This window comes from Methylobacterium fujisawaense, from assembly GCF_014138435.1.
Lineage (GTDB): Bacteria > Pseudomonadota > Alphaproteobacteria > Rhizobiales > Beijerinckiaceae > Methylobacterium > Methylobacterium fujisawaense.
On sequence record NZ_JACJIM010000007.1, the window covers coordinates 57,043 to 111,671 of the forward strand.

The following is a 54,629-nucleotide window of genomic DNA, read 5'->3' on the forward strand; positions in this document are numbered from 1 at the left end:
ATCTTGGTTGAAGTTCAGCGAGGCGGTGCCGAAGGCGATGTCGAGATCGGCGATCACCGTCTGGACGCCTTGGTTCCGGGCAACCGACCACGCGAAATTGTGCGCCACCGTGGAGGCGCCGATGCCGCCTTTCACGCCGTAGACCGCCACGGTCCGTCCCACCGGCTTGACGCCCGGAGCGGTGAACAGGTCGGAGATCGCCGCGATCAGCGTCAGGGGCTCGACCGGCACCATGAGGTAGTCGGACACCCCGCGCTGGATCAGCTGCCGGTAGAGCATCACGTCGTTGAGGTGGCCGATCACCACGACGCGGGTGCCCTCGTCGCAGACCTCGGCCAGGGCATCGAGGCACTCGATCGGCTTCGAGCGCGCGCCTTGGATCTCGATGATGATGACGTTGGGCGTCGGCGCGTGCCGATAGGCCTCGATCGCGGCGGCGCCGCCGCCCATCCGGACCTTGACCTGCGCCTTCTGCATGCGCCGGTCGAGGGCTGCGCCCTCGATCATCGCGGCGGTCTCGCCGGTCTCGCAGAATGCCTGGATGGTGATCCGGGGCACCGGGGCGATCGTGCGCTCGCTCGTCTCGGACAGGTCTGCCATGACGGCGCTTTCGGGTTCGCGTTCGGGGCGCGGCGTCGGGGAGCGGCGGGGCTGCCCGTCCCAACGCCGGCTGTCTCAGTTGGTGACTTGGGACTTCACGGCGGTCTGCCCATCTTGCCGCCATGTGGTTGACGGATCCTTGCCGTCCCGCAATTGCCCGATGTCCCGGACGCGCTTGACCGTATCGATCCGACCCTCGGGGCGGCCGCGCACGAGGTCGACCGGATCTGCGACCTGGGCGGCGACGTTGGACTGCGTGGCGCAGCCCAGGTTCCAGCTCGGCTGGTTGCTGTAATCGTAGGCGAAGCTTCGGGTCCCGAGATCCTGAGGCCAGAGGCCGCAGGCGTCGGACACCTTGGCCTGCATGCGCTGGAAGCTCAGCCGGATCGGCGCGGCGAGGGTCGGGGCGGTGACCACGTAGCCGGTGACGGTGATCTCGCGGACGCCGATGCCGTTCTGCGTCCCGAACCGGCCGAGCACCGAGGCGGTCCGCTGGACGGCGGCCACTTGGTTGGGCGGGACGCCCTGCGGAACCTCCATCAGCAGGGCGCCGCGGCCGTACCGGCGGTATTCGAGCATGAAGGCATCGACATCGGCCGCCTGGCGCGGATCCAGATGCCCCACGCCGGTGGGGAACACGTCGAGGTTGCGGGCCCCGTCCGTCAGGACGATCGGGTGGCGTGCGCGGTAATCCGTCACGTCGATCCCGCCGGTGGTGGCGGGATCGCTCTTGCAGGCCGCCGCGAGGGTGCCCAGCGCGCAGGCGGCGAGCAGGCTCGCGGCGCGGCGCGGCAGGGTGGGCGGGGGACGTCCGGTCATGGTTCCGATCCTGGGGCGCGGCGGTGACGCGGGGCGCTACTCGACGATGAAGCCGACGCGGCCGCGATAGGTGCGTCCGAGCGGCGGCGCGGCGGCCGCCCCGGGGGAGGCGACCTTGCCGTAGAGCCGGTTGATCTGGCCGAGCAGCACCGCCTGGCCGTCGGTGGAATCGACGAAGTTGTCGTCCGGCCGGCTCACCTGCTTCGGTTCCATCGTCCGGGCGATGTAGGGGGTGCACATGATCATCAGCTCCGTCTCCTGGCGCTGGTAGTCGCGGGAGCGGAACAGCGCGCCGAGGATCGGAAGATTGATCAGGCCGGGCAGGCCGGAGATCGCCTGCTTGTTCACCTGCTGGATCAGGCCGGCGGTCATCATCACGCCGCCCGAGGGCAGCTCGACGGTGGTCTCGGAGCGCCGCACCCGGGTGCCCGGCACCGCGACCGAGTTGTTCCCGACGACGTAGGTGAAGTTCTGCTGTGGATCGATCTCGGTCACGTCCGTTGCGACGCGGATCGAGATGCGGTTGTCGGCGAGCACCACCGGCGTGAACGACAGGGCGACGCCGTAGGGCTTGTAGGTGATGCCGGGGGTGCACACGCCGCCCACCGTGCAGGCGGCCGAGGATGGCACCGGGAACTCGCCGCCGGCCAGGAACTTCGCGGCCTCCCCGGAGATGGCGGTGAGCGTCGGCTCGGCCAGGATCCGCGAGACGCCCGCCTGCTCGAAGGCCTTCAGGGTTGCCTGGAGCGAGAAGCCGCCCGACTGGATCGAGGCCTGGATCTGGTTGCCGCTCGGAGCCGATGGGTTGATCGGGAACGGCAGGTTGTTGATCAGCGCCGGTGACGTCGCGGAACCGAGCGGGTTCAGCGCCGACCAGTTGCCGGTCATGTTGATCCCGAACTGCTTCAGGACGTTGCGCGACACCTCCACCACGGTGACGCGGAGCATCACCTGGTCCTTGTTGCGGATCGTGAGGTTGTTGATCACGGCGCCGCGCGCGCCCGCGGTGACACCGCCGCTCGGTGCCCCCGCGGCCCCCGCCGCGCCCCCGCCGCCCAGCCCCACGAACGCATTGGCGATGTCGATCGCCTGCTGCGCGTCCGCGGAGGAATTCACCGACCCCGAGAGCAGCACCGAGGCCCCCGAGGAGCGCACGTCGAAGCGCCCGCCCGGGATGCTCTGGCCGAGCAACTCGCGCAGGGTCCCGAGGTTGAGATCCCGCGCCACCGACACGTCGAGGGCGGCGATCTGGCGGCCCTCGGCATCCATGATGAAGATCGAGGTCGCGCCGTCGGCCATGCCGATCACGAAGACCTTGCGGGTCGAGCGAACCACGGCGTTGGCCACGGCGGGGTTGGCCACGAACACCTCCTTGGCGTCCCGCGGCAGGTCGACGATCACGGAGCGGCCGGCGGTCAGCTCGACCCGCCGGGTCGAGGCGGATTCCGCGGCGCCGACCGTCAGGATCGGCGCGGGACCGAAGGTCTGGCGGTCCTGCGCGGGGGCCGGTCCGGACAGGACGGCCAGCAGGGCGAGGGCGCCGGCCGCGCGGCCGGCGGGGCGGCCCATCGGGCGCGGGTGGGGGGACGGAGCGGTCATGGCGATCACGGCGTCTGCTGCCGCGCGACGCCGAAGCGCACCACGGTCAAGGCGGGTTCGGGCATCTGCGCCACGGACGCATCGGCCAGCGGCGTGGCTTCGGGCGGCCGCCCGGCATCGGCGAGGCTGCGCAGCGAAAGGGTGAGGGCGCCGACCTTCTGGGCCAGCGCCAGGGTCTCGGCCTGCGCGGGCGTGACGGCCAGCGTCGCGGTCTCGCCGGTCACCACGTTGGTGCCGTTCTTCTCCTGGACCAGCTGCCCGATCGCGAGGACGCGGATGTCGGTCAGGATCGTCTGGGAGAGCTGCACGTCGCTGTTGTTGGCCCGCGAATTGGACTCGTCGCGGAACGTGCGGATCACGTCGACGCGGTCGTTCGGGAGGATGAAGCCGCCGGCCGAGTTGGTGCCGCGGCTGTCGGTGACGATGGCGACGGCGCGCATGCCGGCCGGCAGGATCGCCGCCATGAATCCGCTCTCCGGGCGCACGAGCTTCTGCGCGCGGATCGGCTCGCCCGCCAGGAAGCCTGCGCGCACCGAGGCGCCCACGGTCTCCTCGAGGGCCTTGGGGTTGATCTTGCGGGTCACGTAGCCTGCCGTCACGGCGCTGTCCGGCCAGGGTTGCCAGCGCAGATCCGCGGCCCGGAGCACCTGACCCATGGGCATGTCGATGGCGGCCACGAGCACGTCGGTCATCGGTTGCGGCGGCGCCTCGGCCTTCGGCGGCGGAGGCGGCGGTGGCGGATCGCCGCCGCTCATCAGGAAGGCCGCCCCGGTTCCCGCCGCGAGGGCGATACCGAGGACGGCGAAACGGGCTGGGTTCATCGCATCGCCACGCGCCGGAGACGGCCGAATTGCCGTCCATGACCCGAACCTGCGCGGGGATTCGTGTAATTATGGTTAAGGTATTATAACCTCTGGCGTTGTCGCCGGTCCGGAAACGGGGCGCCCGAGAAGCGCGTCACAATCCGCAGGATCCTTCAGCATCCGCCCGAACTCGGCCGTGGTGCATCACCGCTTCGTGACCTATCGTGCCACCGGAACCGCCTCAGAAGCGGGCGCTCGGGCGAACCGGGGGGAAACATGATCAGGACATTCGGCAGCGCGGTTTTGGTGGCTGCCCTCGCGGGGACCGCACTCGGCTCCGTTCCGGCGGCCGCGCAGGGGACCTTCTCGGACAATGCGGTCCGGATCGGCATCCTCAACGACCAATCCGGCCTCTACGCCGAGTATGGCGGTCAGGGCTCGGTCGAGGCCGCCCGCATGGCGGTGGAGGACATGGGCGGCAAGATCGGCAGCGTGCCGATCGAGATCCTCTCGTCCGACCACCAGAACAAGCCCGACATCGCCTCGGCGATCGCCCGGCAATGGTACGACCGCGACAATGTCGACGCGATCATGGAGCTGACCACGTCCTCGGTGGCGCTGGCGGTCCAGGGCCTGTCCAGGGAAAAGAAGAAGATCACCATCACCACCGGAGCGGCCACCAGCGACCTCACCGGCAAGGCCTGCACGCCCTACGGCTATCACTGGGCCTTCGACACGCGGGCTCTGGCGGTGGGCACCGGCGGCGCGCTGACCCGGGCGGGCGGCGACACGTGGTTCTTCCTCACCGCCGACTACGCCTTCGGCTCGGCGCTGGAGGCCGACACCAGCAAGGTGGTGCTCGCCAACGGCGGCAAGGTGCTGGGCAGCGTCCGGCACCCGCTCTCGAACCAGGACTTCTCGTCCTTCCTGCTCCAGGCGCAGGGCTCGAAGGCCAAGGTGATCGGGCTCGCCAATGCGGGGCTCGACACCTCGAACGCGATCAAGCAGGCCGCGGAATACGGCATCGTCGAAGGCGGCCAGAAGCTCGCGGCCCTGCTGTTCACCCTCTCGGAGGTGCACGGGCTCGGCCTGAAGGTCGCGCAGGGCCTGACGCTCACCGAGGGCTGGTACTGGGATGCCAACGACGAGACCCGGGCCTTCGGCCAGCGCTACATGAAGCGCACCGGCCGGATGCCCAACATGATCCAGGCCGGCACCTACTCGGCGGTCCTGTCCTACCTGAAGGCCGTCAAGGCGGCCGGCACCGACGAGACGGATGCGGTCAACGCCAAGCTCAAGGCGCTGCCGGTGGACGACGTCTTCGCCCATGGCGGGATCGTCCAGCCGAACGGCCGCATGGTGCACGACATGTACCTGTTCGAGGTCAAGAAGCCGGCCGAGTCGAAGGGCCCGTGGGATCTCTACCGGCAGCTCGCCACGATCCCCGGCAAGGAGGCCTTCGCGTCCCCGGCCGAGAGCGGCTGCCCGCTGACGGCGGCGAAGTAGGGTTTAGGACTCGTCGAACACCGCGCTGTGCGAGCCGATCCGAGCGCCAAGGCGGCGCTCGGATCACCGGCCTCGCGCCGTCTTGGCGCTCGCAACGAACCCTCTCACCCCGCCCAGACGCGCCGGTACAGCGCCACGATCTCGTCGGCGCTGGGCTCCAGCGGGTTGTTGGCCGGGGAGCCGGAGGCCAGCGCCTGGGCCGCCATGGTGGGAAGCAGCGCCTCCCAGCGGGCCGGGTCGATCCCGTATTCCTGCGGCCCCGGCACGTCGAGGTCGTCGTTGAGCGCCTCGAGTTCCGACACCAGGGCCGAGACCGCGGACCGGTCGTCGGTGTCCGGCCCGGCGATCTTCATGGCGCGGGCGCAGGCCGCGTAGCGGTCGATGGCGGCCGGGGCCGAGAAGGCCGTGACCGCCGGCAGCAGCATCGCGTTCGAGAGCCCGTGGGCCACATGGAAATGCGCCCCGATCGGCCGGCTCATGCCGTGGACCAGCGCCACCGAGGCGTTCGAGAAGGCGATGCCCGCCTGGGTGGCCCCGAGCATCATCGCCTCCCGGGCCGCCCGATCGCCCGGATCGGTCCAGACCCGCCGCAGGTTCGGGGCGATCAGGCCCATCGCCTGAAGTGCCAGCCCGTCCGAGAACATGTTCGCCTTGCGCGAGACGTAGGCCTCGATGGCATGGGTCAGCGCGTCGATGCCGGTATCCGCCGTGAGCCGCTTGGGCTTGGTGAGCGTCAGCTCGTAATCCACCAGCGCCGCCACCGGCAGGTAGGCGAGCCCGATGCAGAGCATCTTCTCGTCGGAGGCCTCGTCGGTCACGATGGTGAAGCGGGTGGCTTCCGAGCCGGTGCCCGCGGTGGTGGGGATCGCCACGATCGGCAGGCCGGGCTCGTCCTGCTGACGGGGCGCCTTGTAGTCGCGCATGTGGCCGCCGTGGCGGGCGAGCACCGCCACCGCCTTGGCGGTGTCCATCGGGCTGCCGCCGCCGAAGCCGACCACGCAGTCGAAGTCGCCCGCCTGCAGGGCGGCGAGCGCCGCCTCCACGGAGGCGACGGTCGGGTCCGGCACGGTCTCGGAGAAGATCGTCGCCTTGGCGCCCGCCCTGGTCAGCCGTTCCAGCAGCGTGTCGGTGCGGCCGCTGCCGGCGAGGTAGGGGTCGGTGACCACGAAGGGCCGCGACAGGCCGAGTTGGCCGAGCACCTCCGGCAGGAGCCGCGAGGCGCCGGCGCCGACGCGCATCAGCCGGGGCAGGGCGATCGAGGCGACCATCTCTTGATCCTTCCACCCGGCGCGTGACCTGACCTGCCGGAGCCGGCCGATCTTACGGCGCCGGCGGATTCCGCGAAACCGTCCCGGCTTACACCGCCGGCCCGGCGAACAGCGCCCCCGCGGCCTTCACCTCTCCGGCGATGAACCCCGCCACGGCGCGGATATGGGCCGCCTTCCGGTGGTCCTCGTGGATGTGCATGTGGAACGAGCGCGTCAGCGAGACCGCCTCCGGCAGCACCGGCACGAGGCCGGGATGCGCCGCCGCGATGAAGGCCGGCAGGATGCACAGGCCGGCTCCGCCGAGCGTCGCGTGGACCTGGGCCAGGAGGTTGGTCGAGCGCAGCCGCGCCGAGACCGCGGGGCCGAGTGCCCCGAGGTAGTTCAACTCGCGGGTGAACAGCATGTCTTCGATGTAGCCGACGAACGGATGGGCCGGCAGGTCCGCGAGTTCGGCGATCGGCGGCGCGGCCGCGCGGTAGGATTCGGCCGCGTAGACGAACAGCCGGTAATCGGTGAGCCGGCGTGCCACCACCCGGGCCTGCTGCGGGCCGGAGAGGCTGATCACGATGTCGGCCTCGCGCTTGGACAGGCTGAAGATCCGGGCGGTGGCCATGATCTCCACCTCCAGCCCCGGATGGCGGGCGGTGAGCCGGTGCATCCGGGGGGCGAGGAACACGCTGCCGAAGCCGTCCGGCGCGCCGATCCGCACCGTGCCGGAGACCGTCTGGGCCGCCCCCGTGGCGGCGCTCGCCGACAGGAACGCGCTCTCCATGGCCTCGGCGACGCCCAGCAGGTTCGCCCCGTCCTCGGTGAGCGCGTAGCCGAGATTGCTGCGATGGAACAGGCGGGCGCCGAGACCCTCCTCCAGGGCGCGGATCCGCCGGCCGACCGTGGTGTGCTCGGTGCCGGTGCGTGCTCCGGCGGCGCTCAGGGTCCCGGTCCGCGCCACCGCGAGGAAGAAGCGCAGGTCGTCCCAGTTGGGCCCCGTCCTGGCCATGGCCGCACTCCCGCTGTGCATCGATGCACGACGGCTGTAAGCGCATCCGGCTTTATCGCTCAAGGGATCCTGTTAGGGTGCATCAAAATCAACGCATCATCACAGGGAGGCGCGCATGCGCACGATCGGGCACTTCATCGGCGGCCGGGCTGTCGGCGGCGAGAGCGGGCGGTTCGCCGACGTGTTCCATCCCTCGACCGGCGAGGTCCAGGCCAAGGTGGCGCTGGCCAGCAAGGCCGAGATGCGCGCCGCCGTCGAGAACGCGGCAGCGGCCCAGCCGGCCTGGGCGGCCACCAACCCGCAGAAGCGCGCCCGGGTGATGATGCGCTTCCTGGAGCTGATCCGCGCCGAGAACGATTCCCTGGCTGAGCTTCTCGCCTCCGAGCACGGCAAGACCGTGCCGGACGCCAAGGGCGACATCCAGCGCGGCGTCGAGGTGGTGGAGTTCGCCTGCGGGATCCCGCACCTGCTCAAGGGCGAGTACACGGAGGGCGCCGGGCCCGGCATCGACGTCTACTCCCTGCGCCAGCCGCTGGGCGTGGTCGCCGGCATCACGCCGTTCAACTTCCCGGCCATGATCCCGCTATGGAAATGCGCTCCGGCGATCGCCTGCGGCAACGCCTTCATCCTGAAGCCGTCCGAGCGCGACCCGAGCGTGCCGATCCGCATCGCCGAGATCTTCCTGGAGGCGGGCCTGCCGCCCGGCATCCTCAACGTCGTCAACGGCGACAAGGAAGCGGTCGACGCGATCCTGGATGATGAGGACATCAAGGCGGTGGGCTTCGTCGGCTCGTCGCACATCGCCGAATACATCTACGTGCGCGCCGCCGAGACCGGGAAGCGTGCGCAGTGCTTCGGCGGCGCCAAGAACCACATGATCATCATGCCGGACGCCGATATGGGCCAGGCGGTCGACGCGCTGATCGGCGCCGGCTACGGCTCGGCCGGCGAGCGCTGCATGGCGATCTCGGTGGCGGTGCCGGTGGGCGAGAAGACCGCCGACCGGCTGATGGAGAAGCTGATCCCGCGGGTCGAGTCGCTCAAGATCGGTCCGTCGCATGACGGCTCGGCCGATTACGGCCCCCTGGTCACCGCCGAGGCGGTCCGGAAGGTCGCGGGCTACATCGACCAGGGCGTCTCCGAGGGCGCCGAGCTCGTGGTCGACGGCCGCGGCTTCAAGCTCCAGGGCTACGAGAACGGCTTCTACATGGGCGGCTCGCTGTTCGACCGCGTGACCCCCGACATGACCATCTACAAGGAAGAGATCTTCGGCCCGGTGCTCTCGGTCGTGCGGGCGAAGGATTACGAGGAGGCGCTGGCCCTGCCCTCGACCCACCAGTACGGCAACGGCGTCGCGATCTTCACCCAGGACGGCGACGCGGCCCGGGACTTCACCGCCCGGGTCAATGTCGGCATGGTCGGCGTCAACGTGCCGATCCCGGTCCCGATCGCCTACCACACCTTCGGCGGCTGGAAGCGCTCGGGCTTCGGCGACCTGAACCAGCACGGGCCGGACTCGATCCGCTTCTATACGAAGACCAAGACCGTGACGCAGCGCTGGCCGAGCGGCATCAAGAGCGGGGCGGAATTCTCGATCCCGACGATGCGGTAGGCCGCGACGGTCCAAGGATGGGGCGCGGGTCCCTCTCCCGTGCGGGAGAGGGACAGGGTGAGCGGCGGGGACTCTCCGGAAAGACCTGATCCCTCACTCCAACCCTCTCCCGCACGGGAGAGGGGGCACGTCGCGCATCGTGGCGGTGGATGTGCGAGCCCCGTGCAGTTGGGTGGCGAACGAGAGGAAGTGCCCAATGAGTTTCGGGCTCGACGAGGACCGGATCGCGATCCGCGAGATGGCACAGGGCTTCGCGGCCGAGCACATCGCCCCCCACGCCCTCGACTGGGACCGCGACAAGACCTTCCCGGTCGAGACCCTGCGGGCGGCCGCCGCCCTCGGCATGGCGGGAATCTACGTCCGCGAGGATGTCGGCGGCTCCGGCCTCTCCCGCCTCGACGCGACCCTGATCTTCGAGGCGCTCAGCACCGGCTGCCCGACCGTGGCGGCGTTCCTGTCGATCCACAACATGTGCGCCTGGATGATCGACGCCTACGGCGACGACGACCAGCGCCGGCGCTGGATCCCATCCCTGATGGGGATGGAGCGGATCGCCAGCTACTGCCTGACCGAGCCGGGCTCGGGCTCCGACGCGGCGGCGCTCCGCACCCGCGCCGAGCGCGACGGCGACCATTACGTCCTCACCGGCGAGAAGCAGTTCATCTCGGGGGCCGGTGCCAGCGACCTCTACGTCTGCATGGTCCGCACCGGCGAGGCCGGCCCTTCGGGCATCTCGGCCATCGTGGTGGAGAAGGGGACGCCCGGCCTCTCCTTCGGCGCCGACGAGCGCAAGATGGGCTGGAACGCCCAGCCGACCCGCGCCGTACGCTTCGACGGCTGCAGCGTGCCGGTGGCCAACCGCCTGGGCGCCGAGGGCCAGGGGTTCCGCATCGCCATGAGCGGCCTCGACGGCGGGCGGCTCAACATCGCCGCCTGCTCCCTCGGGGGCGCCCAGGCGGCCCTCGACAAGGCGCTCGCCTATATGGGCGACCGGCGCGCCTTCGGGGCGAAGCTCACCGATTTCCAGGCCCTGCAGTTCCGGCTTGCCGACATGGCGACCAGCCTGGAGGTCTCGCGCACCTTCCTGCGCCATGCGGCCTCCGCCCTCGACGCCAAGGATCCCGCCGCCACCCAGCTCTGCGCCATGGCCAAGCGCCACGTCACCGACGCGGCCTTCGCGGTGGCGAACGACGCGCTCCAGCTCCAAGGCGGCTACGGCTACCTCGCCGAGTACGGGGTGGAGAAGATCGTCCGGGATCTGCGCGTGCACCAGATCCTCGAAGGCACCAACGAGATCATGCGGGTGATCATCGCCCGCGCGCTGACCGGAGACCGCCGATGACCGACGTGATCGTCGAGCGGGTCGGCGCCCTGGGGCGCCTGCGCCTCGACCGCCCGAAGGCCCTGAACGCCCTGACCCACGGCATGGTCGGCACGATCGATCGGGCCCTCGATGAGTTCTCCGCCGATCCCGGCATCGCGGCGGTGCTGCTCACCGGGGAGGGGGAGCGGGGGCTGTGCGCCGGCGGCGACCTGCGCGGCCTCTACGAGAGCGACGGCACGCCCTTCGCCGAATCCTTCTGGCGGGACGAGTACCGCCTCGACGCCCGCATCGCCCAGTACGAGAAGCCCTTCGTGGCGGTGATGGACGGCATCACCATGGGCGGCGGGGTCGGCCTGTCGGGTCATGCCGCCCACCGGATCGTCACCGAGCGCTCGCGCATCGCCATGCCGGAGACCGGGATCGGCTATCTGCCGGATGTCGGCGGCACGTGGCTCCTGCCCCGCGCGCCCGGCGAGCTCGGCACCTATCTCGGCCTGACCGGCGAGCCGGTCGGTGCCGCCGACGCGATCCTGTGCGGGTTGGCCGACGCGATGGTGCCGTCCCGGGCCCTTCCCGATCTCCTCGACGCGCTCTCGGCCCTGGCGCCGGATGCCGGCGACGCGGGCGTGCGGGACCTGATCGGGCGTCTCGCCCGGGAACCGGATCCGGCGCCCCTGGCCGCACACCGGAGCATGATCGACCGCTGCTTCGCCTTCGACATGGTCGACGAGATCCTGGCGGCGCTGGCGGCCGACGGCTCGGATTTCGCGGCGGCGACCCGCGACATCCTGCTGACGAAGTCGCCGTCGAGCCTCGTCCTGACGCTCTGCCTGCTGCGCCTCGGGCGCGGCGCGCCGAGCCTGGAGGCCTGCCTGGAACGCGAGTTCCACGCGTCCCTGGCGGTGCTGGACGAGGGCGATTTCCGCGAGGGCATCCGCGCCGCTGTGATCGACAAGGACAAGACCCCGCGCTGGAACCCGCCGAGCCTCGACGCGGTCGATCCGGCCCGGATCGCCCGCTGGCTGGAGAAGCGGGCGGCGCCGGTCTTTCCAGAATCGCGCACTGGGGCGGTGTGATGAAGCTTCGTCTTCTCCCACTCATCCCCTCATCCTGAGGCGCCGGAGCGCAGCGGAGGCCTCGAAGGAGGGCTCCAGGGATTGCGGCGTGTTCTGGAGCCCTCCTTCGAAGCCCGCTGACGCGGGCACCTCAGGATGAGGGCGAGGGTGGGACAGGCGATAAACAACTCAGAGAGGACGGGATGGCACAGACCATCGGGTTCATCGGTCTCGGCAACATGGGCGGACCCATGGCGGCCAACCTCGTGAAGGCGGGCCATACGGTGCGCGGCTTCGACCTTGTCCCGGCCTCGCTCGAGGCCGCCCGCGCCGAGGGGATTACCGTTGCGGGCTCGGCCCTGGCGGCGGCCGAGGGCGCGGACGTGGTCATCACCATGCTGCCCGCCGGACGGCACGTGGTCGAGGTCTGGACGCAGCTCGCCGCGGCGCTGCCGGCCGGCACTCTGCTGATCGATTCCTCTACCGTCGACGTCGAGAGCGCCCGCAAGGCCCACGCCCTCGCGGAGGCGCAGGGCTGCCTGTCGGTGGACGCGCCGGTCTCCGGCGGGACCGGCGGCGCCAAGGCCGGGACGCTGACTTTCATGGCCGGTGGCGCCGAGGCCGCCTTCGCGAAGGCCGAGCCTCTGCTCAAGGCCATGGGCAAGAACGTGTTCCATTGCGGCGATGCCGGCGCCGGGCAGGCGGCCAAGATCTGCAACAACATGATCCTCGGCATCTCGATGATCGGCGTCAGCGAGGCTTTCGCGCTCGGCGAGAAGCTCGGCCTGTCGCACCAGGCGCTCTACGACGTGGCCTCGGTCTCCTCGGGCCAGTGCTGGTCGCTGACCACCTACTGCCCGGTTCCGGGCCCGGTGCCGACCTCGCCGGCCAACAACGGCTACAAACCGGGCTTCGCGGCGGCGCTGATGCTCAAGGATCTCCGGCTCGCCCAGGCCGCCGCCCTGGCCTCGGGCGCCGCGACACCCCTCGGCGCAGAGGCCGCGCAGGTCTACGGATTGTTCGAGGGCGCCGGTCACGGGGGAGAGGACTTTTCCGCGATCATCAATATGCTCCGCGGGCAGGGAGGCGAGTCGTGAGCGACGCGTACGAGACGATCCTGACGGAGACGCGCGGGCGCGTCCTTCTGATCACCCTCAACCGGCCGAAGGCGCTGAACGCCATCAACGCACAGCTCACCGGCGAGGTGATCCGGGCGGCCACCGAGGCCGATGCGGATCCGAATATCGGCTGCATCGTCATCACCGGTTCGGCCAAGGCCTTCGCGGCCGGGGCCGACATCAAGGAGATGCAGCACGCCACCTACGCGGAGATGTATGCGGGCGACCGGTTCGCCGACTGGGACCGCTTCATCGCCGTGCGCACGCCGATCATCGCCGCGGTGGCGGGGTACGCGCTGGGCGGTGGCTGCGAGCTCGCCATGATGTGCGACATCATCCTGGCCGCCGACACCGCACAGTTCGGTCAGCCCGAGATCAAGCTCGGGGTGATGCCGGGAATCGGCGGCAGCCAGCGGCTCACCCGCTTCGTCGGCAAGGCCAAGGCCATGGAGATGTGCCTGACCGGCCGGATGATGGATGCCGCCGAGGCGGAGCGTTCGGGCCTCGTCTCGCGGGTGATCGCCGCCGACCGGCTCCTCGACGAGGCCATGACGGCGGCCGCGACCATCGCGGCGATGTCGCTGCCGATCGCCATGATGACCAAGGAGGCGGTCAACCGCGCCTACGAGACCACGCTGACCGAGGGCATCCGCTTCGAGCGGCGGGTCTTCCATGCCATGTTCGCCACCAAGGACCAGAAGGAGGGCATGGCCGCCTTCGTGGAGAAGCGGCCGCCTCGGTTCGAGAATACCTGAGCGCAGCCCGCCCCGGCCGATGGGGTCGGGGCGCCAAGACCACAAGACGGGGAGGGGAACGACCATGCCGAGCTTCCGGGAGGCCCGCGACCTTCTGCTGGCCCATCGCACCGATTATGGCGCTGCCGTCTCGGCTTTCGCGTGGCCGGATCCGGTGCCGTTCAACTGGGCGCTCGACTGGTTCGACGCCGTCCTCGCCGGTCCCGAGAGCCGCGACCGGGCCGCCCTGCGGATCGTCGAGGCCGGCAGCGGGGCCGAGCAGAGCCTCACCTTCGGGGAGATCGCCCGCCGCTCCAACCAGGTGGCCAACCACCTGCGGCAGCTCGGCCTGAAGCGCGGCGACCACCTGCTCCTGCTGCTGGGCAACGTGCCGGCCCTGTGGGAGACCATGCTGGCGGCGATGAAGCTCGGCGCCGTTGTCATCCCGGCGACCACGCTGCTCACCGCCGACGAACTGGCCGACCGCCTCGCCCGCGGGCGCCCGCGGGCGATCGTGGCCGGGCCGGAGCAGATCGCGCGGTTCGCCGGCCTCGACACGGGCGGCGCCATCCGCCTCGTCACCGGGGCTGCGACGGAAGGCTGGGCGGCCTACGACGACGCGTTCGGAGCCCCGGAGACCTTCGCGCCGGACGGGCCGACCGGGGCCGACGACCCGATGCTCCTCTACTTCACCTCCGGCACGACGGCGAAGCCGAAGCTGGTGCGTCACAGCCACCGTTCCTACCCGGTGGGAGCGCTCTCGACGATGTACTGGCTCGGGCTCCAGCCCGGCGACGTGCATTGCAACGTCTCCTCGCCGGGCTGGGCGAAGCACGCCTGGTCCTCGTTCTTCGCGCCCTGGAATGCCGGCGCGACGATCCTGGTGATCAATCAAGCGCCGTTCAACGCCGCCGCCCTGCTGGCGCAGCTGGAACGCACCGGTGCCACCACGCTGTGCGCGCCGCCGACCGTGTGGCGGATGATCATCCAGGAGGATCTGACCGGGAAGCGGCTCGCCCTGCGCGAGGTCTGCGCGGCGGGCGAGCCCCTGAATCCCGAAGTGATCGAGCGGGTGAAGAGCGCCTGGGGCCTCACGATCCGCGACGGCTACGGCCAGACCGAGACCACGGCGCTCATGGCCAACACCCCGGGACAGCCGGTGGTGCCGGGCGCCCTGGGTCGGCCCCTGCCGGGCTACCGGGTGCGCGTCCTCGACCTCGACGGACATCCGGCCTCAGAGGGCGAGGTCTGCCTGGAACTCGGCGCGTACCGGCCCGCGGGCCTGATGCAGGGTTACGACGACGGCCAGGGCCATCTGTCGGGAGCCGACGGCGATCTCTACCATACCGGCGATGTCGCCTTCGTGGACGATCAGGGCTGTTACACCTTCGTGGGACGTGCCGACGACGTGTTCAAGTCGTCGGGCTACCGGATCAGCCCCTTCGAACTCGAGAGCGTGCTGATCGAGCATCCGGCCGTGGCCGAGGCGGCGGTGGTGCCGGTGCCCGATCCGATGCGCCACACCATCCCGAAGGCCTACGTGTCCCTGGTGGCGGGGTCCACGCCTGGGCCGGAGACGGCGCTCGACATCTTCCGCTTCACCAATGCCCGGCTCGCGACGTTCAAGCGCCTGCGCGGCCTCGAATTCGTCACCGACCTGCCCAAGACGATCTCGGGCAAGATCCGGCGGGTGCAACTGCGCCGCCTGGAGCACGAGGGCATCACCGAGGATCCGCACCGGGGCCGGGCCTACACGCAGGCGGACTTCCCGGAACTGAAGGGTGAGGCGGAGCGCAAGCTCGACCAGACCGCGGGCTGACCGCGTCCACGCCGTCGTCGCACGCCAGCGAAGCGATCCGGGGCAGCGCGACGCCGACCGATGGGGCGCCAGGGGATTGGCGGGCTCCGCTCGCAACGACGATGGCGCCCCGCCAAGACTTCATGTAGGCGGGTGACAAACCCTCAAGGTTTCCGTTTCCCCAAACCGAAGCCCGCGATTTACAAGGCTTCTCAAGTCTCCCGTCGACGCTGCCGCATGTCATCCGGCCCGCGCCGGCCGATCGATAAAATTGCGCGCATCCGCTTCAGCGGCGCGGAGGCTCTGCGGCGCAATCCTGTTCTCAACAACGGGGACGGGTTCGATGGGCGCGGGGCTTCTCAAGACGGTTCGGGGGATGCTGGTCGGAGCAGCGACGCTGCTCGGCCTCGCCGCCACGGCCCAGGCGCAGACGCTTGCGAGCCTGCCGACGGAAGACAATGCCCGGGTGCTGGGCGACGCCAAGCCGATCGCGGCCTGGGTGACCTTTTGCCAGAACTACGCGGCCGAATGCGCGCTCGACCGGGGCGAACCGGCCCGGATCAGCCTGACGCCCGCGACCTGGGCGACGATCGTGTCGGTGAACCGGCGGGTCAACAAGGCGGTCGAGCCGATGACCGATCAGGACCACCTGCACGTGGCCGACCGGTGGGATCTGGCCGAGGACGGCATCGGCGACTGCGAGGACTTCCAGCTGCTCAAGCGCCATCTGCTGGCCCAGGCCGGCCTGCCGCGGCGGGCGATGCGCATGACCGTGGTGATCGACGAGAAGGGCGAGGGCCACGCGGTGCTCACCCTGATCACCGACCGGGGCGACCTGGTGCTCGACAACAAGACCAACGCGATCCTGCCCTGGCACAAGACCGGCTACGTGTTCATCAAGCGCGAGAGCCAGGACGCCGTCGCCTGGGTCTCGCTCGGCGGCGTCACCTCCCCGGTCACCACCGCCAACCGCTGATCCGTCTCAGGCCGCCCGGCTCAGCGACGGCTGGGCAAGGCTCGCCACATAGGCCTCGACCCGGCCGATGAAGGCAGCGAGATGGGGGGCGACGCCGCGAAGGCTGGCGAGATCCCGCACCAGGATGTCCCGCGACAGCGCCCTGTCGCCCTCGCTCGGCGCATCGGCGAGATAGGAATCCACCGCGTGCTCCGCGATATTGATCGCGCCGGCCCGACCATCCTCGGCGAGCGCTCTGATCACCTGCTGGATGGCGGGCTGCATTGCGGGTCCTTTCCTCAGGCGCAGTCCCGTCCGCGACGGGCTGGCTGGCTTCTTGCAATTCGATAGGGCCCGCCGCGAATCCTGCGCGTGAGCATCCCTGAGAAGCCGGCAAAACTGACCTGAATCAAGACCCTCGGAGGGGGCGCAGAGCGGCTATTCGCTCCGTGCATGTGTTTCGGGTCAGCTCTGCGGATGCAAACGTCTCTTAAATCGGAACCGATAGGGCTCGACGCGCGTTGTCAGTCTCGCCCTGACCCATTGTGCGTCGCACGTGGTCGTGTCACCCTTCCGTCATCATCGGGCGGCGGGGGCTTGGGCCATGCGGCACGCGGATGGCGGAATCTCGTGTCAGGTGTTCGGCGCCCTGCAATGGCGGGGCTGGGCTCATGCGGTGCGCCGGGCGCGCCAAGCCGCGAGCTTCGCGCTGGTGGGCGCGATCCTCACGATGGGCGGCGCGACGACCCATGCCCATGCCCGGCTCGTTCTTCCGGATCAGGTGACCGCCGTCGAACAGGCTGGGTCGGTGCGCGCCATCGCGGGCTGGACGGATTTCTGCGCGCGGACGCCCCAGGAATGCGTGGTCGACATTGCCGAGCCCAACGCGATCCCGCTCACCATGGCGGTGTGGCGGACCCTGCAGAGCGTCAACCGTCGAGTGAACGCCCGCATCAAGCCCATCACCGATCAGGCCCATTGGGGCGTCGTGGATCGCTGGGATTTTCCCGATGACGGCTTCGGTGACTGCGAGGATTACCAGTTGCTGAAACGGCGGATGCTGGTGGAGCGCGGCCTGCCGCGGCGTGCCCTGCTGATGACCGTGGTCATCGATGAGACCAACGAAGGCCACGCGGTGCTCACGGTTCGCACCGATCGCGGCGACTTCATTCTCGACAACAAGACCGACGCGATCCGCTCCTGGCGGCGTACCGGCTACAGCTTCATCAAGCAGGCCGGTCAGGACGGGCCGGCCTGGGTCTCCCTCGAGGGCAAGGACGGCACCGCACAGGTCGCCACCGCCGAGCCCTGAATCTGGTCAGACGCCGACCAGCATCGCGGCGAGGTCAAGGGCGACCCGGCCCGAGAGCAGGCTCCAGCCGCACGCGACGATGGTCGCCAGCATCACGAACGGCATCGGCCGGCCCTCGATCCGCCGGCCGCGCACCGTGTTGCGCAGGATGATGAACGGCGCCGAAAAGGCCAGCATCGGCAGGGCGGCCACTGCCGGGAGGCCGCCCCGCTCCAGCAGGCTGAAGCTCGCCCGCCGCGCTGCGAACAGCTCGAAGGCGCTGGCGATCAAGCCGGACAGTGCCAGTCCGATGCACAGGGTCCGGATCGACTCGATGGCGGCGGGCGTGAGGACCATTATTCGCGCTCCTGATACAGGTTGCGCGCACTGTACTCATGCCGTTTACCGCTTGTTAAGCACGAGTCTTGGGTAGCGTTAATCCGTGCACAGGCGTGGGCCGGCGCAGCCCCACCGGGGATGCGGGGTCAGCCGCGTCGTCGGCTAGGCCTCTTCCTCGAGATCGATGTCGAGAATTGCCATCCGGAAGACGAAGGAATCGTCGCCATCCTCCTTGTCGTCGGCGATCACGCCGATCGATTCCTCGCCGATGAATACCTCGGCGGAGTCGCCGGTCTTCATCGCCGTGAGGCGGATGTTGTTGTTCGCGAACTTGCGGCGCAGATAGTCCTGAAGCTTCGCGGTCTCGGCTTTGGTCACGCTGATCGATCTCCCCTGGCGGCGCTGGCGCCGCGGATGGGCCGAGGGCTTGCCACGCCTCGGGCGGAGCGGCAAGCGCGACGGCGTTGCGGTTCAGATCCCGTCGCCCAAGTGGATGAACTGGTCTAAGGCGACGAACTGGTCCATCGCCCGGGCGGGATCGTCGCAGCCTGCGGTGCCGACCACCCGCGCCGGCACGCCGACCACCGTGGTGTTGGGCGGTACCGGTCTCAGCACGACCGAGCCGGCCGCCACCCGGGCGCAGGCGCCGACCTCGATATTGCCCAGGATCTTGGCGCCGGCGCCGATCATCACGCCGCGGCGGATCTTGGGGTGGCGGTCGCCGCGCTGCTTGCCGGTGCCGCCCAGCGTCACGGCGTGGAGGATCGACACGTCGTCCTCGATCACCGCGGTCGAGCCGACCACAAGCCCCGTGGCGTGGTCGAGGAAGACGCCCCGCCCGATCCGCGCCGCCGGATGGATGTCGCACTGGAACACCTCCGAGACCCGGCTCTGGAGGTAGAGAGCGAGGTCGCGCCGGCCGCGGTTCCAGACATGATGGGCGAGGCGGTAAGCCTGGAGCGCGTGGAACCCCTTGAAGTAGAGGACCGGTTCCAGCGCCCGGAGTGTCGCCGGATCCCGGTCGATCACCGCGCCGATATCGGCGCGGAAGGCCTGCCCGATGTCCGGGTCCACCGTGATCGCCTCATGGAAGGCGTGGGCGACGAGTTCTGCCGGCAGCGACGGATGCCCCAGCCGGGCGGCGACCCGGTGGGAGACCGCGCCCTCCAGCGTGGTGTGGTTCAGGATCGTCGCCACGATGAAGGAGGCGAGCTGCGGCTCGGTGCGCAGGACATCCTCCGCCTCGGCGCGCAGCCGCGACCAGACCGGGTCGAGGTGCGTGAGGTCGTGCGACTGGTGCGTGAAGGCAGGACTGGCGCTCATAGGCGGATGCTCATGTCCGGAACTTCGGATTCGCTGTCGGTCATGCCTGCGGCGGCGGACCCGTCGCCCGATTGAGCGGAAGGGGACGCTGTCCGGGGCGGAAACGGGCCGGGCCATCGCTGGGCCGCGTGTTCGGACCTAGCGTGGTGCGCTGCACCGCCGCGATCAAGGGCCGGCGCGACCCGAAAGCCGCATTGGCCGCATGGCTGTCAGCGAACGAGCGACGGTCAGTCCGCCAACGGCGCAGCTTGGCCGAACCGCGCCTCGATGGCTGCCGTCAGGCGGTCCAGCATCGTCTGGACCGGGATGTTGGAGGTGTCCACCGTGGCGGGTGCCCGCGCGTAGAGCGGCTCGCGGCTCGCCAGGACGGCTCGCAGTTCCTGCATCGCAGAGGCATGGTCGCCCGTCGTGGCGAGGTGCCCCTGTTCGCGGACCCGGCTCATGTGCTCCTCCGGCCGCGCGCGCAGCCAGATCGTGTAGAAGGCTTGCAGCAGAAGGTCGTAGGTCAACGGCTCCGCAACGATCCCGCCGCTCGTGGCCAGAATCAGCGGCCCGGGATGCTCGGTGAGGCGACGCAGGGCCGCCTGCTCCAGCCGGCGGTAGCCCTCCTGGCCGTAGATCGCGAAGATCTCCTGGACCGAGAGGGCGTTCTCCCGTTCGATCTCGGCATTGAGTTCCACGAAGGTCCAGCCCAGGCGCTCGGCCGCGAGCTTGCCAAGGGTCGATTTGCCGGCGCCGCGCAGGCCGATCAGCGCTACCCGCGGGCGGTTGCTCGATTCCGGTCGGCTACCGCCGGATAGGGCGTCCTTGGCGGCGGCGATCTGGGCCGGGCTGGCCTGGGCGAGCAGGTCGCGCACCACCGGCCAATCGGGCAGCCCGTCATTGCCGGTGATCAGGTCGTCCAGTCGCACGCCCATGGCGTTGGCCACCCGCCGGAGCAGGATGATGGAGACGTTGCCCTGGCCGCCTTCCAGCTGCGCGATGTAGCGCTCGGACAGGCCGGAGGTCTGTGACAGAACCTTGCGCGACAGACCGCGCACGGTGCGCGCGTGCCTGACGCGGCGCCCGAGGTCTGTGAGAAAAAGTGATTCCTGTTCAACCACGCCGCTCATGGCGCCGTTCGCTTTCCTGCCAGCTTGAGAGCAGGGTCGGTGCCCTGCATGCCTGCCGCTTCGAGATCGATCGCGCCCTACCGTACCGTCGGGCGATAGAATGCCCGACCTCGCGCGCCTGAACCGGCGTTCCTGCCCTGAGATCCGTCGCGCGCCATGCGCGCACGGCCGCTGTTTTGCGGCTTCGGTCCGTGCCGATCCAACCACGTTGCTGGCGTGGCGCCTATGTGTTGCGGAACGGTGCGATGGTCAAGCCTTGGGCATGATCCTTGTGTGGGCAGAGGGCCGATCCGCACCGGGTTCCCCGACGCGCGGCCGCTCCGGAATGGCGGAGCTACTCGACCGGGAGAGCGGTGGCCTCGCGCACGGGGGCCGCGGCCGGGGCGCGGCGCGGCGTGGCGGCGGCGAGCATCTGCAGGGACGGGCGACGCGGCGGCAGCGGCACCTCGATCGCCTCGACCGCCGCCTCGTTGGCCGGTGCCGAAGCGGCGGCCGGGGACATCGGAGCGGATGCTGCCGTGGCCTGTGGCGAGAGCCGGAGTTCCGCGATCTGCGCCGGCGCGGCCTCCGTCGCCGCCAGGGCGCTCCCGAGACCCGCGGGTCGACGCGGCGGCAGCGGCACCTCCACGGACGGAACCGCCGCCGCCTGCGCGGCGGCCGGAGTCGCCGCAGAATTCGCGGCTGAAGCCGCGGCGGGATCTAGGGACAGGCTGGCGAGCTCGATCGTGGTGCCGGCCAGGGCGGCCGGTCGACGCGGCGGCAGCGGCACCTCGACGGCCTCGGTCGGGACCTCCGCCACTGCGGCCGCGGTGGGCGCGTAGGCCAGGGCTGAGGCCGCCGCGGTGTTCCGGGTCTCGGCGGCACCGCCGCTGAACAGGCTCGCCAGGGCGCTGGCCGAGGCCGCGACGGGCGCCACCACCGCGGCGACTTCCGTGGAAATGCCCTGGCGCTTGGCTGCGTAGTAGTAGCCGCGGTTATAGTATTGATACGCTTGGCCGAGATTGCCCTTGGCGGTCCGATAGGCGCCGGCAAGATAGGCCACGCCGTAGCGAAGGTTGGTTTCGGGATCGTACAGGCCGGCCGCATCGCCGGTGTAGCCGAGGCTGCGGGCAGTCGCGTGCTTGATCTGCATCAGGCCGAGGGCGCTGCCGCCCTTGGCCCGCGGGTTGTAGTTGCTCTCGCGCTTGACGACGGCGTGAACGAAGCTTGCCGGCACGCCGTTCGCCTTGGCCTGCTGCTCGATCAACGCGTCGATATTGTCGTGCGCGCTCTGCCCGAAGGCGGCTGCGGGCACGACCGCGAGGACGGCGGCCAGGATGAGGCGATGCATTCCGAGACCCGGTGCTGCTTGTTCTGTGGTCAAGCTAGGTCACGGGGAAATGAGGCCGGAAAGCGGCCCCGGTTCGGCAGCCTGTGGGCGGCCGGGGCGTCGGGAGCGTTTGTGATCCGCGGGCCACAGCGACGCAACACGCGGCGGCGCGGCGATCCAAAGGGATGCCCGGGGCGGCGGCCGGGCGGTCAGGGAAGGAGGAAGCGCTCGACCGCATGGGCGAAGCCGTCCGCGTCGTTGCTGTCGGTGACCGCGCGCGCAGCCGCCTTCACCGCCGCTTCGGCATTGCCCATCGCCACGGAGAATCCGCTGTGCGCGAACATCGGACGGTCGTTGCCGGCATCGCCGAAGGTGGCGATCCGCTCCGGCGGGATGGCGAGATGCGCGCTCATCCAGGTGACGAATCGCCCCTTGTCGAGATGGGGTGGCGTCACGTCGAGGTAGTATTTCTGCGAACGGTGGATGGTGGCTTGACCGGCCAGGGCCGCCCCGATCCGGGCTTCGCAGGCTGCCAGATGGGCGTGGTCGCGGCTGACGCCGACGATCTTGGCTGCGCTCCCCATGAGTGGGCCGAGATCGGCGACGACGCGGGGCTCCGCGCCGATCGTGCGGCGTTCGAGGTCGGCATAGGGGCCCTCCGGATCGCGCAGCCACCACGCCCCCTCGGCGAAGACCCAGACGTCAAGTCCCTCGGCCAACAGCCGGTCGAGGGCCGACCGGGCCGCCGCCTCGGGGATGGTCCGTTCCTCGATGGTCGAGAGGTCCGGCCGCACGACGCTCGCGCCGTTGAACGCCCCCATCGGCAGGTCGAGCTCGAGTTCGGCGACCAGATTCCGCAGCCCGATCGGCGGCCGGGCCGAGGCGATGCTGAAGCCGATGCCGGCCGCTCTCAGCCGCCGGACGGCCGTGACCGTCGCCTCGGTCAGGCGCTTGTCGCCGGTCACCAGGGTTCCATCGACGTCCGAGATCACCAGGTCGATGCCCGAAGCCTTGCCTGATCCTGCAATCATCCGCTCACTTCCCAACCGTATCCCGGCGCATTTCGGCCGCGAGTTCCGCGACCACCCGGTCGGCAATGGCCTCGGGCGATTCGCGGATGCCGACCGTGATCGGGTGTTCATCGGCCCCCGGAATCTCCAGGGCCGCAAACTGGCTGTCCAAGAGAAGCGGCGGCATGAAATGGCCCTGCCGCTCGGCGAGGCGCTGAGCGATCAGGGTCCGGTCGCCGTCCAGATAGACGAGGCGAACCCGCTGGCTCCCGCGGGTGAGAACGTCCCGGTACGCGCGGCGGAGGGCCGAACAGGCCACCACGCTCGACTCGCCAGCGTCGAGGCGCTGCTGGATCCAAGTCGCAATCCGGGCCAGCCAGGGCGCGCGATCCGCATCGTCGAGGGCGAGGCCCGCATGCATCTTCGCCACGTGCTCCGGCGTGTGAAAGCTGTCGCCGTCCACGAAGATCCAGCCAAGCGTCTCGGCGATCAGCGCCGCCACGGTGCTCTTCCCGGAACCCGAGACGCCCATGACAACGAGCACCTGACCGGCGGCGGCCGTTCCGGCATCCGGCGCCGGCTCCGATTGGGACGTCATCCGGACCACCCTGGCTCCGAGGCGCGTCGGGGCGCTGCCCCTCACATGAATAGGAGCGGGTTTCCAGAAGGGAAGATCGCCGGGGATGCAAACGGGCCGCGGCGCCCGCAGGAACCGCGGCGCGGCCGGGCGCGTTCACCCCGCAGACGCCGAACATTTAGGGAACATGAGTCGCATGGCTAGCACAACCGCGAAGGCAACACCGAAGGCCGGCCGGGGTACCGGATCGAATCAGGACGCTACGGAGAACCCCAAGACCGACCCGAAGGACGTGTCGAACCAGATCAAGGATCCGGATCAGTGGACGACTGGCGGCGAGCCGATGACCGGCGCGCAGGCTTCCTATCTGAAGACGCTCTCGGAAGAGGCCAAGGAGCCGGCGGCGTTCGATCCTGACCTCGACAAGGCCGAAGCCTCGAAGCGGATCGAAGACCTTCGCCATAAGGCCGGCCACGCCTGAGCCAAGCCGGGCGCGTTTCCCCCAGGCGCGCCCGTCGCCGTGTACGTCCGGGCGGCGTATCCCGGCCGGAATGGACAAGGTGGCCTGTTTCGAACACCTCGTTAAGCCGGCGGCAATGGCGAGAGGTTATCCCCCATGCAGCGCGTGAGGCCGCGCGGGCAGCGGGACTGAAAAGGCACGTTCGACCATGGATGAGCCGGGCGGCGGCGAAGCAGGACGGCGTGCGGTACGGGTCCGGACGGCGTTCGGCTTGACGGATCGGATTCGTGCCGAGGCCGTACGGTTCGCCCGCGACGTCCACGGATCCACGGCAATGGAATACGCCCTGCTCGGCGGCATGATCTTCCTCGTCGCCGTCGGCAGCATCCGGTACTACGTGTCCCGCGTCAGCGTCGTCTACGGCGACATCACCGCGGCAGTCACGCAGGGAAATTGAGCCGATCGGTCGCGGGATTTTGGCCATTGGGCTGGAGCGGCCAATGTGCGGCCGCTGATGACGTCCCGATTTGTATCTCGATATTTCGACCGCGGGCGAACGCCCGGCATTCGTCGTCTCTATGCCCCGAAAAAGCTGTGCTTAACGAGGATGACTTCGCAGTCTTGGCCGTGCCGGCCGGAGTGTGGCTCACCCGCTACGGACACCTGGGCCGCCATGGGCTAGGCACGGGCTCGGCAATACCGATGGGCAACATCTGGATGCGCAAACTTCCCCTTGTCCTGCTCGCCGTCACGGCGATGTCGGGCTGCACGTACCTGCCTGCGGCGGGTCCGACGGCGAGCGCGATCCAGGCGGGGGCGGAGGTGGCCACCGCCGACGGCGGCCTGCTCGCCCGCTACGAGATCATCGACGTCACGCCCTCGGTGGTCGAGGCCCTGCGCGGCCGGCCGCTGGACAGCCTGCTCGCCTCCTTCGGCGACCACCGTCCCTCCTCGGAGCCGGTGATCGGCGTCGGCGACATGGTCTCGGTCTCGATCTGGGAAGCCGGGTCGGGCGGCCTGTTCTCCGGGCCGCTGGTGGCCGACCGCTTCTCGGCGGGCTCCAAGTCCGCCCTCATCCCCGAGCAGCCCGTCGGGCGCGACGGCGCCATCTCGGTGCCCTACGCCGGCCGCATCAAGGTCGCCGGCCGCCGCACCCAGGACGTCCAGGCGCTCATCGAGAACGAACTCGCCGGCAAGGCCATCCAGCCGCAGGTGCTGGTCTCGGTCACCCGGCCGATCAGCCAGGCGGTGACCGTCACCGGCGAGGGCGCCGCCGGCGCCCGCCTGCCGCTCTCGGGCCACGGCGACCGCATCCTCGACGTCATCGCCGCCGCCGGCGGCAACCGCGCGCCGGTCAACGAGACCTTCGTGCGGCTCTCGCGCGGCCCGGTGACCGCGACCGTGCCGCTGACCACGGTGGTGTCGAACCCCAAGGAGAACATCTACCTGCGGCCCAACGACGTGCTCACTCTGGTGCGCGACCCGCAGACCTTCATCGCGGTGGGCGCGCTGGGCAACAGCACCGAGCTACCGTTCCAGGCCGACGGCATCACCCTGGCCCAGGCGCTGGCCAAGGCGCGCGGCCTGTCGGACTTCGCCGCCGACCCGGCTGGGACGTTCATCTTCCGGTTCGAGCCGGCCAGCGTCGTGCGGCGCCTCAGCCCCAGCTCGCGGCTGCTTGGCACGCCGCTGGTGCCGGTGGTCTACCGGATCGACATGCGCGATCCCAACAGCCTGTTCGTCTCCCAGGCGTTCCGCATGCGCAACCGCGATCTGGTCTACGTGTCGAACGCGCCGTTCACCGAGGTCCAGAAGGTGCTCACCGTCTTCAGCGGCATCACCGGACCGGTCTCCTCCGCCGCCTTGGCCTACTCCTACGCCAAGTAGGAGGCGGTCCGCATACGGGACAGCGGCGGAAAAAAATCGCGTTTCTCCGCGTCCTCGCGTATGGGCACAGGGTGCGGGGCGGGATCGGGGCTACGGAGCCGCATCCGCCGTCGCGCTGACCCGCCGCGCAAGGATGCCCAGAAGAGCCCGATGAAGATCGGACGTTTCGTCCCCGCCCACGGGCCGCTCCGGCCCGCACTGATCGCCCTGAGCCTGTGTCTCGCGTTCCTGCCGGCCACTCCTGCGGCGGCCGACGTGGTGATCGGCGTGGCCGTCCCGCGGTCGGGGCCCTACGTGGCGGTCGGCGAGCAGGTGCTGCGGGGGGTCGAGGCTGCGGCCCGGGACGCCAACGCCATGGGGGGACTCGACGGCCAGCCCGTCACCCTCGACGTGCAGGACGATGCCTGCGATTCCAACACCGCCACGGCGGTGGCCAACCATTTCGTGCGCGGCAACGTCCGGCTCGTGGTCGGCCATGTCTGCTCGAACGCCTCGATCGCCGCCTCCGACATCTACGCCCAGAACGGCGTGGTGATGATCTCCGCGGCCTCGGTGGCGGCGCGGCTCACCGACAGGGGGCTGCCGACGATCTTCCGGGTGTGCGGGCGCGACGACGATCAGGCCCGCCTGTCCGCCGCCGTTCTGGCCGAGCGGTTCCGCGACCGGAAGATCGCTCTCATCCAGGACCAGACGCCCGCCGCCCGCAGCCTCGCCGCCGCCACGAAGGACAATCTCAACCGCATCGGCGTGAACGAGTCGCTGTTCCTGTCGTTCTCGCCCAGCGACGCCGACGATTCCGCCCTGGCCGACCGCCTCAAGAGCGCGGGGATCGAGGTCGTCTATTATGGCGGCGACGCCGCCGAGATGGGCCGCTTGGTGAAGATCGCCGCGGACCGGGGCTACCGGCCGCAATGGTTCGGCACCTCGGCCATCGCCACGCCGGATTTCGCCAAGACCGCCGGATCGGCGAGCAACGGCGTGCTGATGACCTTCTACCTCGACCCGAGCCGGCAGCCCGCCGCCGCGGCCGTCGTGAAGGCCTTCAAGGCTGAGGGCGTCGATCCCACCGGCTCGACGATCTACGGGTATGCGGCGATGCAGGCCCTGGTTGCGGCCGGCAACTTCGCCCATTCAACCGAGGCGCGCCCCATCGCGCAGGCGTTGCATACGGAGCGGTTCGATCTCGTGCTCGGCACGGTCGGCTTCGACGCCAAGGGCGACGTCACCGCGCAGGGCTATGTGCTCTATGTCTGGAAGGACGGGAGCTTCACGCCGGCCGGGAAGTGAGCGCCCCGCCGCTCACAGCGCCTGCGCGGCCTCGACCTCGGCGCCGCGGCCGAGACCGCGCAGCAGCTCGGCGAGATGCGGGCGGACCTGCAGTTGCAGAGCGTGCAGCCGCCGCACCGCCGCGCTGAGCTGTCCCTCCCGATTCAGCATCGTGTCGGCGAAGCCGATCATGCGCGCATTCGGCCAAGCAGGCTCGCGCAGGGCGTGGAGACGCTCGACCAGAGCGGCGGCGGGGGTGGCGGGCTCGGCCTGCGCGAACAACATCAGCAGCGCCGCGGTGGAGCGCGACAGGCCGTAATGGCAATGGACCAGGAGATGGCCGGCGCCGTCGAGGTGCCGCCCGAAATCGAGGATCGCCCCGACATGCTCGGGCTCCGGCGGGGTGAGGCCTTCGCCCGGGGCGAGGCAATCGTGGAACCGGAGGGTCGTGCGGGCATGGGCGCCGTAGGCGGTGAAGGCCTCGGGCTCCGGCGTTCCGGGATCGAGCAGCGACAGGACGTGGCTGACGCCGCGGGCGCCGTGGCCGGCCAGCTCCTCCAGGCCGCAGACGGTGTGCAGGGTGACGGCGGGCTCGGTTCGCATCCCCGGCGCCTAGCACGGGCGGAGGCCGGTTTCGAGGCGCGACGGAACCGCCCCGGCGCCCGCGGCTTTCGAGTACCGGCACGGACGTGCTACCTGCGACCTCCGATCCGGCCCCGGTCGGACCGGACCTGCTCGGACGAGATGCCGTTGGACGAACCTCACCTCGCGCGATCCCCCTCGGCCGGGACCCGGCGCCGGAGCGTGCTGACCGCCGGCCTCGGCGCGGCCGCGGCGCTCACCGGGCCGCTCGCCGCCCCGGCCCGGGCCCAGAGTGCCCCGGAATTGCGCTGGCGCCTGTCCTCCGCCTACGCCAAGACGCTCGACATCCTGTACGGCGCTCCCGAGGCGCTCAGCCGGATCGTCGCCGAGGCCACCGACGGGCGCTTCCAGATCCAGGTCCAGGGCCCCGGCGAGCCGGTGCCGGCCGACGGGCTGCTCGACGCCGTGGCCGGCGGCACCGTCGAGATGGGCCATGGGCCCGCGACCCTCGGCATGGCCAAGGATCCGACCTTCGCGCTGGCCACCGCGGTGCCGTTCGGCCTGAACGCCCGGGGCGCCGCCGCGTGGTGGCTGGCCGGGGGCGCGGCCGAGCTGTTCGGCGAGATCTTCGCCAAGGCCGGGCTGGTCTGCCTGCCGGGCGGCAATACCGGCGCGCAGATGGGCGGCTGGTTCCGCCGGGAGATCAAGAGTCTCGCGGACCTCCAGGGCCTCAAGTTCCGGATCAGCGGCATGGGCGGCCAGGTGCTGACCAAGTTCGGCGTCCAGCCGCAGGCGGTGCCGGGACCCGAGATCTACGCGGCGCTGGAGAGCAAGAAGCTCGACGCCGCCGAGTGGATCGGCCCCTACGACGACGAGCGGCTCGGCCTGCAGAAGGTCGCGCCGATCTACCACTATCCCGGCTTCTGGGAGGGCGGCGCCATGCTGCACTTCTGGTTCAACGCCGAGGCGTGGAAGGCGCTGCCGAAATCCTACCAGGCGATCCTCCGGGCCGCCGCCGCCGAGGTCGGCGCCGACGTGCAGGCCAAGTACGACGCCCGCAACCCGCAGGCCCTGCGCCGGCTGGTGGCCGGGGGTGCGCAGCTGAGGCCCTTCCCCCAGGACGTCATGGAAGCCGCCCTGAAGAACGCCAACGACGTCTACGCCGAGATCGCCGCCAAGAACGCCGATTTCCGTCGCGTCTACGAGGCGATGCGCACCTTCCGCAACGAGGAGTACCTCTGGTTCCAGGTGGCGGAATACACCTACGACAACTTCATGATCCGCGCCCGGGCGCGGGGCTGAAGCGCGCGCCGCCGCAGGGGATCCGGCTCCGGCCTCGGGGGGGCCGTCAAAGATGGGGATGCCGGGGCCGCGCGCGATTGCAACGCGAGGGCGGCCGGCTCTAGCGTCCGGCACGGCTTCGGCGAGGGAGACGGCTGCATGTTCGGGACGCTGCGGGTCGGATTGGCGCTGCTCGGGGCGGCCTTGCCCCTTCAGGCCGTCGCACAATCGGCCGCCAACCTGACGGCCCTGCGCGGGCTGGTCCCGGTGGCGCGGTTGCAGGCCTCGCCCGCGGGCAAGGCGGCGCTCGACGCGAACCTGCAGGTCACCGGCGACATCCAGACCGGCGACCTCAAGCAGCCGACGCTCCTGCCGTTCCCGGAGCAGCAGCAGCTCGCCCTGCGGGACTGCTTCATCACCGACGGCAACGCCGCCGGCCTCGCGGACGGTCTGGGCACGACCCTCGCGCAGGCCTACCAGGCCAAGGCGACCTACAGCGACTACAAGACCTTCACGAGCATCGCGCCGGCGGTGGCCAACCTGATCGGCTACACCAACAACGTCACCAAGTCGGATTCGAATTCCGGCAAATACTTCTTCGCCAACGCCACCACCAACGGCAAGACTCCGGTCACCGACGCGGCTGCCGCGATCCTGGCGGACGGCGCCGTGACCGACGTGTTCGGCAAGGCCTATGACCGGCCCGCCGGCAGCCCCGGCGCCGACCGCTACGGCAATTCGCGCCCGTTCCAGACCCTGCCGCGCCTGCGGGCCTATCGCGGCCAGGATTACTTCGGCGCTCCGTCCCACAGCCTCGACTGGTTGCGCGGCCCCGCGCAGGATCTCGTCAACAGCCCGTCCTATCCGAGCGGCCACACCACCTACGGCTACACCGAGTCCATGGTGCTCGCGCTCCTCGTCCCCGAGCGCTACCAGCAGATGGTCGCCCGCGCCGCCGAGTACGGCAACGACCGGATCATCGTCGGGGCGCATTACGCCATGGACGTGCTGGGCGGCCGGGCGACCTCGCTGCACGCCCTGGCCCATCTGCTCGCCAACGATCCGGTCTATGTCGGCCAGATCCGGAAGAATCCGGCCGTCCTCGATCAGGCGACCGCCGAGGCCGACAGGACGGTGGGCGTGACCGATTACCGGGCGCTCCTGGCCGAGGCCCGCGCGGCGATGGCCGAGGCGCTGAAGGCCGGCTGCGGCGATACGGTGGCGGCCTGTGCCGCAAAGGATACGGGCCGCTTCAAGGACCCGGCCGCCAACGCGGCCTTCTACGCGGCGACCCAGACCTACGGCCTGCCGGTGGTGCACCCGGAGACCGCCGGTCGGCAGGAGGATGTCGCCAAGATCGCCCCGGAGGCCGGGCACCTGCTTACCGCGGCCTTCCCGGCGCTGACGCTGGACGAGGCCAACGCCATCCTCACCGAGACGCAGGGACCGGGCGGCGGCTTCCTCGACGACGGCTCGGAATTCGGCGTCTACGCCCGCCTCGACCTCTACACGGCGGCCGGCAAGGCCGCCGCGCTGGCGGCGCAACGGGCGGGGACCAGCGCGACGCGCTGAGGGGCCGGCGGTCTCGACCGCTCCCTCCACCCCGACCGGAACGACGGCACGCCGGCGCGGCCGGCGCCGTCGGGACAGGGCCGAGGGCGCCGGCCGCGGATCCCGGCGCCGCCGCTTACGGCGTCCGCTTGCGCAGGACGAACTGTCCCAGGGCCAGGAACTTTTGCGCCCGCTTGCCCGTGTCGACCTCGGTGGTGAACACGTTGCCCTGCGAGTCGATCGCGAGGTTGTGGACCCAGTGGAACTGGCCCGCCATGCGCCCGTTCCGGCCGAAGGCGCCGACCACCTCACCCGTATCCCGCGCGAGCGTGCGCACCTCGTTGTTGGCCCCGTCGGCATTGAGCAGGTAGGTCTCGTCGGCGTCCGGCCAGAGGGCCAGTTCCCAGACCGAGCCGTTGGCCCGGGTGTTCTTCTCGACGAGGATCTCCTTCACGAAGGTCCCGTCCTTTTTGAAGACCTGGATGCGGTCGTTGGTCCGGTCGCAGACATAGACCAGCCCGTCCCGGGCGATCCGCACGCAATGGACCGGGTTGGCGAATTGCCGGGACGGGGCCGCCGCCGGATCGTAGGGGCGGAGCTTGTCGTCGGTCGGCGGCTTGCCGTAGGCGCCCCACATCCGCTTGAACGCGCCCGTGTCCCGGTCGAAGACGATGATGCGGTGATTGAAGTAGCCGTCCGCGACGTAGACCTCGTTGGCCGCCATGTCGAAATCGACGTTGGCGGGCTTGCCCAGGCGGGTCGTGTCCTGGCTGTCGGTCTGCGGACCGGACTTGCCGATCTGCAGGACGAACTTGCCCTCGGGGGTGAATTTCAGGAGCTGGCCGTCCTGCTCGCCGTTGCCGGCGATCCAGACGAAGCCCTGGCCGTCGATCTGGATCCCGTGCTCGTTGGACGGCCAGTCGTAGCCGGTGCCGGGGCCGCCCCAGCTCCGCAGCAGCGTCCCGTCCTGGGCGAATTCCAGAACCGGCGGGGCGGGCCTGCAGCACTTCGTGCGCGGCGGTTCGAGGCTGGCCGCCTTCTCGTCGTCGGTGAGCGTCCGCGGCCGCTGGACCACCCAGACATGATCCTGGGCGTCGACGGCGACGCCGGCCGCCTGACCCATGATCCAGTCGTTCGGCAGCGGTTTCGGCCAGGACGGGTCGACCTGGAACCGCGGCGGCTCCGCGGTCGCAGGGCCCGCGAGGGCGAGCAGGCAGGCGAGCGCCGGCAGGGCGGTGACGATTCTCATGGCGTGTCCTCCGGCGCCTGTCCCGGCGCTCACCGCCAGTCTGGCGGCCGGGTCCGGCGGGATCCAGCGGGACGCACGCGCTTCGGTGACAGAGGCTGCCCGACCACCATCCGGACAGAAAAAAGGCCACTCCCGAAGGAGCGGCCCGAAGTCTAGGGAGGAAACGCCCAAGAAGGGCTGCGAGAGGGCGACGCCATCGCCTTCCCGCGCTGCACAATCTGCGCCCCTGGACGGAAAATTCAAGGGCATTCAGGACAGCAGGGCTGTCCTTTGTGTGCCCGCGCACGCATCGCCGCAGGCCTGTGTTGAAAATGTCGCAGATCGGCCGGCCCGGTCGAAACCTGCTTTGTGTCCACGGAATCCGATCGATCATTGCGCAAGCCGCTGATGAATCGCGATTTTGCAGGATCGAACCCGGGCCCGGCCCGAGGGTTCGACTGCGGCTTTTCATCCGCGCCGTCCGGACGGACGAATTGCCCGAACGCTCTACCTTCTCCAGCCAAGTTTCCGGCGCGGCGCGCCAAGCAAGGGGCAGGTCAGCATGGCGATCCAGGGTGAGCGGATCCGGATCCTCAACGATGTCGAGCCCCGCGGAGACGGCGCCTACGTCCTGTACCTGTTGCAGCAGGCCAACCGGGCGACGTTCAACCCGGCCCTCGAACTCGCCATCGAGGAGGCGAACCGCCTCGGCCTGCCGGTGGTCGCCTGCTTCGGCCTCCTCGACGGCGCCAGCGGCTTTCCCGAAGCCAATGCCCGGCACTACGCCTTCCTGCTGCAGGGTCTCGCGGATGCGAAGGCGGGCCTGGAGAAGCGCGGGATCGGCTTCGTCATGCGCAAGGTCTCGCCTGCGCAAATCGCCATCGACCTCGCCGCGGATGCGGCGCTCCTCGTGCTCGACCGCGGCTATCTCGCCATCCAGAAGGGCTGGTACCGGGAGATCGCCGAGGCGGTGACGACGCGGATCGTCCAGGTCGAGGGCGACGTCGTCGTGCCGGTCGAGACGGCCTCGGGAAAGCACGAATACGCCGCCCGGACGCTGCGGCCGAAGCTGAACCGGCTGTGGGACCCGTTCATCGCGGCGCTGAAGCCCCGCACGGTGAAGCACAAGGCCGATCGCCTGAAGCTGAAGAGCGCGGTCGACGTCTCCGATCCGGAGGCGGTGCTCGCCGGGATGAGCCTCGACCGGGCGGTCGGGCCGGTGAAGCGGTTCACCGGCGGCGAGACGCAGGCCCGCAAGCGCCTGAAGGCGTTCCTGAAGGATGGGTTTGCCGGCTACGGCGCGGGGCGCAACAGGCCGGAGGCGGCGGCCGCCTCGCACATGAGCCCGTACCTGCATTTCGGGCAGATCTCGCCGGTCGAGATCGCCCTGGCGGTCCGGGAGGCCGGGATCGGCGATTCCGACGACCGCGGTGCCTATCTGGAGGAGCTGATCGTCCGGCGCGAGCTCGCCATGAACCACGTCTTCTACACGGAGGGTTACGACGACTACGACAAGGCCGTGCCGGACTGGGCGCGCAAGACGCTGGCCGAGCACGCGACGGACGCGCGCCCGCACGCCTACTCGGAGAAGCAGCTCGCCGCCGGCGAGACCCACGACCGCTACTGGAACGCCGCGATGCGCGAGATGCGCGAGACCGGCTACATGCACAATCAGCTGCGGATGTACTGGGGCAAGAAGATCCTCGAATGGTCCCCGTCGCCGAAGGAAGGCTTCGCCCGGACGCTCCGGCTGAACAACCGCTACTTCCTCGACGGGCGCGATCCGAACTCCTTCACCAACGTCGCCTGGGTGTACGGCCTGCACGACCGTCCCTGGCAGAAGCGCAAGATCTTCGGCACCGTGCGGTATCAGAGCGAGAACTCGCTCAAGAAGTTCGACGCCAAGGCCTATGTGCGGGCCGTGGAGACGCTCTGCGCGGCCGAGGGGTGAGGGGGCGCGCCGCCCGTCCCGCGTTTTCCGGGCGCAGGAGCATCGTCGCAATCATCGCGCGACGGCGCGCCCGGTCCGTGCGGTCCCCCACCGTATTGCAACGCTTTCTCCGGCCGGATCCCGGGTCTCTGCAGCACACAGGTTTGTGAAGAAACGCTGTCCCGGCTCCGGGTGTTTCGAGCGCACTTCCGGCTCCTCGCAAACGGCCGGACATCATCCGGTGACATCTCGGTCCGACCGAGACCGGATCATCGCTATAGCTTGCGACTGAAAGGAGGACGACGATGCGAATGAAGCTTGCAGGCGCAGCACTCCTCGCGCTCGGAACCTTGACCGCCACGGTCGGCACGGCGGACGCCGCCCAGGGCTGCGGCCCGGGCTTCCACCGGGGCTGGTCCGGCTGGTGCAAGCCGAACTGGCGTCCCTACGCCTACCGCCCGGTCTACTACGCGCGGCCGGTGGTCTATGGCTGGCACCGTCCCTGGGCTTGGCGCCGGGTCGGCTGGCACCGCCCCTGGGGCTGGCACCATCATGGGGGCTGGCGCCGGGCCGCGTGGCATTACCGCTGGTGAGCGGTGGGGCCGGCACGCGCGTGCCGGCCCCCCTTGAAACGGGTCTTTCCTCGACCGTTGCGCTATAGCGTCCGCTCCGGCTGCGCGGACGAGGTGCTCTTTCATGGTCGAGATGCGGGACGACGTTGGGGACACCCGGGATGCCCCGCCGCCGCAACGCTCGCGCTACCGCCGCTCGATCATGCGCCTGCGGTCGGCCTCGATGGAGGCCTTTCCCCTCTGGCGCGGGCGCCTGCTCTTCCTGGTCGGCGGCATCGGCGTGGGCCTCGCCGCCGTGCTGATGGCCAAGGGCGCCGACCTCGCGCAGGACGGGTTCCGGCGCCTCACCGCGCCCTCGCCGCTGATCGCCCTGGTGCTGACGCCGGCGGGCTTCGCCCTCGCGGCGCTCCTGGCCCGCACGGTCTTCCCGAATTCGCAAGGGTCGGGGATCCCGCAGGTGATCGCCGCCCGGCATGCCCGGGACGCGCGCTTCCGCTTCTCCCTGATCTCGCCGCGGGTGGCGGTGGGCAAGGTGCTGGTCCTGTTCCTGGGCCTGCTCTGCGGCGCCTCGGCGGGCCGCGAGGGGCCCACCGTGCAGGTGGGCGCGGCGATCATGGCGGCCTTCGGACGCCTGACCCCCGAGCGCCTGCCCGGGCTGCTGCTCGCGGGCGGCGCGGCCGGCGTCGCGGCGGCCTTCAACACGCCGCTGGCCGGCATCGTGTTCGGCATCGAGGAACTGGGCCGCGCCTACGAGGCGCGCTCCTCGGGCCTGATCGTCGCCGGGATCGTCGCGGCGGGCCTGACCTCCCTCGGGCTTCTGGGCAATTACACCTATTTCGGGACGACCGATGCCGCCCTGCCGCTGGCGGCGGCCTGGATCGTGCCGCTCGTCGCCGTGGTCGGCGGCCTCGCGGGCGGGCTGTTCAGCCGCGTCGTGATCCTGTTCGCCCGCGGCCTGCCCGGGGCGGCCGGGCGGCTGATCCGGCGGCGGCCCGTCGTGTTCGCCGCGGTCTGCGGGCTGTGCGTCGCCCTCTGCGGCCTCGCCTCCGGGGGCGCGGCCTACGGGACCGGATACGAGGAGGCCCGGGCCATCCTCCACGGGGATGCGGCGGCCGGCTGGACCTACGCGCCCCTGAAATTCGGCGCCACCGTGCTGAGCTCGATCAGCGGCATCCCCGGCGGCCTGTTCGCGCCGTCCCTGGCGGTCGGCGCCGGCCTCGGCGGCACGGTCCACGGCCTCCTGCCGGACATGCCCGTGGGCGCCCTGGTGCTGATCGGGATGGTGGCCTACCTGACCGGCGTGCTGCAGGCGCCGATCACCAGCTTCGTCATCGTCACCGAGATGACCCAGAACCACGCGATGGTGATCCCGCTGATGGTCGCGGCCCTCCTGGCCGACGCCGCCTCCAAGGCGGTCTGCCGGGGCGGGCTCTACCACACCCTGGCGGAGATCATGCTGGAGCGCGCCGACGTGCCGGCGCAGCCCGTGGCGAAGACCGGTTGACCTCACGTAAGACTATAAGCGGCGCGGGCCGGAATCCGCGGAACGGTCTCGCTTGGCGTCGGTTGAGGCAGAAGCGACAGGCCCCGCGCCGGGCCGCAGCCGGAGTGACGTCATGACCCTTCTGAAATGGGCCCTCATCTGCTTCGTGATCTCGCTGATCGCCGGCGGTCTCGGCTTCACCGGAATCGCCTCGGGAGCCGGCTCGCTGGCCCGCATCCTGTTCGGGCTGTTCCTGGTCATCGCCATCGTGATCGTGGTCATCGCCTTCGCGGTCGGTCAGGCGGTCTTCTGAGGCCGGCGCGGTGCGCGGCACGGTCTGCCTCGTCACCGGGGCGACCGGCGGCATCGGCTACGAGACGGCCCTCGGGCTCGCGCGCCTCGGCGCGCGGGTCGCGATCGTCGGCCGGGACGCCGGGAAGCTGCAGGCCTGCGCCGACCGGATGCGCGCCGCGGTGCCCGGCTCCGCCGTGGAGCCGCACTGCGCGGACCTGTCCGCGCAGGCCGAGATCCGCCGGCTCGCAGAGACTCTGCGGGTGGCCTATTCGCGCCTCGACGTGCTGGTGAACAATGCCGGCGCGATCTTCGACCGGCGCACGCTGACCGCCGACGGCATCGAGCGCACCTGGGCGCTCGACCATCTGGGCTACGTGCTCCTGACCCTCGAACTCCTCGATCCCCTGAGGCAAGCGGTGGCGGCCGGCGGAAGGCCGCGGATCGTCAACGTCGCCTCGGCGGCCCATTACCGGGGGCATATCGACTTCGACGACATCGAGGGCGCCCGGCGCTACCGGGCGATGGGGGCGTATGCCCAGGCCAAGCTCGGCAACGTGCTGTTCACCTATGCCCTGGCCCGCCGGCTGCGCGACAGCGGCATCACGGTGAACGCCCTCCATCCGGGGGTGGTCAATACCGGCTTCGCCAAGAACACCGGCGGCCTGTTCGGCGCGGCCTGGGCCCTGATGCGGCCGTTCCTGATCACGCCCGAGAAGGGCGCACGGACCTCCCTCCGCGTGGCCAGCGCCCCTGACCTCGACGGCGTCAGCGGCCGCTACTTCTCGCACGGGCAGCCGAAGGTCTCCTCGGCCGAGAGCCGCGACGAGGCGGTGCAGGAACGGCTCTGGGCTCTCAGCCTCCAGCAGGTCGGCCGGAGCGACTGAACGGCGCGCCCGTCCCGATGGACGCGCCGGCTGGCAGCACTGGTCTCGTGGAGGCGGACGAGACCTTCATCGGCGTTGAGCCCGGCAAGCCGAAAACACGTCAGGTCGAAGCACGAACGACCGACGATCCGGCGGCACACCCGCAACGCATGGTCCGCCCTCGGCCTCCCTAATGGGGGGCCTCGCCGAGGATTTCCCCCGTCTTGGGATCAAGCTCGAACTTCATTTTCTGTCCGTTTTTGATCCCTTCGCCGTCCCAATGCCCATCGTCGGCCTCGATTTTCGTGATCGACGTGTAGCCCGACGATAGAAGCTTGGCTTTGACCTGTTCCACCGGCATCCAGTCCGGCCCCGGCTGATCGGCCATGGCGGTGACGGGCGCGCTTGCGCCGAGGGCAAGGACGAGTGCGAGCATCGTTCGCTTGATCATTGTCTGTATCTCATGAGGTCACGCAGAGAATGATCTAGGGCGCCCCAGTCATCCGGGGGGTATCGCATCGTCATTTTCTGCCGGCCGCTTCAGTCACCGGCCCTGGCGGACGGCCGAACGATAGAATTGCCGTTCCGAAAGACTGAGCCAATGTCACGACGCCGCTCTCGTCGCGATGCAGGAGATGGCCGAACTCAGGTCTGTCTCGCAGACGCCGCGTCCTTCGAAGGGGGCAGCCGTGCAGGCGTGGAACAGGCCGTCATCGGGACGAGCCGGGCGACCCTGACCCTCGCCCGAGAGGGCACAAGGGACGCAGCGCCCCGCGGGCGATGACGTGGGTGGTCGCAAGCGCGGCGATCTCCGCCACGAGATCGGGGGCACCGCACGTTGTCATGGCCGTCCCGGCGAGGGGCCGACCCTCCTCGCCCGGATGCTCGACCGGCCGCCGTCTGATGCGTCCCCGCGTGAGGACGCGGGATCGACGCCGCGATCCGGCTTCGCCGCTTCAGCTGCGAGACCTGCGGGCCGGGGGCCCAGCGAGTCCCGTTCAGGCCGCCCGCCGCACCGTGTGGTCGCCGTGGTGCTGGATCTCGATGAACACCCGGGTCACGTCGGGGCTGCGCGCCTTCAGCGCCCGGTCGAGGCGGGTGACGAGGCTCTCGACATCCCCGGCGCTGAGGTCGTCGGCCATGTCGATGCTGAGATTGACCAGGATGTCGGAGGGGCCGAGGTGCTGGGTCAGCACCTCGTTGATGTGGAGCACGCCCGGCTCGGCCCGGGCCAGCTCCGTGATCGCCGCGACGATCTCGGGATCGGCCGCCTCGCCGATCAGAAGGCCGTGGGTCTCGACCATGAGGAACACCGCCATGCCGACGAGCACGAGGCCGATGCCCACCGACGCCCAGCCATCGAGGCTCGGCATCTCCAGGATATGCGACAGGGCCACGCCCGCGAGCGCGATGACGAGGCCGATCAGGGCGGCGGTGTCCTCGGCGAGCACCGTGAACAGGGTCGGATCCTTGCTGCGCCGGATCGCCCGCACGGCCGAATGCTGGCCCTTCTCGGCCCAGAACTGGCGCATCGCCACGAAGAAGGAGGTGCCCTCCGCCGCGATGGCGAAGCCGAGGATCCCGACATTCACCCAGAGGCCCGGCAGCCGATAGCCGAACAGCTCGGCATCGACGTCCGGCTCGGGATGGCGGATCCGCTCGATCCCCTCGTAGATCGCGAAGAGGCCGCCGCCGAGGAAGATCATCAGCGCCACCACGAAGGCGTAGAAGTAGATCTCGCGCCCGTAGCCGAACGGGTGGCGGGCATCGGCCGGGCGCCCGGCCCGCTTCATGCCGACGAGCAGCAGCACCTGATTGGCCGTGTCGACCACCGAGTGCACGCCCTCGGCGAGCATCGCCGTCGAGCCGGTCAGCGCACCGCCCACGAACTTCGCCGCCGCGATGGCGAGATTGGCCCCCGCGGCCGCGTAGATCGCCCCCGTGCTCTCGTGCGCCATCCGGAACTCCTTGCGCGCGCCGCGTGCCGACCTGCGCGCCTCGTTGGAAGCCGGACCGACGGAGCCCGGCACGGCGCTGCGGCCGTGGCGAGGCAAGCGTTGCGGCAGGCCGCTTGTTCCCGTGTGGACGCGGGTGGGTGGCCCGTGCAACCTGCAACCGCTCGACGACCGCTCACGGAGACCCGGAGGCAGCATGGCCGACGCCCCCTACGATCCCGACAACATCTTCGCCAAGATCCTGCGGGGCGAGATCCCCTGCCACCGCGTCTACGAGGACGACCATACGCTGGCCTTCATGGACGTGATGCCCCAGGGGGAAGGCCACACCCTGGTGATCCCGAAGGCGCCGTCGCGGGGCCTGCTCGATGCCGATCCGGAGTCGCTCGGCGTCTTGATGGCGCGCGTCCAGAAGGTCGCCCGCGCCGTGAAGGCGGCGTTCCAGGCCGAGGGGCTGACCCTCTTCCAGTTCAACGAGCCGGCCGGGGGCCAGACCGTCTTCCACCTGCACGTCCACATCATCCCGCGGCGTGAGGGCGTGCCGCTCAAGCGCCACGAGGGCGGGATGGCCGACAACGCGGTCCTGGCCGAGCATGCCGCACGCATCCGCGCGGCCCTGGAGGGGCAGGGCTGAGGATCAGGCCGCGCTCGCCGGATCGGCCGACTGGGCCATGCTGGCGAGCAGGCGGCGCAGGGCGGCGTTCTCGGTCTCGAGTTCGCTGACGCGCTTCAGCAGCAGGGTCACGGAGGCGTCCGTCGCGGCCGCAACGGGCGCCGCGGGCGCGGCGCTGGCCGGCTGCTCGAAGGTCACGCCGATGCCGTCCTCCCGGCGCCAGCGCAGGATGGCCCGGTAGGTCCGATCCTTCTGCGGAATGTAGAGATCGAAGGCCTCCGGGAGCGTGGTGGCGTCGCTCATGACGAGCCGTGCACCGGCGGAGGACATGTCGCGCACGAGGCAATCGAAGCTCGACGAGCCGTTGTTGAAGACGATGCGACCCTTGAGGAAGACCCTCTGGCGCGCCTCTCTGCGATGCTCCGACATGCGGCCGGCTCCGAAGCTGACGATGCCGCCAGTCCTGCACGCCAGCCCTTAAGGAATCTTCGTTGCGATCGCAGAGTCGGGGCCCGCCGCGCGGCGGGATCCCTGCCGACGGGGGGCCCATCGCCGGGTCCCGGCTCGGCGCGCGGGGCGATCCGGTTTCAAGCCGGCGCGGCTGGCGCCGCCGGGCGGACGGCGTTCTTCGTGCTGCGTTGCGGAACGCCGGCCGGCGGCTCGGCCCGCGCGCCGCATGGGCGCGCTCAGTCCTTCCCGATGCCCCCGCTCACGCGATGAAGCGCCGGTCCACCGTCTGGAACAGGTAGAATCCGTTGAAGCGCACGGCGGTGTCGGCGGCTCGGTCGTCGAAGTCGAGGGGTTGCCGGCTGCCGTCGCAGAGCTTGCCGCCGAAGGTCCAGCGGCCGGCGCCGATGAAAGGCGGGACGGTGCTGGCCTCAGGCACCGCGCAGCAGAGACCCTCGACGCTCTTGAGCTGGAACAGGTTGTAGCTTCGCATCCGAAGTCCTCCGCCTGGCCGCCCTCAAAGCCAAATTTTCCCAATACGGTATTTTGCATTGCGAAGAATCGGCTTGACCGTGCTCATAATGGCACAATCGGTCGAGTTTGTGTCGGTCAAGTTTCGGGGACGTTTCGGTTCAACTCCGCGATCCAGATGCGCGCCGACCCGTCGGAGGGCGCGCGCCAGTCGCCCCGGGGCGAGAGGGAGCCGCCGGCCGAGACCTTCGGCCCGTTGGGGAGCGCCGAGCGCTTGAACTGGCTGAAGCCGAAAAAGCGGGTGAGGAACACGCCGAGCCAGCGGCGGATCTCGGGCAGGTCGTAGGCGACCCGCTTGGCCTCGGGGAAGTCCGGCGCCCAGAAGCCGCTGTCCCTGTCGCCCCAGGCGTGGAGCGCCAGGAAGGCGATCTTCGAGGGTCGGAACCCGTAGCGCAGCGTGTAGAACAGGTTGAAGTCCTGCAGCGCATAGGGGCCGATCGTGGCCTCCGTGCTCTGCGGGCTGTCATCCTGGTCCACCGGCACAAGCTCGGGGGAGATCTCGGTGTCGAGGACCGCCTGGAGGGTGCGCGCCTCGTCCGGCCCGACCTCGCCGTGGCCGATCACCCAGCGGATCAGGTGCTGGATCAGGGTCTTCGGCACGCCGGCATTGACCGCGTAGTGGCTCATCTGGTCGCCGACGCCGTAGGTGCACCAGCCGAGCGCCAGCTCCGAGAGGTCGCCGGTGCCGACCACGATGCCGCCCGCCTGGTTGGCCAGCCGGAACAGGTAATCGGTGCGCAGGCCCGCCTGCACGTTCTCGAAGGTCACGTCGTAGACCGCCTCGCCCCTGGTGAAGGGGTGGTTCATGTCGGCGAGCATCTGCCGGGCGGCCGGGCGGATATCGATCTCGGCGGCCGTGCAGCCCAGGGCCTTCATGAGGGCGTGGGCATTGGTCTTGGTGGCGTTCGAGGTGGCGAAGCCCGGCAGCGTGTAGGCCAGGATGTCCGAGCGCGGATAACCGAGGCGGTCGAAGGCCTTGGCGATCACGATGAGCGCGTGGGTCGAATCGAGGCCGCCCGAGACGCCGATCACGGCCCGGCGGGTGCCGGTGGCCTCCAGGCGCTGGGCGAGGCCGGCGACCTGGATGTTGTAGGCCTCGTAGCAATCCTGGGCGAGGCGCGTCGGGTCGGCGGGCACGAAGGGAAAGCGCTCGATCCGCCGGATCAGCCCGAGATCGGCCTCCGGCGGGTCGAGCCGGAATGGGACCCGGCGATAGGGCAGGGTATGGCGCCGGGCGTCGTCGTCGAAGCTGCCGGCCTGGAGGCGCTCCTGGGCGATCAGGTCGAGGTCGATGTCGCCGAGCGTCGTCACCGGGCCTGCGGGGAAGCGCTCGCCCTCGGCCAGCCGCACGCCCAGCTCGTCGATGCTGGTCTGGCCGTCCCAGGACAGGTCGGTGGTCGATTCGCCCTGGCCGGCGGCGGCATAGACATACGCGCAGGCGCCGCGCATCGCGGCCGCCCGCGAGAGGAGCGCCCGCGACTCGGCCCGGCCGACGGTGATCGGGCTGCCCGAGAGGTTGGCCAGCACCGTGGCGCCGGCGAGGGCCGCGCGCATGCCCGGGGGCTCCGGAACCCACAGATCCTCGCAGATCTCCACCCCGACCACGAGGCCCGGCAGGTCCTCGGCCGGGAACAGCAGGTCGGTGCCGAACGGCGCCTCGTGGCCGGCGACCCGGATGGCCTCGCCGGTGATCCCGGCGCCGGAGGCGAAGTGGCGCTTCTCGTAGAACTCCCGGTAGTTCGGCAGGAAGGTCTTCGGCACGACGCCGAGCAGGCGGCCGCCCTGGATGGCGAGCGCGGTATTGTAGACGCGGTGGCGCCAGCGGAGCGGCGCGCCGACCAGCAGCAGCGGCCGGAGATTGGCCGATTCGGCGATCACCCGGGCGGCGGCGGCCTCGACAGCGTCCAGCAGGGTCTGCTGGAGCAGCAGGTCCTCGATCGCGTAGGCCGAGAGGCCGAGTTCGGTGAAGACCGCCAGCGCGGCCCCCGAATCGTGGCACCTCCGGGCGAGGTCGAGGATCGCGTCGGCGTTGCGCTCGGGCTCGGCCGGGTGGCTCCGGCCTGTGCAGGCCGCAACCCGGGCGAAGCCGTGGCGGTAGAGGGAGCGGAAGCGCGCCGGCGATTCGGAGGTGGCTGGAGACACGGGCACCTGTCCGGATGAGGAATGGCTGCGGGTATCATATGGCATGCGGCCCGGCACGGGCGATCGGACGCGGTCGGCGCCCGCGGCGGGTTGGCTGCACGGCGCACGAACCGCTCTGTTCCCGGCATGGTTTCCGCAGCGCGGCCCGTGGCAAGCCTCCATTAACGACGAATGGCCTAACTCAGGAACAGCCGCCGCGCGTCGGCGGATCCCTGTTTCGAGTATCGTCTGAGAACCCATGCGCGCATCGGGACGGCCTCCGTACTCCCACCGTGACCCCGCCCGCCCCGTCCGCGGCGGCGACCGCTCGGGCCTCTCCCTGGGAGCCCTGGCGCACCGGCTGATGGCGCTCCGCGCGAGCCTCACCCGCCGCCTGTCCGGCTCCCCGGCCGGACTCCCCGCCCGCCCGTCCTACGGTGCCCCCGGGCGCCGGGCGGAGCCGAGCTGGCTCACGCCGCCGGGCGCGATGGTCGGCCGCGAGGCCGCCGAGCGCGCCCCGCGCGCGGCCGCGCCCGAACCGCACTGGCCGGACCAGGTCTTCGACGACCGGGCGAGCCTCGACGCCCTGGATGCGCCGGCCTTCGAGAGCCGGATCGACCGCAGCGCGTCCTCGCCGGGCGTGCTGGTGCGCCAGCCGCGTCGCCCCGCCGCCATCGCCCCCGAGGGCGTGCCGGCCGGTGCGCCGGTCGCCGCCCCGGTCCAGGCCGCCGCCCCCTCGGCCGTGCGCTACACCCGCACCCCCGATTCGGTCCTGCAGGAGCGCCGCCAGCGCGCCCTTGAGGCCGAGCGCGTCGCCCTGGAGCGCGCCCGCGCCGAGGCGCAGGCGGCCGCCCTCGCCCTGGAGACCGAGCGGGCCGCCCGCGAGGAGGCCGAGCGGGAGCGCATCGCGCACGAGCAGACCGCCGCCGAGGCGGCGGAGCGCGTCGCCGTCATGCCGGTCCCGCCCGAAGCCGCCGCGCCGGACGCGGAGCCGGTGCCCCTGTGGCGCCAGCCCTTCGTCGCCCCGCCGGGCGTCCGCTTCTTCCGCACGCCGGATCGCCGCCCGGTCCGGCCCGCCGTCGAGCTGGCCGCGTCCACGGCGGTGATCGCCCCCGTCGCGGCGGCGCCTTTCGTCGCCGAGAGCGTCGAAACCGTCGCCGAGGCCCCGGCCCGCGACTGGTCCGACCTGCCCGACTGGTCCGAGGTCCAGCCCTGGTTCGACGGCGGCGACTGGTCGTCCGTCGAGGCCTGGTCGGCCCTGGAGGCGCAGTCCGCCGAGGCGCCCCCGGCCCCGGAGGCCGTCGCCGCGCCGGCGGCGTCCGACGAGCGCTTCGTCTCGATGCCCCTCGACATCTCGCACCTGCGCTCGCTGCCGCCGCGGCCGGTCTACGTGCTCGACCGGCTCGTGCGGTTCGACCAGCCGCCGCGCCCCGCCGACGGGCAGGATAACGGCACGGATTCCGGCCCGCGGACCGAGGAGGCCGCCGCGATCCGGAGCGCCTTCCTGCCCCCCGCCGCGGCCCCGGCCTCCGGCCTGTCGCTGGTCTTCGGTCCCGGCAGCGCCGCCGCCGAGCCTCCGGCCGCGCCGGTCTCCGAGGCTCCGCGCCGGGCCCCGGCGCTGAGCGCCATGGCGGCCCGGGCGGCGATCCGCGCGGCCGGCCAGCCGAGCACCCTCCCGCCGGCGCCCCCGGCCCAGCCCGAAGCCGTCCCGGCCCCGGTTGCGGCCGCGCCGGCCGCCGCGCGCGCCGAAGCCGAGCGCGTGGTGATCCCGATGACCCCGCGCCCGGTCCTGCTCCGGGGCAAGCTGGCGCCGCAGCCCGAGCCGGTCGAAGCCGAGGTTGAGAGCGAGGCCGAGCCCGTCGCGGACGAGCCGTCCGAGCCGGTCGCCGCCCTGCCGGCCCCCGCGCCGGTTGCGGTCCCGCTCGTCGCGCCCCGCGCCCACCTGATCCCGGCCGGCCGCCATCTCGAGATCGCGCCGATCGAGAACGCCGATTACGAGCTGCCGTCCCTCGAACTGCTCGCCCTGCCGGCGCCGGGCGGCAGCGAGGAGGTCGATGCCGACGTGCTGGAGCAGAACGCCCTCAACCTGCAGCAGACGGTCCAGGATTTCGGCGTGCGCGGCGACATCCTGGCGGTGCGGCCGGGCCCGGTCGTCACCCTCTACGAGCTGGAGCCGGCACCGGGCACCAAGTCCAGCCGCGTCATCGGCCTGTCGGACGACATCGCCCGGTCGATGTCGGCGGTCTCGGCCCGCGTCGCGGTGGTGCCCGGCCGGAACGTCATCGGCATCGAGCTGCCGAACGAGACCCGCGAGACGGTGTATCTGCGCGAGCTCCTCTCGTCGGCCGACTTCGCCGAGAGCAAGCACAAGCTGGCCCTGTGCCTGGGCAAGAACATCGGCGGCGAGCCGATCATCGCCGACCTCGCGCGCATGCCGCACCTGCTGGTGGCCGGCACCACCGGCTCGGGCAAGTCGGTGGCGATCAACACCATGATCCTGTCGCTGCTCTACCGGCTGAAGCCGGAGGAGTGCCGGCTGATCATGGTCGATCCGAAGATGCTGGAACTGTCGGTCTACGACGGCATCCCGCACCTGCTCTCCCCCGTGGTCATCGACCCCAAGAAGGCGGTCATCGCCCTCAAATGGGCCGTGCGCGAGATGGAGGAGCGCTACAAGAAGATGGCCAAGATCGCCGTCCGGAACATCGACGGCTACAACGCCCGCATGAAGGAGGCCCGCGACAAGGGCGAGACCATCACGCGCACGATCCAGACCGGCTTCGACCGCCACACCGGCGAGGCCGTGTTCGAAGAGGAGGCGATGGACCTGGCGCCGCTGCCGTACATCGTGATCGTGGTCGACGAGATGGCCGACCTGATGATGGTGGCCGGCAAGGACATCGAGGGGGCGATCCAGCGCCTGGCGCAGATGGCGCGGGCGGCGGGCATCCACCTGATCATGGCGACGCAGCGGCCTTCGGTGGACGTGATCACCGGGACGATCAAGGCGAACTTCCCGACCCGGATCAGCTTCCAGGTGACGAGCAAGATCGACTCGCGCACGATCCTGGGCGAGATGGGCGCCGAGCAGCTTCTGGGCCAGGGCGACATGCTGTTCATGGCCGGCGGCGGGCGCACGACCCGGGTGCACGGGCCGTTCTGCTCGGACAGCGAGGTCGAGACCGTCGTGGCGCACCTCAAGCGCCAGGGCCGTCCCAGCTACCTCGACGCCGTCACGGCCGACGATTCGCCCGAGGAGCCCGCCAAGGAGGGCGGCCGGTCGGGCCGGGGCAAGGCCGCCGCGGCCGACAAGGCCGAGCGCGGCGACGAGCCCGAGGAGGAGGCCCCCGTCTTCGACATCGGCGCTTTCGCGGCGGCGACCGGCGGCGAGTCCGACGACCTGTACAAGCAGGCGATCGAGGTGGTGCTGCGCGACCAGAAGGCGTCGACGAGCTACATCCAGCGCCGTCTGCAGATCGGCTACAACCGCGCCGCCTCGATCATGGAGCGGATGGAGATCGAGGGGATCGTCGGCCCGGCCAACCATGCCGGCAAGCGCGAGATCCTGGTCGCCGGCGCAGCCCACATGTCGAGCGGCGTGTACGACGACGAGTGAGACGCCGCGCCCCGGGCCGCTCCCCCATGGGGGCGGCCCGGACGTCGCATCTTCGCCACAGGGCGGGGTTCTAACGGGCCGCTGCGAAACCCGTCCCGTCCGTGAGAGCGGAGCGAAGCAGCCCAGGGCAGCGCGCCGTCCGGCACCGTGGAGCTCCTGGGTTGCCGCGCGCCGCTCGCGCAGACGACGGGGGGCGCGACGTCTTCACCCGCTCGCTGACGTCACGTTCCGCTTTCCCTTTGCCGCCGGAGCCCACGCCGTGGTTCCCCAGGAGACTCTGCCGATGATCGGCCGCCGCATCCGCACAGCCGGCTCCCTGATCGCCGCCGGGCTGTGGCTCGCGACCGCCAACCCGGCCGAGGCGCAGGTGGGCGCCTTCATCGACAGCCTGTTCGGCCACAAGGAGGAGCCCGCGCCGCAGCCCGAGGCTGCCCCGCCGGCCCCCGCGCCGGCCAAGAAGCCCGCGCCCAAGGCCAAGGAGGCGAGCAAGGACTCGGGCAAGGACACGAAGGCGGCCAATGCCAAGTCCGGCAAGGCCGAGCACAAGGCCGCCGAGCCCAAGGTCGCGGCGGTGGGCGCGCCGACGGCGATCGCCCCCGGCGAGCCCGCGGATGCCGCGACGCTGCTCGCCCAGGCCAACGCCTACTTCAACGGGATCAACACCCTGACGGGCAACTTCATGCAGATCGGCGCCGATGGGCGCCGGATCGGCGGCAAGCTGACGCTGGCCAAGCCCGGCCGCCTGCGCTTCGACTACGACCAGCCCTCGCCGCTCGAGGTGATCGCCGACGGCACCTCGGTGGCGGTGCGCGACCGCAAGCTCAACACGCAGGACCTCTACTTCATCGCCCAGACGCCGCTGAAATTCCTGCTGCGCGAGAAGATCGACCTCGCCCGCGACCTCACCGTCACCGACGTGGCCAACGATCCGGGCGGCGTCCGCATCAGCCTGGAGGACCGCGCCACCCTCGGCGGCACCTCGAAGATCCAGCTGTTCTTCGATGCCGACGTGAAGACCCTGTCGCAGTGGCGGATCACCGATCCGCAGGGCTACATCACGACGGTGACGCTCTCGAACCTCCAGAAGGGCAAGAGCGTCGACGGCAACCTGTTCTTCATCAATTACGGGCGTGCCGAGGACAAGGCCGTGCAGCAGCAGATCCAGCAAGCGCAGCCCTAGGGGGCGCCCTCAGGCCGCCTTCGCGCCGAGGCCGTCGAGGCCGATGGGGCGCCAGCGGTCGAGCTCCCGGTCGATCGCCCCCTCGGTGCCGCGCAGGAACTCCGCGGCCGTCAGGCCCGGCGGGACGGCCGTGAGGTAGCTCACCACCACGGTCCCGGCCCGGGTCGCCATGCCCCCCGGCCAGAACAGCCCGGAATTCAGCGCCACCGGCACCACCGGCAGGCCGAGCCGTCCGTAGAGCAGCTCGACGCCGCGCTTGAAGCGCAGCGGCGCGTCGATGCCGCCGCGGGTGCCTTCCGGAAAGATCAGCACCGACCGGCCCGCCGCGACAGCGGCGCGGCCCTCGTCGATCATGGTGCGCAAGGCCTGCGTGCCGTTGCCGCGGTCGATGACGATCATCGGCGAGCGTCGCAGGAACCAGCCGACCACCGGGATCGCCAGCAGCTCCCGCTTGGCGACGATCGCCACGTCCGGCACCAGCACCAGGAAGGCGAGGGTCTCCCAGGTCGACTGGTGGTTGGCGACGATCAGGCAGGGCTTGGCCGGCAGGTGCTGGCGGCCCTCCTCCACGTAGCGCAGGCCGACGATGTGCCGGAGCCCGGCCAGGATGCCGCGCGCCCAGAGGCGCGTCGCCCGTCGGATCGGCCGCTCGGGGGACCCCGACAGGAGGAAGACCGCGAGCGGCGCGAGGAACAGGGTGGTCCAGGCGGCCCAGTAGGCGGCGAACAGGAGCGAGCGGGCATGTGCCATGGCGGCGCCTCGACGAGGGGCCCGGGACAGGGCAGGGCACGGGCATAGCGCCTGCCGGGCACCGACGCACGGCATTTCGCGCCGCCGGCGTCGAGCGGACTGTCGCGGCCCGCGAAATCGGCTATCGGAGCGCACCTCCGACCGAACCCCGGCGCCGCCCGTGCAGCTCACCGTCACCACCTGGAACATCAACTCGGTGCGCCTGCGCATCGACCTCGTGCTGCGCTTCCTGGCCGAGCACAAGCCGGACGTGCTCTGCCTCCAGGAGACCAAATGCCCGGACGACGCCTTCCCGCTGAAGGCCCTGCGCGGCTCGGGCTACGAGCACGTGATGTTCGCCGGGCAGAAGGGCTACAACGGCGTCGCGATCCTCTCCCGCTTCCCCCTGCACACCCGCGCCGTGATGGGGTTCTGCGAGCGCCAGGATGCCCGCCACATCTCGGCGGTGCTGGGGCCGGAAGCGGGGGCCGCCGCCGGCATCGTGCTGCACGATTTCTACGTCCCGGCCGGCGGCGACGTGCCGGACCGCGACCTCAACCCGAAATTCGCCCACAAGCTCGACTTCCTGTCCGAACTGCGCGCCTGGGGTGGCAAGCGCGTCTCCGGGCCGGCGATCCTCGTGGGCGACCTCAACGTCGCGCCCCTGGAGCACGACGTCTGGTCGCACAAGCAGCTCCTCGACGTGGTCAGCCACACGCCCGTGGAGACCGAGGCGCTGGAGGTCCTGCGCGGGGAGGCGGGGTGGATCGACGCGGCGCGCCACCTCACCCCGGAGCCCGAGAAGATCTACACGTGGTGGAGCTACCGCTCCCCCGATTGGTCGGCGGCCAACAAGGGGCGGCGCCTGGACCACGCCTGGGTGTCCCCGGACCTCGCCGGGACGGTCCGCAAGGTGGAGGTGCTGCGCGAGGCCCGCGCCTGGGAGCGTCCCTCCGACCACGCGCCGGTCACCCTGACCCTCGAACTCTGATCCGGCGCCCGCACGGAACCGGGGTGCGGTCCGAGCATTGCCCGCTCACGAACCCGTGACGTGAGCGAGCCCCGATGCGCAAGATCCTGATCGCCTTCCTCCTCCCCAAGGTCGTCTCCTTCCTGCGCCGCCGCTACGGCGGCCCGCATTCCGGGCGCACCCGCGCCTTCTGAGACGGTTCGGTACCCTCGCCCGGCCTGTGACGGCCGGGCGCAGGCGGCGGCCCTGGAGGCAGCCCTAGATCCCGTGGATCGCCCACGACCCGGAGCCTCCCCGATGACCGACGATCCGCGCGAGGCCGGGCCGCAGCCGCCCTTTCCCGGCGACCAGCAGCAGCCCCGGCCGGGCCTGACCTCCAAGATGACGCCGCGGCCCGACCACGGCGAGGACAGCTATGTCGGCAAGGGGCTCCTCACGGGCCACGCGGCGCTGATCACCGGCGGCGATTCCGGCATAGGCCGGGCTGTGGCCATCGCGTATGCCCGCGAAGGCGCCGACGTGGCGATCTCCTATCTCGACGTCGAGCAGGAGGATGCCGAGGACACGAAGGCCTGGGTCGAGAAGGCCGGCCGGCGCTGCCTGCTCCTTCCCGGCGACATCCGCGACGAGGACCATTGTCGCGACCTCGTGGCGAGGACCGTGGCGGCGTTCGGGCGCCTCGACGTCCTCGTGAACAACGCCGCCGCCCAGGTGGTGAACGACAGCCTCGACGACGTGAAGGCTCCCGACATCGAGGGCTCGTTCCGCGCCAACGTCTTCGCCATGTACCACCTCGCCCAGGCCGCGGTGCCGCACATGAAGCCCGGGGGGGCGATCGTGAACAGCACGAGCGTGCAGGCCAAGGTCGCCGATCCCAGCATGCTGATCTACGCCGCCACCAAGGGCGCGATCGCGAGTCTGACCATCGGCTTGTCGAACCTGCTGGCGCCGAAGGGGATCCGGGTGAACTGCGTCGCCCCGGGGCCGGTCTGGACGCCGATCCAGCCGATCGTGAAGAGTCCGGAGCAGATCGAGCAGCTCGGCGCGCAGACCCCGCTCGGCCGCGCCGGCCAGCCCGCGGAACTCGCTCCGGCCTACGTGCTGCTCGCCTCCCGCGAGGGCAGCTACATGTCCGGGGCGCTGGTGCCGGTCACCGGCGGCATCCCGATGCTCTGAGCGCCGGGTCCGCGCGGAGGCTCGAGCCCATCTCCGCATCCCGAGAGGGGGAAGCCGCCTCGGTCGTGTCGGCGCGCCTGTCGGCCGCCGCGGACCGGCCGGCGGCCGACAGGCGCGACGGCGCCCGCGCGATGCATGGGACATCGACGGCGGATCGGTTTTCAACGGCGGGAGGGACCTGTAGGTGTCCCGGGCTTGGCCTGCGGCGGTCGCACCGCTGCGGACCCGAACGCCGCGTCGCGCCATCCGGGTGCGGCCGCCCCCGACGGAGACGACGATGAGCGATGCCCAGACCCGGACCGCACTGGTGACGGGGGCTGCCCGCGGCATCGGGCTCGCCACCGCGACCCGCTTCCTCGCGGACGGCTGGAACGTCGCCCTGCTCGATATCGACGGTCCGGGCGTGGCCGCGGCGACGGAGCGGCTCGGCCGTCCGGAGGCCGCGCTGGCGGTGACGGCCGACGTCTCCGAGCCCGAGGCGGTCGCGGCGGCGATCCGGCAGGTCGGCGACCGGTTCGGGCGGCTCGACGCCCTGGTCAACAATGCCGGCATCGCGATCTTCAAGCCGCTGATGGAGACCACCTTTGCGGACTGGTCGCGGGTGCTGGCGGTCAACCTGTCCGGTCCGTTCCTGTGCACGCAGGCCGCCGTGCCGCTCCTGTCCGAGCGCGGCGGGGCGATCGTGAACGTCACCTCGATCTCGGGCCTGCGCGCCTCGACCCTGCGGACGGCCTACGGCACCAGCAAGGCGGCGCTCGCGCAGCTCACCCAGCAGCAGGCCGTCGAGTTGGCGCGCTGGGGCATCCGCGTGAACGCCGTCGCCCCCGGCCCGGTGGATACCGCGATGGCCAAGGCGGTCCACAGCCCGGAGATCCGGGCGGATTATCACGACACCGTCCCGCTCGGCCGCTACGGGCTGGAGACGGAACTCGCGGAGGCGATCGTCTTCCTCTGCTCGGAGCGCGCCTCCTACATCACCGGCCAGCAACTCGCCGTCGACGGCGGTTTCGAGGCGACGGGCATCGGCCTGAAGACCCTGCGCGGCGGACGGAACGCCTGAGCCCGCTGCAGGGCCGGATCTCCCGGTTTCGGACAGGGTTCGTTAACCCTGCCGCCGTAGCCCCGAAGCTTGGTCAACAGGCGCGGGTGCCATGCCGAGACTCGGCTCCATGATCCTCGACGGTCTAGCGTTCCTCCTGGCCGCGATCGCCCTCACGGCGGTCGTCGTCGGCTACGAGCGTAATCTGCCGGATCCGGGCGCGTCACTCGCCGAAGGCCCGCCTGCCTGGATCGATCCGGTCACGACGGGGGCGATCACACCGGCGGCGCCGGGCGCGGCGTCTCGCTGGGCGGACGCGCAGCTCCTGATCCCGGCCGCGGACACGAATCGGCCGCACCACGCCGACGGCGGCGCCTGGGTGAACCCGCCGCGCCGCTGAGACATCCGCCTCGGGCCGGCGACCATCACAACTGATCGTTAACTATGGTTGCCGAACCTTCCACCGCACAGCGAAGCGGAGAGGCATCCATGACGCGCGACGGAAACCGCCCCCATCCCAGCGCCCTGGCGCGCTACCCGGTTCCGATCGAGCTGATCTCGGCGCTGTTCCGCGCCGACGACGCGGAGCGCGACCGGCTGCTCGCCCCGATGCCGGCCTATGGGCGAGCCCGGATCGCGGCCTATTGCGCCGACAACGCGCGGCTCGCGGCGCTCGGCCTGAAGGTGGCGCGGTCCTGCGACGAGGCCACGCTCGTCAAGGCGGCGGGCCAAGCCGTCGGCGCCGACCTCTACGCGCGCTCACGGGCCGCCGCCCCGACCCCGGTCCGGCTTCAGGCCGCCTGACCGATCCGTTGCGCGTGGGCCCGTCCGGCCGATCCCGTCGGGTTGATGAATGGCCGGACCTGTCCCGGTTCACGGCGACCGGCGCATCCTCCTGCCATCGGTCCGGTGCGTCCGGCCCGCTGGTTCAGGAGATCGTGTCATGATGCGCTCCAAGATGCTCGGCCTGGTCGCGGTGGTCACGGCGGGGCTCGCCACCGCCACGGCGGCGAACGCGGCACCGTTCGGCTATGGCCCCCCCGATGCCGGGGTCGTGATCGAGCGCGTGGCGGGCGGCTGCGGTCCCGGCTTCCACCCCAATCCCTGGGGCCATTGCCGGCCCAACGAGCGCGGCTGGGGCTGGGGCGGTCCCCGCGGGCCCTACGGGCGGCCGGGCTACGGCGGCTACGAGCGCGGCTATGGCGGCTATGACGGCCCGCGCCGGTTCCACGGCGGCTGGTAGCCCGCGCGGCCGGCTCGGGACCATACCCCGGATCCGGATCGGACCGGATCCGGACTTGATTGCCGACTTGTCCCGCCGGAACGGACACCCGCATATTCACGACGGGATAGAGCCGTATTAGTCTCTTCCGGGACGACACATAGTGTCCCGGAGATTTTTCGATATGCGCCGCTATGTATTTGCATCCCTGATGATTGCCGGCGTGGCGGCCGGTGCCTCGCCGGCCGCTGCCCTGTCGACCAAGGAGTGTTCGGCAAAGTATCAGGCCGCCAAGCAGGCGGGGACGCTTAACGGGCAGAAGTGGAACGACTTCCGCAAGGCCGAGTGCGGCGCGGCGGCCGATACCGCCCCGACGACCGCCCCCAACCCGGTCTCGCCGACCGCGACGACCGCCGCGCCCGCGGCCCCGCCGGCGGCCGGTTCGCGCGCCGGAACGACACCGGCCGCCGCCGCCGGATCGGCCGCCTTCCCCCGCGCCATCGATCCGAAATACGCCAAGGAATCGGCCGGAAAGGCCCGCATGCACACCTGTCTCGACAGCTACAACGCGGCCAAGGCCGCCGGCACGTTGGGCGGCATGAAGTGGATCGAGAAGGGCGGCGGCTACTATTCGGCCTGCAACAAGCAGCTCAAGGGCTGAGCCGCTTCGCGGCCGCGGCCCGAGCGGGTCCCGATCCCGCTCGGACCTGGCGCCCGACAAGACAGGCCCCGACGGTCGCAGCGATGCGACCGGCCCCCTCATTCTGGCGGGGAGGGGGGCCGGGTTGGGATCGGTGGAGAGGGCACCGGATCGCGCGATCCGGCGTCGCCCCCACCTTCGGTTCCTCACCGCGAGGGGAGGCGCGCATCCAGCGGCCCGAGATGGGGAAGCATCCGAGCCTGCAGAGACGCCGCCGGCGCCACGACCGGCGCCGGCGGCGTTGTCCCGACCGGACCGACGGCGCCTAGAACGGGATGTCGTCGTCGAGGTCGTAGCCGCCGCGGCTTCCGCCGCCGCCGCCGTTGCCGCCACCGCCCGAGGAGGCCGGAGCCGGACGCCGCTCGCCGCCCTGGGCGCGACCGCCTCCGAAATCGCCGCCGCGGTCACCGCCCCGGCCGCCCCCGAAATCCCCGCCGCGGCTGATCTGGCCGCCGCCCTCTTCCTCGCCGGCGAAGTCGCCGCCGCCGCCGCGCCCGTCGAGGATCGTCATCTCGCCGCGGAAGCGCTGGAGCACCACCTCGGTCGTGTACTTCTCGACGCCGGAATTGTCGGTCCACTTCCGGGTCTGAAGCTGGCCCTCGATATAGACCTTCGAGCCCTTGCGCAGGTACTGCTCGGCCACCCGGGCGAGGTTGTCGTTGTAGATGACGACCGAGTGCCACTCGGTCTTCTCCTTGCGCTCGCCGGTCGCCTTGTCCTTCCACGACTCCGACGTCGCGAGCCGCAGGTTGCAGACCGGGTCGCCCGACCCGAGGCGGCGCATCTCGGGATCGCGCCCGAGATTGCCCACGAGAATCACCTTGTTGACGCTGCCCGCCATCGCTCTCTCCTAGTCGTACGGATCTCACTGGGCACTTGCCCGGCGGCGCGCGAACCATGCGCCCGGGCCTCCGGAGCGGCAACCTGCGGGGCGGGCTTGTGCCCGCTTTCCGCAGCGCCACCGGATCTGTTTGTTCTATATCCGTTCCAGATCGGCGGCAAGAAGCCGTCAGGACACGCGGACGACGAGCTTGCCGAAATTCCGGCCCTTCAACAGGCCCATGAACGCCTCCGGGGCATTCTCCAGGCCTTCGACCACGTCCTCGCGATAGCGGACGCGTCCGTCCTGGATCCAGCCGGCGACCTCCTTGCGGAACGTCTCGGCCTGCTCGGCGAAGTCCCAGACGATGAAGCCCTGGATGTGCAGCCGGTTGGTCAGGACCGCACGCATCAGGCCGGGCAGGCGGTCCGGGCCGGGGGGCACCTCGGTGGCGTTGTAGGCCGAGACGAGGCCGCAGACCGGGATCCGCGCGAAGGGGTTGAGCAAGGGCATCACGGCGGCGAAGACCGCGCCGCCGACATTCTCGAAGTAGACGTCGATGCCTTTCGGACAGGCGGCGGCCAGCGCGCCGGGCAGGTCGGGGCCGCGATGATCGACGGCGGCGTCGAAGCCGAGTTCCTCCGTGAGGTAGCGGCACTTCTCGGGGCCGCCCGCGATCCCGACGGCGCGGGCGCCGTGGATCTTGGCGATCTGCCCGACCAGGGAGCCCACCGGGCCGGCGGCGGCGGCCACCACGACGGTCTCGCCGAATTTCGGCCGGCCGATGTTGAGGAGGCCGGTATAGGCGGTCATGCCCGGCATCCCGAGCACGCCCAGCGCCGTCGAGGGCGGGGCGGCGGCGGGATCGACCTTGCGCGAGCCCTTGCCGTCGGTGACGAAATAGTCCTGCCAGCCCGCGAAGGCGGTCAGCATCTCGCCCACGGCATAGTCCGGGTGGTTCGAG

54 protein-coding genes and 1 pseudogene (2 of these 55 only partly in view) are annotated in these 54,629 nt (G+C 70.8%); 31 read left to right on the forward strand and 24 right to left on the reverse strand.

All coding sequences use genetic code 11. The features are described from left to right. From GGQ91_RS21295 to cpaB, 4 genes are all read right to left on the reverse strand, one after another. Nucleotides 1-600, reverse strand: the 5' end (the start) of a protein-coding gene (locus GGQ91_RS21295) for a CpaE/TadZ family protein (RefSeq protein ID WP_043349286.1). The gene continues 645 nt to the left of window position 1, outside the view; 600 of the gene's 1,245 nt are visible here — the first part of the coding sequence; its start codon is at nt 598-600; its stop codon lies beyond the left edge, outside the window. Nucleotides 601-675: 75 nt separating this feature from the next. Next, on the reverse strand, nt 676-1,419 hold the full coding sequence (locus tag GGQ91_RS21300) for a CpaD family pilus assembly protein (protein ID WP_182592804.1): 744 nt from the start codon (nt 1,417-1,419) through the stop codon (nt 676-678). Nucleotides 1,420-1,455: 36 nt separating this feature from the next. Further along, entirely contained in the window at nt 1,456-3,018 is a 1,563-nt protein-coding gene (locus tag GGQ91_RS21305; RefSeq protein WP_374701307.1) for a type II and III secretion system protein family protein, read from the reverse strand. Between the two features lie 5 nt (nt 3,019-3,023). Continuing rightward, nucleotides 3,024-3,839 carry a Flp pilus assembly protein CpaB gene (gene cpaB / locus GGQ91_RS21310; protein ID WP_043349290.1) on the reverse strand — a complete coding sequence of 272 codons (816 nt, stop codon included), beginning with the start codon at nt 3,837-3,839 and terminating at the stop codon, nt 3,024-3,026. Between the two features lie 258 nt (nt 3,840-4,097). On the opposite strand from cpaB, the gene GGQ91_RS21315 reads away from it, so the two are divergent. Beyond that, nucleotides 4,098-5,327, forward strand: a complete 1,230-nt coding sequence (locus tag GGQ91_RS21315; RefSeq protein WP_182592805.1) for an ABC transporter substrate-binding protein — start codon at nt 4,098-4,100, stop codon at nt 5,325-5,327. 104 nt (nt 5,328-5,431) lie between these two features. Here GGQ91_RS21315 and GGQ91_RS21320 read toward each other — a convergent pair whose 3' ends face one another. After that, the gene (locus tag GGQ91_RS21320) at nt 5,432-6,595 is read right to left on the reverse strand and encodes an iron-containing alcohol dehydrogenase (RefSeq protein WP_179697174.1); all 1,164 of its coding nucleotides are present in this window, start codon (nt 6,593-6,595) and stop codon (nt 5,432-5,434) included. Nucleotides 6,596-6,683: 88 nt separating this feature from the next. Next, nucleotides 6,684-7,592 carry a LysR family transcriptional regulator gene (locus GGQ91_RS21325; protein ID WP_043759090.1) on the reverse strand — a complete coding sequence of 303 codons (909 nt, stop codon included), beginning with the start codon at nt 7,590-7,592 and terminating at the stop codon, nt 6,684-6,686. Nucleotides 7,593-7,707: 115 nt separating this feature from the next. Here GGQ91_RS21325 and GGQ91_RS21330 point away from each other — a divergent pair, with 115 nt between their 5' ends. The 7 genes from GGQ91_RS21330 to GGQ91_RS21360 all read left to right on the forward strand — a co-directional run bounded on the left by GGQ91_RS21330 (nt 7,708) and on the right by GGQ91_RS21360 (nt 16,209). Then, the gene (locus tag GGQ91_RS21330; RefSeq protein ID WP_043385717.1) at nt 7,708-9,204 is read left to right on the forward strand and encodes a CoA-acylating methylmalonate-semialdehyde dehydrogenase; all 1,497 of its coding nucleotides are present in this window, start codon (nt 7,708-7,710) and stop codon (nt 9,202-9,204) included. Between the two features lie 196 nt (nt 9,205-9,400). Then, nucleotides 9,401-10,546 (forward strand): isobutyryl-CoA dehydrogenase, encoded by a 1,146-nt coding sequence (locus GGQ91_RS21335; protein WP_182592806.1) that lies wholly within the window; start codon nt 9,401-9,403, stop codon nt 10,544-10,546. Next, nucleotides 10,543-11,604: an enoyl-CoA hydratase/isomerase family protein gene (locus tag GGQ91_RS21340; RefSeq protein ID WP_053609918.1), complete on the forward strand. Its 1,062-nt coding sequence runs from the start codon at nt 10,543-10,545 to the stop codon at nt 11,602-11,604. The genes GGQ91_RS21335 and GGQ91_RS21340 overlap by 4 nt, the downstream gene beginning before the upstream one ends. Before the next feature lie 182 nt (nt 11,605-11,786). Then, nucleotides 11,787-12,680 (forward strand): 3-hydroxyisobutyrate dehydrogenase, encoded by an 894-nt coding sequence (mmsB, locus tag GGQ91_RS21345; RefSeq protein WP_043385725.1) that lies wholly within the window; start codon nt 11,787-11,789, stop codon nt 12,678-12,680. After that, complete coding sequence (locus GGQ91_RS21350; protein ID WP_043385729.1) at nt 12,677-13,456, forward strand: enoyl-CoA hydratase; 780 nt, start codon at nt 12,677-12,679, stop codon at nt 13,454-13,456. The genes mmsB and GGQ91_RS21350 overlap by 4 nt, the downstream gene beginning before the upstream one ends. 64 nt (nt 13,457-13,520) lie before the next feature. Continuing rightward, nucleotides 13,521-15,254 carry an AMP-binding protein gene (locus GGQ91_RS21355; protein ID WP_182592807.1) on the forward strand — a complete coding sequence of 578 codons (1,734 nt, stop codon included), beginning with the start codon at nt 13,521-13,523 and terminating at the stop codon, nt 15,252-15,254. Between the two features lie 322 nt (nt 15,255-15,576). Further along, complete coding sequence (locus GGQ91_RS21360) at nt 15,577-16,209, forward strand: transglutaminase-like cysteine peptidase (protein WP_043356110.1); 633 nt, start codon at nt 15,577-15,579, stop codon at nt 16,207-16,209. Nucleotides 16,210-16,215: 6 nt separating this feature from the next. Here GGQ91_RS21360 and GGQ91_RS21365 read toward each other — a convergent pair whose 3' ends face one another. Then, the gene (locus GGQ91_RS21365) at nt 16,216-16,473 is read right to left on the reverse strand and encodes a hypothetical protein (RefSeq protein ID WP_043358027.1); all 258 of its coding nucleotides are present in this window, start codon (nt 16,471-16,473) and stop codon (nt 16,216-16,218) included. A 319-nt stretch (nt 16,474-16,792) separates the two neighbouring features. On the opposite strand from GGQ91_RS21365, the gene GGQ91_RS21370 reads away from it, so the two are divergent. Beyond that, nucleotides 16,793-17,500, forward strand: a complete 708-nt coding sequence (locus tag GGQ91_RS21370; RefSeq protein ID WP_051976324.1) for a transglutaminase-like cysteine peptidase — start codon at nt 16,793-16,795, stop codon at nt 17,498-17,500. Nucleotides 17,501-17,506: 6 nt separating this feature from the next. Here the strand turns inward: GGQ91_RS21370 and GGQ91_RS21375 are convergent, their stop codons facing one another. The 7 genes from GGQ91_RS21375 to GGQ91_RS21405 all read right to left on the reverse strand — a co-directional run bounded on the left by GGQ91_RS21375 (nt 17,507) and on the right by GGQ91_RS21405 (nt 23,170). Continuing rightward, complete coding sequence (locus GGQ91_RS21375; RefSeq protein WP_043358025.1) at nt 17,507-17,836, reverse strand: DUF6949 family protein; 330 nt, start codon at nt 17,834-17,836, stop codon at nt 17,507-17,509. 144 nt (nt 17,837-17,980) lie between these two features. Further along, nucleotides 17,981-18,196 carry a DUF3126 family protein gene (locus tag GGQ91_RS21380; RefSeq protein ID WP_007565940.1) on the reverse strand — a complete coding sequence of 72 codons (216 nt, stop codon included), beginning with the start codon at nt 18,194-18,196 and terminating at the stop codon, nt 17,981-17,983. 93 nt (nt 18,197-18,289) lie between these two features. Further along, the gene (cysE, locus tag GGQ91_RS21385; RefSeq protein WP_043388169.1) at nt 18,290-19,141 is read right to left on the reverse strand and encodes a serine O-acetyltransferase; all 852 of its coding nucleotides are present in this window, start codon (nt 19,139-19,141) and stop codon (nt 18,290-18,292) included. 227 nt (nt 19,142-19,368) lie between these two features. Continuing rightward, the gene (locus tag GGQ91_RS21390; protein ID WP_391526971.1) at nt 19,369-20,355 is read right to left on the reverse strand and encodes a helix-turn-helix transcriptional regulator; all 987 of its coding nucleotides are present in this window, start codon (nt 20,353-20,355) and stop codon (nt 19,369-19,371) included. A 232-nt stretch (nt 20,356-20,587) separates the two neighbouring features. Beyond that, nucleotides 20,588-21,583: a lytic transglycosylase domain-containing protein gene (locus tag GGQ91_RS21395; RefSeq protein ID WP_043759076.1), complete on the reverse strand. Its 996-nt coding sequence runs from the start codon at nt 21,581-21,583 to the stop codon at nt 20,588-20,590. 188 nt (nt 21,584-21,771) lie between these two features. Then, complete coding sequence (locus GGQ91_RS21400) at nt 21,772-22,593, reverse strand: Cof-type HAD-IIB family hydrolase (protein WP_182592808.1); 822 nt, start codon at nt 22,591-22,593, stop codon at nt 21,772-21,774. A 4-nt stretch (nt 22,594-22,597) separates the two neighbouring features. Then, nucleotides 22,598-23,170, reverse strand: coding sequence for a gluconokinase (locus GGQ91_RS21405; protein WP_182592809.1), 573 nt, complete (start codon nt 23,168-23,170; stop codon nt 22,598-22,600). A 175-nt stretch (nt 23,171-23,345) separates the two neighbouring features. Between GGQ91_RS21405 and GGQ91_RS21410 the strand changes: the two genes are divergently transcribed. The 4 genes from GGQ91_RS21410 to GGQ91_RS21425 all read left to right on the forward strand — a co-directional run bounded on the left by GGQ91_RS21410 (nt 23,346) and on the right by GGQ91_RS21425 (nt 26,783). Further along, complete coding sequence (locus GGQ91_RS21410) at nt 23,346-23,630, forward strand: DUF3072 domain-containing protein (protein ID WP_182592891.1); 285 nt, start codon at nt 23,346-23,348, stop codon at nt 23,628-23,630. Between the two features lie 313 nt (nt 23,631-23,943). Further along, on the forward strand, nt 23,944-24,066 hold the full coding sequence (locus tag GGQ91_RS28445) for a hypothetical protein (protein WP_274926768.1): 123 nt from the start codon (nt 23,944-23,946) through the stop codon (nt 24,064-24,066). A 260-nt stretch (nt 24,067-24,326) separates the two neighbouring features. Then, nucleotides 24,327-25,496 (forward strand): polysaccharide biosynthesis/export family protein, encoded by a 1,170-nt coding sequence (locus tag GGQ91_RS21420; RefSeq protein ID WP_043351130.1) that lies wholly within the window; start codon nt 24,327-24,329, stop codon nt 25,494-25,496. Between the two features lie 150 nt (nt 25,497-25,646). Then, the gene (locus tag GGQ91_RS21425; RefSeq protein WP_182592810.1) at nt 25,647-26,783 is read left to right on the forward strand and encodes a branched-chain amino acid ABC transporter substrate-binding protein; all 1,137 of its coding nucleotides are present in this window, start codon (nt 25,647-25,649) and stop codon (nt 26,781-26,783) included. 12 nt (nt 26,784-26,795) lie between these two features. Here GGQ91_RS21425 and GGQ91_RS21430 read toward each other — a convergent pair whose 3' ends face one another. Next, nucleotides 26,796-27,365 (reverse strand): tyrosine phosphatase family protein, encoded by a 570-nt coding sequence (locus tag GGQ91_RS21430; protein WP_043387791.1) that lies wholly within the window; start codon nt 27,363-27,365, stop codon nt 26,796-26,798. 147 nt (nt 27,366-27,512) lie between these two features. Between GGQ91_RS21430 and GGQ91_RS21435 the strand changes: the two genes are divergently transcribed. Together GGQ91_RS21435 and GGQ91_RS21440 are read left to right on the forward strand one after the other, a co-directional pair. Next, entirely contained in the window at nt 27,513-28,646 is a 1,134-nt protein-coding gene (locus GGQ91_RS21435) for a TRAP transporter substrate-binding protein (protein WP_244538839.1), read from the forward strand. A 138-nt stretch (nt 28,647-28,784) separates the two neighbouring features. Continuing rightward, nucleotides 28,785-30,197, forward strand: a complete 1,413-nt coding sequence (locus GGQ91_RS21440; RefSeq protein ID WP_043351132.1) for a phosphatase PAP2 family protein — start codon at nt 28,785-28,787, stop codon at nt 30,195-30,197. Between the two features lie 115 nt (nt 30,198-30,312). On the opposite strand, the gene GGQ91_RS21445 is transcribed toward GGQ91_RS21440, so the two are convergent. Beyond that, nucleotides 30,313-31,425 carry an NHL repeat-containing protein gene (locus GGQ91_RS21445; RefSeq protein ID WP_182592811.1) on the reverse strand — a complete coding sequence of 371 codons (1,113 nt, stop codon included), beginning with the start codon at nt 31,423-31,425 and terminating at the stop codon, nt 30,313-30,315. A gap of 541 nt (nt 31,426-31,966) precedes the next feature. Here GGQ91_RS21445 and GGQ91_RS21450 point away from each other — a divergent pair. From GGQ91_RS21450 to GGQ91_RS21475, 6 genes and pseudogenes are all read left to right on the forward strand, one after another. Then, nucleotides 31,967-33,355 (forward strand): deoxyribodipyrimidine photo-lyase, encoded by a 1,389-nt coding sequence (locus GGQ91_RS21450; RefSeq protein WP_043387797.1) that lies wholly within the window; start codon nt 31,967-31,969, stop codon nt 33,353-33,355. Between the two features lie 284 nt (nt 33,356-33,639). Continuing rightward, nucleotides 33,640-33,927: a GCG_CRPN prefix-to-repeats domain-containing protein gene (locus GGQ91_RS21455; protein WP_043351140.1), complete on the forward strand. Its 288-nt coding sequence runs from the start codon at nt 33,640-33,642 to the stop codon at nt 33,925-33,927. A 103-nt stretch (nt 33,928-34,030) separates the two neighbouring features. After that, nucleotides 34,031-35,410, forward strand: a complete 1,380-nt coding sequence (locus tag GGQ91_RS21460) for a chloride channel protein (protein WP_403091495.1) — start codon at nt 34,031-34,033, stop codon at nt 35,408-35,410. Between the two features lie 112 nt (nt 35,411-35,522). After that, nucleotides 35,523-35,702, forward strand: coding sequence for a DUF1328 domain-containing protein (locus tag GGQ91_RS21465; protein ID WP_043351142.1), 180 nt, complete (start codon nt 35,523-35,525; stop codon nt 35,700-35,702). Between the two features lie 10 nt (nt 35,703-35,712). Beyond that, on the forward strand, nt 35,713-36,567 hold the full coding sequence (locus tag GGQ91_RS21470) for an SDR family NAD(P)-dependent oxidoreductase (protein ID WP_182592812.1): 855 nt from the start codon (nt 35,713-35,715) through the stop codon (nt 36,565-36,567). Next, nucleotides 36,567-36,668, forward strand: a pseudogene (locus tag GGQ91_RS21475) (IS1595 family transposase); the annotation flags it as partial. The gene GGQ91_RS21470 and the pseudogene GGQ91_RS21475, both read left to right, overlap by 1 nt. Nucleotides 36,669-36,736: 68 nt before the next feature. On the opposite strand, the gene GGQ91_RS21480 reads toward GGQ91_RS21475, so the two are convergent. Next, nucleotides 36,737-36,997, reverse strand: coding sequence for a PepSY domain-containing protein (locus GGQ91_RS21480; RefSeq protein WP_236952722.1), 261 nt, complete (start codon nt 36,995-36,997; stop codon nt 36,737-36,739). Between the two features lie 547 nt (nt 36,998-37,544). Next, nucleotides 37,545-38,504, reverse strand: coding sequence for a cation diffusion facilitator family transporter (locus GGQ91_RS21485; RefSeq protein ID WP_043351145.1), 960 nt, complete (start codon nt 38,502-38,504; stop codon nt 37,545-37,547). Between the two features lie 193 nt (nt 38,505-38,697). Between GGQ91_RS21485 and GGQ91_RS21490 the strand changes: the two genes are divergently transcribed. Next, nucleotides 38,698-39,135 (forward strand): HIT family protein, encoded by a 438-nt coding sequence (locus GGQ91_RS21490; RefSeq protein ID WP_043351147.1) that lies wholly within the window; start codon nt 38,698-38,700, stop codon nt 39,133-39,135. Nucleotides 39,136-39,138: 3 nt separating this feature from the next. Here GGQ91_RS21490 and GGQ91_RS21495 read toward each other — a convergent pair whose 3' ends face one another. The 3 genes from GGQ91_RS21495 to GGQ91_RS21505 all read right to left on the reverse strand — a co-directional run bounded on the left by GGQ91_RS21495 (nt 39,139) and on the right by GGQ91_RS21505 (nt 42,234). Beyond that, nucleotides 39,139-39,543: a PilZ domain-containing protein gene (locus GGQ91_RS21495; RefSeq protein WP_043351152.1), complete on the reverse strand. Its 405-nt coding sequence runs from the start codon at nt 39,541-39,543 to the stop codon at nt 39,139-39,141. Between the two features lie 280 nt (nt 39,544-39,823). After that, nucleotides 39,824-40,054, reverse strand: a complete 231-nt coding sequence (locus tag GGQ91_RS21500; protein ID WP_043351157.1) for a hypothetical protein — start codon at nt 40,052-40,054, stop codon at nt 39,824-39,826. A 116-nt stretch (nt 40,055-40,170) separates the two neighbouring features. Continuing rightward, complete coding sequence (locus tag GGQ91_RS21505; RefSeq protein WP_182592813.1) at nt 40,171-42,234, reverse strand: NAD(+) synthase; 2,064 nt, start codon at nt 42,232-42,234, stop codon at nt 40,171-40,173. 343 nt (nt 42,235-42,577) lie between these two features. Between GGQ91_RS21505 and GGQ91_RS21510 the strand changes: the two genes are divergently transcribed. After that, nucleotides 42,578-45,829 (forward strand): DNA translocase FtsK, encoded by a 3,252-nt coding sequence (locus GGQ91_RS21510; RefSeq protein ID WP_182592893.1) that lies wholly within the window; start codon nt 42,578-42,580, stop codon nt 45,827-45,829. A 283-nt stretch (nt 45,830-46,112) separates the two neighbouring features. Then, nucleotides 46,113-47,009 carry a LolA family protein gene (locus GGQ91_RS21515; RefSeq protein WP_182592814.1) on the forward strand — a complete coding sequence of 299 codons (897 nt, stop codon included), beginning with the start codon at nt 46,113-46,115 and terminating at the stop codon, nt 47,007-47,009. A gap of 9 nt (nt 47,010-47,018) precedes the next feature. On the opposite strand, the gene GGQ91_RS21520 is transcribed toward GGQ91_RS21515, so the two are convergent. Further along, complete coding sequence (locus GGQ91_RS21520) at nt 47,019-47,759, reverse strand: lysophospholipid acyltransferase family protein (protein WP_182592815.1); 741 nt, start codon at nt 47,757-47,759, stop codon at nt 47,019-47,021. A 160-nt stretch (nt 47,760-47,919) separates the two neighbouring features. Here GGQ91_RS21520 and xth point away from each other — a divergent pair, with 160 nt between their 5' ends. The 7 genes from xth (at nt 47,920) to GGQ91_RS21555 (ending at nt 52,806) form a co-directional block, all read left to right on the forward strand. Beyond that, nucleotides 47,920-48,729 carry an exodeoxyribonuclease III gene (xth, locus tag GGQ91_RS21525; RefSeq protein WP_043354519.1) on the forward strand — a complete coding sequence of 270 codons (810 nt, stop codon included), beginning with the start codon at nt 47,920-47,922 and terminating at the stop codon, nt 48,727-48,729. Between the two features lie 276 nt (nt 48,730-49,005). After that, on the forward strand, nt 49,006-49,884 hold the full coding sequence (locus GGQ91_RS21530) for an SDR family oxidoreductase (protein ID WP_043354517.1): 879 nt from the start codon (nt 49,006-49,008) through the stop codon (nt 49,882-49,884). Between the two features lie 277 nt (nt 49,885-50,161). Continuing rightward, the gene (locus GGQ91_RS21535; protein WP_043385070.1) at nt 50,162-50,944 is read left to right on the forward strand and encodes an SDR family NAD(P)-dependent oxidoreductase; all 783 of its coding nucleotides are present in this window, start codon (nt 50,162-50,164) and stop codon (nt 50,942-50,944) included. 91 nt (nt 50,945-51,035) lie between these two features. Beyond that, nucleotides 51,036-51,323 (forward strand): hypothetical protein, encoded by a 288-nt coding sequence (locus GGQ91_RS21540; protein WP_236961973.1) that lies wholly within the window; start codon nt 51,036-51,038, stop codon nt 51,321-51,323. Between the two features lie 89 nt (nt 51,324-51,412). Beyond that, a complete protein-coding gene (locus GGQ91_RS21545; RefSeq protein WP_043354509.1) occupies nt 51,413-51,727 on the forward strand; it encodes a hypothetical protein in 315 nt (104 codons plus the stop codon). Between the two features lie 139 nt (nt 51,728-51,866). Next, on the forward strand, nt 51,867-52,166 hold the full coding sequence (locus GGQ91_RS21550; protein WP_043385077.1) for a GCG_CRPN prefix-to-repeats domain-containing protein: 300 nt from the start codon (nt 51,867-51,869) through the stop codon (nt 52,164-52,166). 163 nt (nt 52,167-52,329) lie between these two features. Continuing rightward, the gene (locus tag GGQ91_RS21555) at nt 52,330-52,806 is read left to right on the forward strand and encodes a hypothetical protein (protein WP_043354504.1); all 477 of its coding nucleotides are present in this window, start codon (nt 52,330-52,332) and stop codon (nt 52,804-52,806) included. Between the two features lie 304 nt (nt 52,807-53,110). Here GGQ91_RS21555 and ssb read toward each other — a convergent pair whose 3' ends face one another. Both ssb and GGQ91_RS21565 read right to left on the reverse strand, forming a co-directional pair. After that, nucleotides 53,111-53,686 (reverse strand): single-stranded DNA-binding protein, encoded by a 576-nt coding sequence (gene ssb / locus GGQ91_RS21560; protein ID WP_043354664.1) that lies wholly within the window; start codon nt 53,684-53,686, stop codon nt 53,111-53,113. Nucleotides 53,687-53,854: 168 nt separating this feature from the next. Beyond that, a protein-coding gene (locus GGQ91_RS21565) for an NADP-dependent oxidoreductase (RefSeq protein ID WP_182592816.1) crosses the window boundary here: on the reverse strand, nt 53,855-54,629 show its 3' portion. Its footprint extends 245 nt past the window's final position; the window shows 775 of its 1,020 coding nt (coding positions 246-1,020); the start codon falls outside the window, past its right edge; it ends in the stop codon at nt 53,855-53,857.

Bases quoted from the DNA above. Each gene is read 5' to 3' on its own strand.
- GGQ91_RS21450 (WP_043387797.1), top strand. From the start codon at position 31,967: ATGGCGATCCAGGGTGAGCGGATCCGGATCCTCAACGATGTCGAGCCC.
- GGQ91_RS21410 (WP_182592891.1), top strand. From the start codon at position 23,346: ATGGCTAGCACAACCGCGAAGGCAACACCGAAGGCCGGCCGGGGTACC.
- GGQ91_RS21420 (WP_043351130.1), top strand. From the start codon at position 24,327: ATGCGCAAACTTCCCCTTGTCCTGCTCGCCGTCACGGCGATGTCGGGC.
- GGQ91_RS21305 (WP_374701307.1), bottom strand. From the start codon at position 3,018: ATGACCGCTCCGTCCCCCCACCCGCGCCCGATGGGCCGCCCCGCCGGC.
- GGQ91_RS21340 (WP_053609918.1), top strand. From the start codon at position 10,543: ATGACCGACGTGATCGTCGAGCGGGTCGGCGCCCTGGGGCGCCTGCGC.
- GGQ91_RS21360 (WP_043356110.1), top strand. From the start codon at position 15,577: ATGGGCGCGGGGCTTCTCAAGACGGTTCGGGGGATGCTGGTCGGAGCA.
- GGQ91_RS21485 (WP_043351145.1), bottom strand. From the start codon at position 38,504: ATGGCGCACGAGAGCACGGGGGCGATCTACGCGGCCGCGGGGGCCAAT.
- cysE (WP_043388169.1), bottom strand. From the start codon at position 19,141: ATGAGCGCCAGTCCTGCCTTCACGCACCAGTCGCACGACCTCACGCAC.
- GGQ91_RS21365 (WP_043358027.1), bottom strand. From the start codon at position 16,473: ATGCAGCCCGCCATCCAGCAGGTGATCAGAGCGCTCGCCGAGGATGGT.
- GGQ91_RS21395 (WP_043759076.1), bottom strand. From the start codon at position 21,583: ATGCATCGCCTCATCCTGGCCGCCGTCCTCGCGGTCGTGCCCGCAGCC.
- GGQ91_RS21425 (WP_182592810.1), top strand. From the start codon at position 25,647: ATGAAGATCGGACGTTTCGTCCCCGCCCACGGGCCGCTCCGGCCCGCA.
- GGQ91_RS21405 (WP_182592809.1), bottom strand. From the start codon at position 23,170: ATGACGTCCCAATCGGAGCCGGCGCCGGATGCCGGAACGGCCGCCGCC.
- GGQ91_RS21400 (WP_182592808.1), bottom strand. From the start codon at position 22,593: ATGATTGCAGGATCAGGCAAGGCTTCGGGCATCGACCTGGTGATCTCG.
- GGQ91_RS21530 (WP_043354517.1), top strand. From the start codon at position 49,006: ATGACCGACGATCCGCGCGAGGCCGGGCCGCAGCCGCCCTTTCCCGGC.
- GGQ91_RS21545 (WP_043354509.1), top strand. From the start codon at position 51,413: ATGACGCGCGACGGAAACCGCCCCCATCCCAGCGCCCTGGCGCGCTAC.
- GGQ91_RS21445 (WP_182592811.1), bottom strand. From the start codon at position 31,425: ATGAGAATCGTCACCGCCCTGCCGGCGCTCGCCTGCCTGCTCGCCCTC.
- GGQ91_RS21330 (WP_043385717.1), top strand. From the start codon at position 7,708: ATGCGCACGATCGGGCACTTCATCGGCGGCCGGGCTGTCGGCGGCGAG.
- ssb (WP_043354664.1), bottom strand. From the start codon at position 53,686: ATGGCGGGCAGCGTCAACAAGGTGATTCTCGTGGGCAATCTCGGGCGC.
- GGQ91_RS21555 (WP_043354504.1), top strand. From the start codon at position 52,330: ATGCGCCGCTATGTATTTGCATCCCTGATGATTGCCGGCGTGGCGGCC.
- GGQ91_RS21300 (WP_182592804.1), bottom strand. From the start codon at position 1,419: ATGACCGGACGTCCCCCGCCCACCCTGCCGCGCCGCGCCGCGAGCCTG.
- GGQ91_RS21535 (WP_043385070.1), top strand. From the start codon at position 50,162: ATGAGCGATGCCCAGACCCGGACCGCACTGGTGACGGGGGCTGCCCGC.
- GGQ91_RS21480 (WP_236952722.1), bottom strand. From the start codon at position 36,997: ATGATCAAGCGAACGATGCTCGCACTCGTCCTTGCCCTCGGCGCAAGC.
- GGQ91_RS21495 (WP_043351152.1), bottom strand. From the start codon at position 39,543: ATGTCGGAGCATCGCAGAGAGGCGCGCCAGAGGGTCTTCCTCAAGGGT.
- GGQ91_RS21455 (WP_043351140.1), top strand. From the start codon at position 33,640: ATGCGAATGAAGCTTGCAGGCGCAGCACTCCTCGCGCTCGGAACCTTG.
- GGQ91_RS21500 (WP_043351157.1), bottom strand. From the start codon at position 40,054: ATGCGAAGCTACAACCTGTTCCAGCTCAAGAGCGTCGAGGGTCTCTGC.
- GGQ91_RS28445 (WP_274926768.1), top strand. From the start codon at position 23,944: ATGGAATACGCCCTGCTCGGCGGCATGATCTTCCTCGTCGCCGTCGGC.
- GGQ91_RS21520 (WP_182592815.1), bottom strand. From the start codon at position 47,759: ATGGCACATGCCCGCTCGCTCCTGTTCGCCGCCTACTGGGCCGCCTGG.
- GGQ91_RS21320 (WP_179697174.1), bottom strand. From the start codon at position 6,595: ATGGTCGCCTCGATCGCCCTGCCCCGGCTGATGCGCGTCGGCGCCGGC.
- cpaB (WP_043349290.1), bottom strand. From the start codon at position 3,839: ATGAACCCAGCCCGTTTCGCCGTCCTCGGTATCGCCCTCGCGGCGGGA.
- GGQ91_RS21540 (WP_236961973.1), top strand. From the start codon at position 51,036: ATGCCGAGACTCGGCTCCATGATCCTCGACGGTCTAGCGTTCCTCCTG.
- GGQ91_RS21440 (WP_043351132.1), top strand. From the start codon at position 28,785: ATGTTCGGGACGCTGCGGGTCGGATTGGCGCTGCTCGGGGCGGCCTTG.
- GGQ91_RS21355 (WP_182592807.1), top strand. From the start codon at position 13,521: ATGCCGAGCTTCCGGGAGGCCCGCGACCTTCTGCTGGCCCATCGCACC.
- GGQ91_RS21335 (WP_182592806.1), top strand. From the start codon at position 9,401: ATGAGTTTCGGGCTCGACGAGGACCGGATCGCGATCCGCGAGATGGCA.
- GGQ91_RS21375 (WP_043358025.1), bottom strand. From the start codon at position 17,836: ATGGTCCTCACGCCCGCCGCCATCGAGTCGATCCGGACCCTGTGCATC.
- GGQ91_RS21315 (WP_182592805.1), top strand. From the start codon at position 4,098: ATGATCAGGACATTCGGCAGCGCGGTTTTGGTGGCTGCCCTCGCGGGG.
- GGQ91_RS21460 (WP_403091495.1), top strand. From the start codon at position 34,031: ATGGTCGAGATGCGGGACGACGTTGGGGACACCCGGGATGCCCCGCCG.
- GGQ91_RS21490 (WP_043351147.1), top strand. From the start codon at position 38,698: ATGGCCGACGCCCCCTACGATCCCGACAACATCTTCGCCAAGATCCTG.
- GGQ91_RS21465 (WP_043351142.1), top strand. From the start codon at position 35,523: ATGACCCTTCTGAAATGGGCCCTCATCTGCTTCGTGATCTCGCTGATC.
- GGQ91_RS21510 (WP_182592893.1), top strand. From the start codon at position 42,578: ATGGCGCTCCGCGCGAGCCTCACCCGCCGCCTGTCCGGCTCCCCGGCC.
- GGQ91_RS21430 (WP_043387791.1), bottom strand. From the start codon at position 27,365: ATGCGAACCGAGCCCGCCGTCACCCTGCACACCGTCTGCGGCCTGGAG.
- GGQ91_RS21550 (WP_043385077.1), top strand. From the start codon at position 51,867: ATGATGCGCTCCAAGATGCTCGGCCTGGTCGCGGTGGTCACGGCGGGG.
- GGQ91_RS21325 (WP_043759090.1), bottom strand. From the start codon at position 7,592: ATGGCCAGGACGGGGCCCAACTGGGACGACCTGCGCTTCTTCCTCGCG.
- GGQ91_RS21370 (WP_051976324.1), top strand. From the start codon at position 16,793: ATGCGGCACGCGGATGGCGGAATCTCGTGTCAGGTGTTCGGCGCCCTG.
- GGQ91_RS21515 (WP_182592814.1), top strand. From the start codon at position 46,113: ATGATCGGCCGCCGCATCCGCACAGCCGGCTCCCTGATCGCCGCCGGG.
- mmsB (WP_043385725.1), top strand. From the start codon at position 11,787: ATGGCACAGACCATCGGGTTCATCGGTCTCGGCAACATGGGCGGACCC.